This window comes from Mesorhizobium sp. M0208 (assembly GCF_040322015.1).
Lineage (GTDB): Bacteria > Pseudomonadota > Alphaproteobacteria > Rhizobiales > Rhizobiaceae > Mesorhizobium.
Genome location: NZ_JAMYSP010000031.1, coordinates 1 through 56,496, shown reverse-complemented (window position 1 = coordinate 56,496; position 56,496 = coordinate 1). Strand labels below are relative to the sequence as shown.

General features: G+C 58.6%; 55 protein-coding genes and 2 pseudogenes (1 of these 57 only partly in view). 28 read left to right on the top strand and 29 right to left on the bottom strand.

The window, feature by feature from the left end; translation table 11 throughout:
- Positions 1-533, bottom strand: partial view of an iron-containing alcohol dehydrogenase gene (locus NKJ17_RS25225; protein ID WP_352509056.1) — the beginning only. 694 nt of this gene lie to the left of the window's left edge; the window shows 533 of its 1,227 coding nt (coding positions 1-533); it begins with the start codon at positions 531-533; its stop codon lies off the left edge, out of view.
- Between the two features lie 187 nt (positions 534-720).
- On the opposite strand from NKJ17_RS25225, the gene NKJ17_RS25220 reads away from it, so the two are divergent.
- From NKJ17_RS25220 to NKJ17_RS25205, 4 genes are all read left to right on the top strand, one after another.
- Positions 721-1,422, top strand: a complete 702-nt coding sequence (locus NKJ17_RS25220; RefSeq protein ID WP_352690532.1) for a GntR family transcriptional regulator — start codon at positions 721-723, stop codon at positions 1,420-1,422.
- Positions 1,423-1,575: 153 nt separating this feature from the next.
- Complete coding sequence (locus NKJ17_RS25215) at positions 1,576-2,169, top strand: DJ-1/PfpI family protein (protein WP_254819857.1); 594 nt, start codon at positions 1,576-1,578, stop codon at positions 2,167-2,169.
- A 302-nt stretch (positions 2,170-2,471) separates the two neighbouring features.
- Positions 2,472-2,699, top strand: a complete 228-nt coding sequence (locus NKJ17_RS25210) for a CopG family transcriptional regulator (protein WP_352479447.1) — start codon at positions 2,472-2,474, stop codon at positions 2,697-2,699.
- Positions 2,696-3,133: a TA system VapC family ribonuclease toxin gene (locus NKJ17_RS25205; protein ID WP_352509058.1), complete on the top strand. Its 438-nt coding sequence runs from the start codon at positions 2,696-2,698 to the stop codon at positions 3,131-3,133. Before NKJ17_RS25210 ends, NKJ17_RS25205 begins: the two co-directional genes overlap by 4 nt.
- A 712-nt stretch (positions 3,134-3,845) precedes the next feature.
- Here the strand turns inward: NKJ17_RS25205 and NKJ17_RS25200 are convergent.
- The 4 genes from NKJ17_RS25200 to NKJ17_RS25185 form a co-directional block, all read right to left on the bottom strand.
- Positions 3,846-4,301 carry a type II toxin-antitoxin system VapC family toxin gene (locus NKJ17_RS25200; RefSeq protein ID WP_352509059.1) on the bottom strand — a complete coding sequence of 152 codons (456 nt, stop codon included), beginning with the start codon at positions 4,299-4,301 and terminating at the stop codon, positions 3,846-3,848.
- A complete protein-coding gene (locus NKJ17_RS25195; protein ID WP_352509060.1) occupies positions 4,282-4,524 on the bottom strand; it encodes a type II toxin-antitoxin system Phd/YefM family antitoxin in 243 nt (80 codons plus the stop codon). Before NKJ17_RS25195 ends, NKJ17_RS25200 begins: the two co-directional genes overlap by 20 nt.
- Before the next feature lie 430 nt (positions 4,525-4,954).
- Positions 4,955-6,082 (bottom strand): NAD(P)/FAD-dependent oxidoreductase, encoded by a 1,128-nt coding sequence (locus tag NKJ17_RS25190; RefSeq protein WP_352509061.1) that lies wholly within the window; start codon positions 6,080-6,082, stop codon positions 4,955-4,957.
- 63 nt (positions 6,083-6,145) lie between these two features.
- Complete coding sequence (locus tag NKJ17_RS25185; protein ID WP_352509062.1) at positions 6,146-7,147, bottom strand: SIS domain-containing protein; 1,002 nt, start codon at positions 7,145-7,147, stop codon at positions 6,146-6,148.
- A 100-nt stretch (positions 7,148-7,247) separates the two neighbouring features.
- Between NKJ17_RS25185 and NKJ17_RS25180 the strand changes: the two genes are divergently transcribed.
- The 4 genes from NKJ17_RS25180 to NKJ17_RS25165 all read left to right on the top strand — a co-directional run bounded on the left by NKJ17_RS25180 (position 7,248) and on the right by NKJ17_RS25165 (position 11,935).
- The gene (locus NKJ17_RS25180; RefSeq protein ID WP_352509063.1) at positions 7,248-8,138 is read left to right on the top strand and encodes a PfkB family carbohydrate kinase; all 891 of its coding nucleotides are present in this window, start codon (positions 7,248-7,250) and stop codon (positions 8,136-8,138) included.
- Between the two features lie 134 nt (positions 8,139-8,272).
- On the top strand, positions 8,273-9,109 hold the full coding sequence (locus NKJ17_RS25175; RefSeq protein WP_352509064.1) for an ABC transporter substrate-binding protein: 837 nt from the start codon (positions 8,273-8,275) through the stop codon (positions 9,107-9,109).
- A gap of 76 nt (positions 9,110-9,185) precedes the next feature.
- Positions 9,186-10,715, top strand: coding sequence for an amino acid ABC transporter permease/ATP-binding protein (locus NKJ17_RS25170; RefSeq protein ID WP_352509065.1), 1,530 nt, complete (start codon positions 9,186-9,188; stop codon positions 10,713-10,715).
- Between the two features lie 89 nt (positions 10,716-10,804).
- Positions 10,805-11,935, top strand: a complete 1,131-nt coding sequence (locus tag NKJ17_RS25165) for a LacI family DNA-binding transcriptional regulator (RefSeq protein ID WP_352509066.1) — start codon at positions 10,805-10,807, stop codon at positions 11,933-11,935.
- Positions 11,936-13,207: 1,272 nt separating this feature from the next.
- On the opposite strand, the gene NKJ17_RS25160 is transcribed toward NKJ17_RS25165, so the two are convergent.
- The 12 genes from NKJ17_RS25160 to NKJ17_RS25105 all read right to left on the bottom strand — a co-directional run bounded on the left by NKJ17_RS25160 (position 13,208) and on the right by NKJ17_RS25105 (position 22,790).
- The gene (locus tag NKJ17_RS25160) at positions 13,208-13,576 is read right to left on the bottom strand and encodes a hypothetical protein (protein WP_352508008.1); all 369 of its coding nucleotides are present in this window, start codon (positions 13,574-13,576) and stop codon (positions 13,208-13,210) included.
- A 252-nt stretch (positions 13,577-13,828) separates the two neighbouring features.
- Positions 13,829-14,467 carry a ribbon-helix-helix domain-containing protein gene (locus tag NKJ17_RS25155; RefSeq protein WP_502906568.1) on the bottom strand — a complete coding sequence of 213 codons (639 nt, stop codon included), beginning with the start codon at positions 14,465-14,467 and terminating at the stop codon, positions 13,829-13,831.
- 214 nt (positions 14,468-14,681) lie between these two features.
- Positions 14,682-15,275 carry a hypothetical protein gene (locus tag NKJ17_RS25150; RefSeq protein ID WP_352508007.1) on the bottom strand — a complete coding sequence of 198 codons (594 nt, stop codon included), beginning with the start codon at positions 15,273-15,275 and terminating at the stop codon, positions 14,682-14,684.
- Positions 15,272-15,853, bottom strand: coding sequence for a L,D-transpeptidase (locus NKJ17_RS25145; protein WP_352508005.1), 582 nt, complete (start codon positions 15,851-15,853; stop codon positions 15,272-15,274). Before NKJ17_RS25145 ends, NKJ17_RS25150 begins: the two co-directional genes overlap by 4 nt.
- Positions 15,837-17,000, bottom strand: a complete 1,164-nt coding sequence (locus NKJ17_RS25140; RefSeq protein ID WP_352508004.1) for a CpaE/TadZ family protein — start codon at positions 16,998-17,000, stop codon at positions 15,837-15,839. The genes NKJ17_RS25145 and NKJ17_RS25140 overlap by 17 nt, the downstream gene beginning before the upstream one ends.
- Positions 16,997-17,632, bottom strand: coding sequence for a TadE/TadG family type IV pilus assembly protein (locus NKJ17_RS25135; protein ID WP_352508003.1), 636 nt, complete (start codon positions 17,630-17,632; stop codon positions 16,997-16,999). Before NKJ17_RS25135 ends, NKJ17_RS25140 begins: the two co-directional genes overlap by 4 nt.
- A 2-nt stretch (positions 17,633-17,634) precedes the next feature.
- On the bottom strand, positions 17,635-18,153 hold the full coding sequence (locus NKJ17_RS25130) for a TadE/TadG family type IV pilus assembly protein (protein ID WP_352508010.1): 519 nt from the start codon (positions 18,151-18,153) through the stop codon (positions 17,635-17,637).
- A 14-nt stretch (positions 18,154-18,167) separates the two neighbouring features.
- On the bottom strand, positions 18,168-19,652 hold the full coding sequence (locus tag NKJ17_RS25125; RefSeq protein WP_352508002.1) for a TadE/TadG family type IV pilus assembly protein: 1,485 nt from the start codon (positions 19,650-19,652) through the stop codon (positions 18,168-18,170).
- A 64-nt stretch (positions 19,653-19,716) separates the two neighbouring features.
- Positions 19,717-19,983, bottom strand: coding sequence for a hypothetical protein (locus tag NKJ17_RS25120; RefSeq protein WP_352508001.1), 267 nt, complete (start codon positions 19,981-19,983; stop codon positions 19,717-19,719).
- Positions 19,984-19,993: 10 nt separating this feature from the next.
- On the bottom strand, positions 19,994-21,439 hold the full coding sequence (locus NKJ17_RS25115) for a type II and III secretion system protein family protein (protein ID WP_352508000.1): 1,446 nt from the start codon (positions 21,437-21,439) through the stop codon (positions 19,994-19,996).
- Between the two features lie 55 nt (positions 21,440-21,494).
- Positions 21,495-22,532 (bottom strand): Flp pilus assembly protein CpaB, encoded by a 1,038-nt coding sequence (gene cpaB / locus NKJ17_RS25110; RefSeq protein ID WP_352507999.1) that lies wholly within the window; start codon positions 22,530-22,532, stop codon positions 21,495-21,497.
- Positions 22,533-22,616: 84 nt separating this feature from the next.
- Positions 22,617-22,790, bottom strand: coding sequence for a Flp family type IVb pilin (locus NKJ17_RS25105; protein WP_352507998.1), 174 nt, complete (start codon positions 22,788-22,790; stop codon positions 22,617-22,619).
- A 542-nt stretch (positions 22,791-23,332) separates the two neighbouring features.
- On the opposite strand from NKJ17_RS25105, the gene NKJ17_RS25100 reads away from it, so the two are divergent.
- The 9 genes and pseudogenes from NKJ17_RS25100 (at position 23,333) to NKJ17_RS25060 (ending at position 31,208) form a co-directional block, all read left to right on the top strand.
- Positions 23,333-24,715, top strand: a complete 1,383-nt coding sequence (locus NKJ17_RS25100) for a TadA family conjugal transfer-associated ATPase (RefSeq protein WP_352507997.1) — start codon at positions 23,333-23,335, stop codon at positions 24,713-24,715.
- Complete coding sequence (locus NKJ17_RS25095; protein ID WP_352507996.1) at positions 24,715-25,686, top strand: type II secretion system F family protein; 972 nt, start codon at positions 24,715-24,717, stop codon at positions 25,684-25,686. Before NKJ17_RS25100 ends, NKJ17_RS25095 begins: the two co-directional genes overlap by 1 nt.
- Positions 25,687-25,707: 21 nt before the next feature.
- Positions 25,708-26,649: a type II secretion system F family protein gene (locus NKJ17_RS25090; protein ID WP_352507995.1), complete on the top strand. Its 942-nt coding sequence runs from the start codon at positions 25,708-25,710 to the stop codon at positions 26,647-26,649.
- A gap of 54 nt (positions 26,650-26,703) precedes the next feature.
- Positions 26,704-27,255: a hypothetical protein gene (locus NKJ17_RS25085; RefSeq protein WP_352690526.1), complete on the top strand. Its 552-nt coding sequence runs from the start codon at positions 26,704-26,706 to the stop codon at positions 27,253-27,255.
- A gap of 8 nt (positions 27,256-27,263) precedes the next feature.
- Entirely contained in the window at positions 27,264-27,770 is a 507-nt protein-coding gene (locus NKJ17_RS25080) for a prepilin peptidase (protein WP_352507993.1), read from the top strand.
- A gap of 147 nt (positions 27,771-27,917) precedes the next feature.
- Complete coding sequence (locus NKJ17_RS25075; RefSeq protein WP_352690524.1) at positions 27,918-28,793, top strand: MBL fold metallo-hydrolase; 876 nt, start codon at positions 27,918-27,920, stop codon at positions 28,791-28,793.
- A 23-nt stretch (positions 28,794-28,816) separates the two neighbouring features.
- A pseudogene (locus NKJ17_RS25070) lies at positions 28,817-29,640 on the top strand (IS630 family transposase); the annotation flags it as partial.
- A gap of 121 nt (positions 29,641-29,761) precedes the next feature.
- A complete protein-coding gene (locus NKJ17_RS25065; protein ID WP_352507991.1) occupies positions 29,762-30,559 on the top strand; it encodes a sterol desaturase family protein in 798 nt (265 codons plus the stop codon).
- Between the two features lie 19 nt (positions 30,560-30,578).
- On the top strand, positions 30,579-31,208 hold the full coding sequence (locus tag NKJ17_RS25060; RefSeq protein WP_352507990.1) for a methyltransferase family protein: 630 nt from the start codon (positions 30,579-30,581) through the stop codon (positions 31,206-31,208).
- Between the two features lie 109 nt (positions 31,209-31,317).
- Here NKJ17_RS25060 and NKJ17_RS25055 read toward each other — a convergent pair whose 3' ends face one another.
- Positions 31,318-31,602, bottom strand: coding sequence for a hypothetical protein (locus tag NKJ17_RS25055; protein ID WP_352690522.1), 285 nt, complete (start codon positions 31,600-31,602; stop codon positions 31,318-31,320).
- Here NKJ17_RS25055 and NKJ17_RS25050 point away from each other — a divergent pair.
- From NKJ17_RS25050 to NKJ17_RS25035, 4 genes and pseudogenes are all read left to right on the top strand, one after another.
- Positions 31,601-32,290 (top strand): phosphatase PAP2 family protein, encoded by a 690-nt coding sequence (locus NKJ17_RS25050; protein WP_352507988.1) that lies wholly within the window; start codon positions 31,601-31,603, stop codon positions 32,288-32,290. The two genes, NKJ17_RS25055 and NKJ17_RS25050, sit on opposite strands and share 2 nt — an antisense overlap.
- A 118-nt stretch (positions 32,291-32,408) precedes the next feature.
- Positions 32,409-32,507, top strand: a pseudogene (locus NKJ17_RS34110) (transposase); the annotation flags it as partial.
- Positions 32,508-34,343: 1,836 nt separating this feature from the next.
- A complete protein-coding gene (locus NKJ17_RS25040; RefSeq protein WP_352507987.1) occupies positions 34,344-35,147 on the top strand; it encodes an ABC transporter permease in 804 nt (267 codons plus the stop codon).
- Between the two features lie 135 nt (positions 35,148-35,282).
- On the top strand, positions 35,283-36,383 hold the full coding sequence (locus NKJ17_RS25035; protein ID WP_352507986.1) for an ABC transporter ATP-binding protein: 1,101 nt from the start codon (positions 35,283-35,285) through the stop codon (positions 36,381-36,383).
- 9 nt (positions 36,384-36,392) lie between these two features.
- Here NKJ17_RS25035 and NKJ17_RS25030 read toward each other — a convergent pair whose 3' ends face one another.
- The 11 genes from NKJ17_RS25030 to NKJ17_RS24980 form a co-directional block, all read right to left on the bottom strand.
- Positions 36,393-37,331, bottom strand: a complete 939-nt coding sequence (locus NKJ17_RS25030; protein ID WP_352507985.1) for a glycosyltransferase — start codon at positions 37,329-37,331, stop codon at positions 36,393-36,395.
- Positions 37,328-38,206, bottom strand: coding sequence for a glycosyltransferase family 2 protein (locus NKJ17_RS25025; protein WP_352507984.1), 879 nt, complete (start codon positions 38,204-38,206; stop codon positions 37,328-37,330). The genes NKJ17_RS25030 and NKJ17_RS25025 overlap by 4 nt, the downstream gene beginning before the upstream one ends.
- On the bottom strand, positions 38,199-39,200 hold the full coding sequence (locus NKJ17_RS25020; RefSeq protein WP_352507983.1) for a polysaccharide deacetylase family protein: 1,002 nt from the start codon (positions 39,198-39,200) through the stop codon (positions 38,199-38,201). Before NKJ17_RS25020 ends, NKJ17_RS25025 begins: the two co-directional genes overlap by 8 nt.
- Entirely contained in the window at positions 39,197-40,759 is a 1,563-nt protein-coding gene (locus NKJ17_RS25015; RefSeq protein WP_352507982.1) for a glycosyltransferase, read from the bottom strand. The genes NKJ17_RS25020 and NKJ17_RS25015 overlap by 4 nt, the downstream gene beginning before the upstream one ends.
- Positions 40,756-41,835, bottom strand: a complete 1,080-nt coding sequence (locus tag NKJ17_RS25010; RefSeq protein WP_352690519.1) for an NAD-dependent epimerase/dehydratase family protein — start codon at positions 41,833-41,835, stop codon at positions 40,756-40,758. The genes NKJ17_RS25015 and NKJ17_RS25010 overlap by 4 nt, the downstream gene beginning before the upstream one ends.
- Before the next feature lie 14 nt (positions 41,836-41,849).
- Positions 41,850-42,971 carry a Gfo/Idh/MocA family protein gene (locus NKJ17_RS25005; protein ID WP_352507980.1) on the bottom strand — a complete coding sequence of 374 codons (1,122 nt, stop codon included), beginning with the start codon at positions 42,969-42,971 and terminating at the stop codon, positions 41,850-41,852.
- Entirely contained in the window at positions 42,934-43,926 is a 993-nt protein-coding gene (locus tag NKJ17_RS25000) for a glycosyltransferase family 2 protein (protein WP_352690518.1), read from the bottom strand. The genes NKJ17_RS25005 and NKJ17_RS25000 overlap by 38 nt, the downstream gene beginning before the upstream one ends.
- On the bottom strand, positions 43,923-44,855 hold the full coding sequence (locus NKJ17_RS24995) for a glycosyltransferase family 2 protein (protein WP_352690516.1): 933 nt from the start codon (positions 44,853-44,855) through the stop codon (positions 43,923-43,925). The genes NKJ17_RS25000 and NKJ17_RS24995 overlap by 4 nt, the downstream gene beginning before the upstream one ends.
- Positions 44,856-44,914: 59 nt before the next feature.
- Positions 44,915-45,886, bottom strand: a complete 972-nt coding sequence (locus tag NKJ17_RS24990) for an NAD-dependent epimerase/dehydratase family protein (RefSeq protein WP_352507977.1) — start codon at positions 45,884-45,886, stop codon at positions 44,915-44,917.
- The gene (locus tag NKJ17_RS24985) at positions 45,883-47,124 is read right to left on the bottom strand and encodes a glycosyltransferase family 2 protein (RefSeq protein WP_502896171.1); all 1,242 of its coding nucleotides are present in this window, start codon (positions 47,122-47,124) and stop codon (positions 45,883-45,885) included. Before NKJ17_RS24985 ends, NKJ17_RS24990 begins: the two co-directional genes overlap by 4 nt.
- A 446-nt stretch (positions 47,125-47,570) precedes the next feature.
- Entirely contained in the window at positions 47,571-48,977 is a 1,407-nt protein-coding gene (locus tag NKJ17_RS24980; RefSeq protein ID WP_352507975.1) for a polysaccharide biosynthesis/export family protein, read from the bottom strand.
- A gap of 70 nt (positions 48,978-49,047) precedes the next feature.
- Here NKJ17_RS24980 and NKJ17_RS24975 point away from each other — a divergent pair, with 70 nt between their 5' ends.
- From NKJ17_RS24975 to NKJ17_RS24945, 7 genes are all read left to right on the top strand, one after another.
- Positions 49,048-49,398 (top strand): inositol monophosphatase family protein, encoded by a 351-nt coding sequence (locus tag NKJ17_RS24975; protein WP_502896165.1) that lies wholly within the window; start codon positions 49,048-49,050, stop codon positions 49,396-49,398.
- Between the two features lie 84 nt (positions 49,399-49,482).
- On the top strand, positions 49,483-50,430 hold the full coding sequence (gene cysD, locus NKJ17_RS24970) for a sulfate adenylyltransferase subunit CysD (protein ID WP_352507974.1): 948 nt from the start codon (positions 49,483-49,485) through the stop codon (positions 50,428-50,430).
- Complete coding sequence (gene cysN / locus NKJ17_RS24965) at positions 50,430-52,331, top strand: sulfate adenylyltransferase subunit CysN (protein ID WP_352690514.1); 1,902 nt, start codon at positions 50,430-50,432, stop codon at positions 52,329-52,331. The genes cysD and cysN overlap by 1 nt, the downstream gene beginning before the upstream one ends.
- Before the next feature lie 103 nt (positions 52,332-52,434).
- A complete protein-coding gene (gene cysT / locus NKJ17_RS24960; protein WP_352507972.1) occupies positions 52,435-53,289 on the top strand; it encodes a sulfate ABC transporter permease subunit CysT in 855 nt (284 codons plus the stop codon).
- Positions 53,282-53,527 carry a hypothetical protein gene (locus tag NKJ17_RS24955; RefSeq protein WP_352507971.1) on the top strand — a complete coding sequence of 82 codons (246 nt, stop codon included), beginning with the start codon at positions 53,282-53,284 and terminating at the stop codon, positions 53,525-53,527. The genes cysT and NKJ17_RS24955 overlap by 8 nt, the downstream gene beginning before the upstream one ends.
- A 103-nt stretch (positions 53,528-53,630) precedes the next feature.
- Positions 53,631-53,912, top strand: a complete 282-nt coding sequence (locus NKJ17_RS24950) for an exopolysaccharide production repressor protein (protein WP_352507970.1) — start codon at positions 53,631-53,633, stop codon at positions 53,910-53,912.
- A gap of 478 nt (positions 53,913-54,390) precedes the next feature.
- Complete coding sequence (locus NKJ17_RS24945) at positions 54,391-56,268, top strand: Wzz/FepE/Etk N-terminal domain-containing protein (protein ID WP_352507969.1); 1,878 nt, start codon at positions 54,391-54,393, stop codon at positions 56,266-56,268.
- The last annotated feature ends 228 nt before the right edge of the window (positions 56,269-56,496 follow it).

The following is a 56,496-nucleotide window of genomic DNA, read 5'->3' as shown; positions in this document are numbered from 1 at the left end:
TCAGGGTCGCATATGGCTGCGGCCGCGATCAGATAAGGGCTGGAGATCCCGACCTTCAGTGTGCGATCCGGATCCGAGATCACGGCAACCGGGGTCACTTCAGAGCCGGTTCCGGCTGTCGTCGGCACGGCGATCAACGGCAGCGTTGGACCGGGCACCTTGAACTCGCCGTAGTAATCCTGGAGCTGACCGCCGTGGCTGATGAGCAACGCAGCGCATTTGGCCATGTCGAGACAACTGCCGCCGCCAATGCCGATCACCATGTCGGGCGCGAACTTCCGCGCCTCCTCGACGCAGACGGCAACCGTGTCTCGGGGAACGTCGGGTAGTACTCGGTCATGCACCAGCACATCTATCGCGGCGGCTCGCAGCGCCGCGACAGTCTCCGCGAACGAGCCCGTTGCGGCAAAACGTTCATCGGTGCAGACGAGCGCGCGACGCCCGAGCCTGGCCGCGACAACCGGAATGACGTGGCGTTGGCCCTTCCCGAAGAGGATTTCGCGCGGCAGCCTTATGGCAGCGAAAAGGCTCATGACCTGCATCCTATGACGATGTCTGGAAAGGCTGCGGGCGCGGCACGCTGCTCCCCGCAGGGCCACCGCTAGTGCCATTGCTTCGTCTCGTAACGGCGGCATGATATCCTCTATAAAATCATATAGGATATAGGATTGCATTGGCTCGAGCATCGTGTTAGCAACTCAATGTGTCAAGAGGCAAAACATGCAGGCCATTAACTTACTCAATGCAGACGATACGAACCTCGGCGGCGGGCGTATCCAGCGCTCCAGCAGCCTGGTTGAGGACGTCTACGAAGCGATTTTTGCGCAACTCATGTCGCTGAAGATTGCGCCGGGCTCGCGCATCACGGTCGACAGCCTGGTCAAGGAATTCAACGTCTCCCATACGCCGATCCGCGAGGCGCTCGGCCGGCTCGAGGGCGAAGGCCTGGTGCTGAAGACGCATCTGATCGGTTACCGCGCTGCGCCGCAGATCACGAAACGGCGGTTCGACGAACTCTACGAGCTTCGCCTGCTGCTAGAGCCTCATGGTGCAGCAAAGGCAGCGGTGCTCATGGATGAGGTAAAGCTCGCAGAACTTCAGAAATCCGCCGGCGTCATGGCGCGCCATGAGGGCAAGGACGAGCGTCTGCGGTATTCCAACTTCGCCCGCCAGGATGCCATTTTCCATGACAAGGTCATGGGATTCGCCAACAACGAACTCGTGCGCGAGACACTGGCTCACCAGCATACCCACTTCCACATATTTCGCCTGATGTTCCATTCGCGCGTCACCGAGGAGGCGCTTGACGAGCATGAGGCCATTCTGGCCGCTTTCGCTGCGGCCGATCCTGCTGCTGCCGAGCAGGCGATGCGTCGCCATATCGAGCATTCCCGCGACCGTTTGTTGTTGGCGTTCGACTGAGACTGTCCCGATGTCCCCGTACCCGCCATCGACGATCATCACGCAGGCCAGTGCCAACGAAGACTACTTCCCCGATTCGGCCTTCTAGAAACTCAAACCTGCCGGGCGAGTACAGGTCTCGCCCGGCCCCGTTGTCACAGGAAAGGAAGTACCATGCCAGGCAAAAAGATCCTGATGCTGACCGGTGAATTCACCGAGGAATACGAAATCTTTGTCTACCAGCAGGCTATGGAAGCGGTGGGCCACACTGTTCACGTCGTGTGCCCAGACAAAAGCGCCGGAGACCTGATCAAAACGTCGCTGCACGATTTCGAGGGCGATCAGACCTACACCGAAAAGCTCGGTCACTATGCACTGATCAACAAGACCTTCTCCGACGCCGAGAAGCAGCTGGAGCAATACCACGCTGTTTACTGCGCCGGCGGTCGTGGGCCCGAATACATCCGCACGGACAAGCGCGTGCAGGCGATGGTGCGTCACTTCCACGAAAGCAAGAAGCCGATTTTCACGATCTGCCACGGCGTGCAGATCCTGATCGCGGTAGATGGCGTCGTGCGTGGCAAGAAGGTCGGTGCACTGGCGGCATGCGAGCCGGAGGTGACGCTTGCGGGCGGAACCTATATCGACCTGTCTCCAACGGAGGCATATGTGGATGGGACGATGGTTTCGGCAAAAGGTTGGACGGCGCTTGCTGCGTTCATCCGCGAATGCCTGAAGGTGCTGGGAACCGAAATCCGCCACGCGTAGACCTTTGCTCCGACGCATCTCAAAGGGGGGTGCGTCGGTCCTTGCTGCAGCCTCCGTAGCTTCTGCCGATAGTCTCCCGAGCTGATAAGCTTCCGGAAGGCACGTCCCTTAGGTAGCGCGGCCATAACGGTCCTTTCGGCCCTGCGCAACTTTGTCGGGAGTCAAAGTATGAGGGAATCCGGACAACTCATCTGCTTACGACGCTACGAAGTCGCACCGCTGTCGGAAGTCGCACAGCTTGAGTATCCGACGTCGCTATTCTATATGATGCGTGATGTTTGATGCGCACCAAGGAGGGCGATATGAGAACCACACTTGCGATCGATGACGATGTCCTGGTCGCGGCCAAGGCCATCGCCCAGCAGCAGGATCGCAGCCTCGGCGAGGTCATCACCGATCTCGCACGGCGCTCGCTGCGCCGGCCTCAAGCCGGCGGCGAGCGTAACGGGATTCCTCTTCTGTCGCCTCGGCCGGACGCACCTCCTGTCACGCTTGAGACGGTCAACGCCTTGCGAGACGAACTGCCTTGACGTTCCTGCTCGACGTCAATGTGCTGGTCGCGCTGATCGATCCTGGCCACGTCGCCCATGACGACGCGCATGGCTGGTTCGAAGTGACCGGTAACGCCGCATGGGCTACGTGTCCCATCACCGAAAACGGCGTCCTGCGCATCGTCGGCAACCAAAGATATCCCAATTGTCCCGGCTCGCCCGCCGTCGTTGCGCAAATCGTTAGCAAGTTGCGGACTCTGCACGGGCACAGCTTCTGGCCCGACGATGTGAGCCTGGTTGGCTCTGGCAACATAGATGCAGCGAAAATCCTGACCTCGGCACAGGTCACCGACACCTATCTTCTCGCGCTCGCCAAGGCGCGTGGCGGCCAGCTTGCAAGCTTTGACCGCAAGCTGCCGGCGGCGGCCGTGAAGGGCGGGAAGTCTGCACTCCACCTGATTCCCACAAGGTAGACCACCGGGGTCTTTGTGTCTGTTCCCGCAGTTGAGATAGGCGTAGCCGCGCAGCACCATCAGGCTGTTGCGCTCAGGCGCAAACGCGCGACCGTTGCTCGAAGGCCCGATTGTCTCGATATGCCGCCTCTCATCGAAAGCGGTTGTTCTTGGGCTCCAGAAAGCCCGGCTCGGATTCTACACCGCGGCCACGATCCAAGGTCGCCTCAGCGTCGTTGGCCGGCTCGCGCTTCTTTCTGTTCCGGCCGCTTTTCCGGCGCCGGCCGTTTCGATGCTGCGCTCGCCGACAGTTGGATACGTGTGGATCGTCCCGACGCGGCTTGTGTCTGCCACGCGACTGCTTTGTCGCCGATGGTCCAATGGGTCGGCTTTACCACGCCGGCCTCGTCGAAGTGATGAGGCGGCATGCCAGCAGCATCTGGCCCCCCAGCATTGCAGCCACCCTTGGCCCGCATATCGGCGCGTTATCGAACTGCCAAGGTCGCTTGTGCCCGTTTCTTTCCGCAAATAGGATTTTAACCGGTTTTCCGGGCCGACCGGCGGTCAAGCGCCTCTGGGCACAAAATGCCTTCCTAGCCAGATGGGGCAGGTTCCCAGGGCGCGGGCGTCGTCGGTCAAAGTTCGGCCAGAAACTTGCGGCGATCCAGGGGCAGCACGGAAACGAGAGACTTTGGCACGTCGAACAACATTGGCAGGTGGTCGAGCGAAGAGGTCAGTTGCCATTCGCGAGCGGCCCCAGAATTCGGACTCCCTGGCCGCGCGCGGCAAATGCGAGCTTACGATCGAGGGTGGCCAGGGGCAACTCGGTTTCGATTGCCAGCGCAAGATAGGCGGCGTCATAGACGCTGAGCCCGTGCGAAGCCGCTAGGCTCAGCACCGCGCCGTCCGACCCGCCGCCCGCGTCCTCTAGCGGCAATCGGCGCAGCCGTGCCATGGTGGTGGCAGCTTCGCCCGCCGCGATGCGGCCACACCGCTCGGCAATCAGTACGACGTTCCGCGCCTCGTGCCAGAACAGAGAAGGGACAGGCGCCCTTGTTCCCGGCAATCGTCGCATCAGGGCGGCCGCCGCCTCGCTGTCTTCATCAGGAAGAATCCAGGCAGCCGCCATGGAAAGGTCGACAACGAAAGGCATCACACGATGATCGCCATCAAGCGCGGCGCCCTTCATCGCGCCAGGCCCGAATTTCGTCCTGCGTCACGGGCTTGGCGCGGGCCCGGGCAGCGCTGATCTCTTCGATCACGGCTTCGACATCGTCGCGCCGTTGAATCCGCGACAGTTTAGCGATGGGATCGTTGCCGCGCGAAATAATCACCTCCTCGCCTGCTTCGACTCTTGAAAGCAGTTCCGAGAGATGCGTCTTGGCCTCGCCAACTTTCACCGTGATGGGCATTTTCTGTCCTTGTACACGTCGGGGCCCCTCGCGGCGAGCCGTGTTCATTGCCGTTGAGCTGAGTGTGGATTGCCCGACAATCGCTGTACACAACAATAGGCGCAATGCTGACGCTTGGTCAATGCTTGGTCAAGTCACTAGGCCTGGACATTGCCGACCCCTCGCAGACCGCAAGGCGGGCCGTCTCTCAACAAGGTGAAGTTGTTCGTTCTGGTGGAACGGGGCTTCTGATCGTGCGCGGTTATCTGGTTTTCGAAGATGCGGAGGCTTGCAACTTGTCGCGGTCAGCGCACTCCAATGGATCGCGAGTGGCCATCTGACCATAAGACGACGACCTGATCACGCGATCCTGTCACCCCTCTCTCGGTAAGGGCAAGATTCCCCAGGCCCGCGGCCCATCTGGACGGTTCGGCCTTGCCCAATTGCCCTTTCAGTTGAAACGATTAGGGCGGAACGTTGCAAGCATGGGATGCGGATTGCCTGAGGCGATTTCTTTGGCAAGCAATTCGCCGACGATCAATCCAAGCGTGGCGCCGCTGTGGCTAAAGGCGACGTGAAGCCCGGCAACGGTCTCGACGGAGCCAAGCACTGGCTCGCCATCGCCGGGGATCGGCTTCGGGCCAACTGCATAGGTAGCGAGTTGGAGCCGCGGATTGCCCTCGAGCACCGCACTAGCCTCCTCGAGCAGTCCTTTGACGGTCTTGTCGTGCACGGTGTAGGTTCCGTCGGAGTTGACCATGACTTCTTCCTCCGACCACGCCGAATCCAAAACAAGTGCGCCATCCGGCGTCGGGCGCACCGCCACGCGGGGCGTATTCAGCACGGCACGGAGCTCGGTCTTGATCGGCTTGGTTTTCAAGAGAAGTGAAATCGGGGTGGCGTCGGGGACATGAACTCCGACCGTCGCGAGCATGGCGGGCGTCGCTGGCCCAACGGCAAGGACCACCGCATCCGCCTTTAACGGCATACCGTCGGCAGTGACGACGCCACGCGCGCGACCATCTGTGGCATCTATCCGCACGCGTCCAGCGTTCTGCACGAGTTTGCCGCCGCGGGAGCGGAACTCATTGAGCAGCAGATCGATCAGGCAGGGCAGGTCAACCCATCCTTCGCCAGGATTGAAGATGGCACCCTGCGGGGTGATGGCGCTGGCGTTGACGCCGGGCGCCACTGCGCCGACTTCGGCAGGGCCGAGCAGAAGCGCGTCATACCCGATATCCTGCTCCAGCTGGCAGATGGACGCGATCTGGTTCGCCTCGTCATCCGCATCCCAGGTGAGGCCGCCGTCAAAGCGAAGCCAGGCCGCCGTTTCCGGCCTTGTGGCGGCCAGGGTCCGATAACGGTCGATGCCTGCAAGCCTCAGGCGGTGGTAGGCAGTGTCCGCACGTCGTGCTGAGTTCAGCCAGGAAAGTGAACGGCTGGATGCGCCATTGGCGGGCGCGCCGTCGTTGACAATGGTTACATCAACGCCAAGACGAGCGAGGTGCAACGCGGAAGAGATGCCGAAGATGCCCGCGCCGATAACAACGACATGGCGCGGCTTTGGGAATGCAGTCATAGAGAAATCCTTCTTCGCAGAAGACGGGCTGGAGTTGTTAGATCGCTGCAGAGCGCGGCGGAACTAGTAGTCCGTTAGCTTCTTCATGTAGCGCCGGCCCTCGAGCATCGGCCGGCCGCGCAGACCGGCCAGCTCGTAGGCAAAACGCCACAGAGTGTCGAAGAAGACCAAGGGCACGAGATAGGGTTTGATGCGATTGGACATACCGCTGAGGTCGAGTTCCGCTCCATCGAGCACCAGGGTGTTTTCCCGGCTGCCGTACTTGACAAGGAAGTCGCGGGCGCGTTCCGTGAGGCGCCTCGTTTCGTCCAAGCCCAACATCACGACGAAGCCGGCATCCTTGTCCACCACCTCAAAGGGGCCATGGAAAAACTCGTTGGCGTGTATGGCCTGCGAGTCGTACCATTGCATCTCCATCAACACGCAGATGGCGTAGGAATAGGCCGCGCCATAGCTGGCACCGCTGGCAAGTGTGTAGATCCCCTTGCGCGGCGCGAAACGGGGTGCAAAGGCCCGAAACCGGTCGGCATAGATCCGGTGCGCACGTTCGATGGCCGGCTGAAGATGGCTCAGGCTCATCAGCAGGTCGGCGGTTAGCTTGGCATCCTCCCGAGCATCGATCAGGCCAGCGAGCAACATATAGAGCACGCCGTAATTGCTGTAGGCCGCATCGATTGCTTTGCCCGTCGTGTAGGATGCCTGGTAGGCTACCGGGTGGTCGACCGCCCGCGCGAGGGGCGATGTTTGGTCGAGCGTCATACCGATTGTCGTTGCGCCTCGGTGTTTTGCGTGATTGGCCGCCCGCACGGTCTCCGTGGTGGTTCCTGTCTGCGAACAAAGGACAACGAGCGTGTCAGGTCCCAACCGTCGCGGATCTCGGCAGACGAACTCATCCGCGTTGTAGATGTCGCAGGCGAATGTGCCGCTGTGACGGTCGACGAAGTATTTGCCTGCCATCATGATCGAGAGCGAGCCGCCGCACGCCACGAGGAATAGGTGCGAAAATCGCTTGCCCGTCGTAGCGGTCAGGGCGCGTTCCACGTCGGCGGGCAGGGCGGAAATCATGAGCTTCCTCGTCTCGTTGACAAGCTTGGCCGGGGGCACAATTGACAGATAGTGGTGATTGTGCGAACGTTCTCATATCCTTTAAACTGAAAGTCATGCAATGGTCAAGATTGCCGCGATGGGTGATAACGTGGTCGATTGTTATCTTGCTCGCGGCGAGATGTTCCCCGGAGGAAACTGCCTCAATGTCTCGGTCTATGTGAGCCGCTTCGGCGGGCAGTCGGCCTATGTTGGAGCGATCGGCAAAGACCGGGCCGGGGACCTGATCTGCGCTGCACTGGCGTCGGAACGCGTGGACGTCACCCGATTGCGTCGCCTCGAAGGGTCGACTGCCTACTGCCTCATAGGTCACCGAAACGCTGATCGGATTTTCCTGGACTTCGACCTCGGCGTCTCGATGTTCACGCCAACGCAAGAAGATCTGGATTTTCTCTCGGGCTTTCAGGCCGTCCACATCGGCCAATCCAGCGGGTTAGACCCGTGGGTTGCCGCGGTATCGAGCAAATCCCTGTTATCTTACGATTTTTCTACACGGCGGGAGCCGGGACACCGGCGCGAGATTGGGCGCTATTGCTATCTGGCCTCCGTCTCGGGCGACGGTCTCAACGACGATAAATTGGCTGCAATCGTATCCGAACTGCTTGCATGTGGTTCAAAATGGGTTCTGGTGACTCGAGGTCGAGCTGGCGCGGTGCTTCACAGCGACACCGTCTCCTACAGCACCCCGGCGCGGCTGGTCGAACCCGTCGACACCCTGGGCGCGGGCGACACCTTCATCGCCAGAACGCTATTCGGCCTGCTTAAGGAAGAGGCGCCTCAAGACATTCTCGGCCATGCCGCCGAGGCGGCGGCCGCTACCTGCCAGTACTACGGGGCGATCGGCCACGCGACAGCAATCGAGTTAGGAAAGATGACGCCGGAGATCCTTCGCGGAGCTAGGCACGCTCAAGACTGGAAACCGTCTAGCAGCGAAATTCTCCGAAGCAATTGACGCGAGAAATGGACAATGCTAGTGAAAATGATAACGTTCTCACCTATCTGACCAAAACGCCACCTAAGAGCGTTTAAATGAGACGTCGAGTGGGATCGCAGGGCCGAGTTCGGCCAATCGTAAGAGGAGAAGACATGCACACGAATTTGAGCAGGCGCCAACTGGTGAAATCCGGTCTGGCGCTGACGATCGCGCTGTTGACAGGACTTGGCACGTTGGCCTCGTCAACGCAGGCAAACGCGGCCGACAACCCCTACAACCTCATCGACCCGACGGTGATCAGCGTCGGAACCATGGGCGATGCGAAACCCTATGTCTTCACCGACGCCAACGGTAACTTCACTGGCTTCGACGCCGAACTGTTCCGTGATGTGGCGCGCCGGCTCGGGTTCAAGGAGGAACAGGTCGTTTTCACCGGCCAGGAATTCTCGGCGCTGCTGCCGTCGGTGGCCAACGGCCGCTTCGACGTCGCTGTCGCGGCCATCGGCACGACCGCGGAGCGCAAGAAGACCGTGGATTTTGGCGACGGCTATCTCGCCGGCTACCTGTCGATCATTTCGGCGGATCCGGCACTGACGAGCAATGAGAGCACCGCCGGAAAGCGCATCGGCGTGATCCAGGGAACGCTGCAGGAAATCTATGCCGAGAAGAATCTGAAGGGCGACATTGTCAAATTCCCCGACAACAACACTGCGGTGGCGGCGCTGAATAACGGGACGATCGATGGCCATTTCACTGATTATGAGTCGGCCAAGCAGTATGTGGAGCGCTATAAGAACCTGAAGATAACAATGAACGTGCCGTCCTTCGATGCGCCGGCCGGGTTCGTGGTCAAGAAAGGCAACGATGCCTTCCGCGAGGCGCTGAATAAGGCGCTGCGCGAGGCCATGGACGATGGCACCTGGAAACGGCTGCATGAGAAGTGGTTCCCGGGCACTCCGATGCCCGATCAATATCTGCCCAAGAAGTAAATTCGCGCGTATTCATTTTCGTTTCCGGCCGGGCCCGTGAGCAACGGTGCCCGGCCGAGTTATAGATGGACTTGATATGAGCTGGTTCGATACCTTCGCCCGCAGCTTCCTTGATTTCCAGGCGATGGCAGAAGTTCTGCCAAACATGGTGATGGTCGGCCTCAAGAACACTTTGATCCTGGCCCTTGCCTCGACGTTTTTCGGGACGCTGATCGGTATCGTCCTCGCTGTCATGGGGATTTCCGAAAACCGGCCGCTGAAACTCCTTGCCCGAGTCTACACCGATATCTTCCGCGGGCTTCCCGCCATTGTCACGATCCTGATTATTGGCCAAGGCTTCGCGCGGTTGGGCCGAGATCTGTTCGGTCCATCGCCTTATCCGCTGGGCATTCTGGCACTCAGCCTGATTGCCGGCGCCTACATCGGAGAGATTTTTCGCGCCGGTATTCAGAGCGTCGAGCGTGGTCAGATCGACGCAACGCGCACTCTCGGTATGACGTACGGCCAAGGCATGCGCCTGGTGGTGATCCCGCAAGGCATCCGCCGCGTCCTGCCTGCACTGGTCAACCAGTTCATCGGTAACGTCAAGGACTCCAGCCTGGTCTATTTCCTTGGCCTGCTCGCCTCCGAACGCGAACTGTTTCGCGTCGGCCAGGACCAGGCCGTGCTGACCGGCAATCTGTCACCACTGTTGCTGGCCGGCGTGTTCTATCTCGTGATCACGGTGCCGCTAACCCACCTCGTCAATTACATCGACGCTCGCATGCGCGTCGGCAAACGTATCACCGCTGTGCAGAGCGGCCTCAAGGAAGTCGCCGAGCTTGCCGAAGCGATCGTGCCGGGCGCAGCGACGTTGCCTGCAGCGGCGCCCACACGCTTCAAGGGCGGCGGCATCGAGGTCAAGAATATCGACATGGCCTACGGCGTCGTCCAGGTGCTCCATGACGTCAGTCTGAAAGTGCAGCCCGGGACCGTCACCTGCCTCATCGGGCCGTCCGGCTCGGGCAAGTCGACCTTGCTGCGTTGCCTCAACCGCCTCGTAGAGTGTCGAGCCGGTGACATTCTGCTCGATGGCGAAAGCATCTACAAACAGACCCCTGACCAACTCCGGCGGCGCGTCGGCATGGTTTTCCAGCAGTTCAATCTGTTTCCCGACCGCAGCGCCCTCGCCAACATCACCCTGGCGCTGCGCAAAGTTAAACGCATGTCGCGCGAGGAGGCTGAGGGGGCGGCCTTAGCGAGGCTGAATGAAGTCGGACTGCTGGAGCGCAAAGATCATCGGCCGGCTAATCTCTCGGGTGGGCAACAGCAGCGGGTGGCCATCGCGCGCGCCTTGGCCCTCGAACCTGAGGTTATGCTGTTCGACGAAGTCACCAGTGCCCTCGATCCGGAATTGGTCAAAGGTGTCCTGAATTTGATGGCCGACCTCGGGCGGGGCGGGATGACGATGGTGGTCGTTACACACGAGATGAACTTCGCTCGCAAAGTCGCGAACCAGGTCGTATTCATGGACGAGGGGCGGATAGTCGAGGCAGGACGACCAGAGGACCTTTTCGACAATCCGCAGAGTCCACGTCTTCGGCGCTTTCTGTCAGAGGTGCTGTGATTGCAATGGTGTGCGCAACGGCGGGTGCTTCGGTGTTCGGCCTTGCGGCGCGGGCTTAACTGCCGCTAGGTCCCCGTCACAACGCGCGCATGGGCGGCGGGGTTTGCCGAGTGACTCAAAGATCGTCGAAAAACGCAACTATCATAGAGGTCGCTCGCCGGGCCGGGGTGAGTTCCGCCACGGCCGGGCGTGTCCTTGGTGGGTACGGCTACAGCAGCCCCGAGGTTCAGGAGAAGGTGCGCGCCGCGGCAGCTGCGCTGGGCTATCGGCCCAATCGCCTGGCCAAAGGCCTGATCACCGGTAAGACGCAGACTATCGGAGTTGTCGTCGGCGACATCGAAAGCCCCTTCTATGCCAGCGTCCTGCGCGGAATAGGGGATGTCGCGCGCTGTGGCGGCTTCGGGGTTATCGTCACGAATAGTGACGAAAATGCCGAACTCGAGCGAGAGGCGGTGCAGCTCCTGCTGGAAAAGCAGGTCGACGGTTTAGTTGTCTCGTCGACTTTCGTGGACGAACCGGATCATCTTCGTGAGGCAGTCGCAGCCCGCTGTCCCGTCGTGCAGTTTGACCGCATGGTCGCGGGCCTGGAAACCGATACAGTGGTGGTCGACAATGTTTCCATAACGCGTAGCAGCATCGCGGCGATGATCGGCGCCGGACACAGCCGCATCGGAATTCTGGCGGAGCTCGGACCGGGCCAACGCGATGATGTTGGCTCGTTTGTGGCAAACGCCGATCTCTCCAGCGCTGATATTCGCTATCATCATCCAAGCTGGCAAAGGCTATTGGGTTACCTCGAAGCCCATCGCGCTGCGGGCATTACACCGGATCCGCAGTTGATCCGCCGCGTGGCGATCTATTCTAGCGAGGCGGCCCGCAAGGAGGCACTCGACCTGCTGACAATGCGCAATGCGCCGTCCGCCCTGTTTACCGCCGATGGCATGATGTCGACAGGCGTTCTGGAGGCGACATCGGCACTGAAGCTTGCGATCCCGGGAAACCTTTCGCTGCTTTGCTTCGACGATCTCGACTGGATGCAATTCGTGGCCCACGGCATCACAGCCATCGCGCAGCCAGCACAATTGATCGGAGCGGCGGCGGCGGAGCTTCTCTTGAGGAGGTTAGGGGAGGCCAGTTTGCCTTTCGAGCACCGTGTGCTGGCGGCCCGCTTGGTGGAGCGTAATTCAATTGCGGTTCACCGCAACCGCGAGGCCGTCTGATCTCCGGCCGCGACGGTCTGGCTGGAGCTGAATTGCAGCGCGTCTATGCCGAGGTTGAGGCCATGCACGGATATTGACGTGTCGTATGTCTCTTCGCTTGCCTACAACAACATCGGCCATCGGGATCGGCTCGGCTGAATGACAGCCCAGGCGGACTGCTGGGCACGACTACTACTGCTTGCGATGCCTCGGCGTAAGCTGCGCAAGAAAACGGGTGAGAACATCCGGGTTCCGATTGCGGATCTCGATGTCGCTCTTGCGCCGGATTGCGCCGCGTACAAGTCTGGCGCCGAGATAGCGGAACGGCTCTGGAGGCAATGCCAGCCGCCGGTCGATGCCGACAAGACCGCTGGCGCTCCGCCGGTCCTTGCGCTGAGCACCAGACTGGCGAGCACGCGGCCGCCGATGGGCGTCTGTGCAATGCCGGTTCCGTTGAAGCCCATGCCATAGAAGATGCGGCATGACCGCGCAGATGATCGAAGACGGGAACATGCTCGGGCGCGAGCTAAAGCGATCTTAGCTATGCCTCAGAGTCCTGTCGGATCCGCCAACAATTCGCAAAGTGTTCGGGGTTCCAGTCGGGAGACCGCCAGCGGCTAATCACCCAATCGAGGGATATAGCTGCGGTGCCTACAGCACGAGCTCCTTTTTCAAATGCACCAGTTCATTTTTTTGCAAAATTCGCGTGAAACAGCCGCTGTCGCCAGACAGAACAGCCCAAGCGAGCCGGCCCCAAGCCGCGCGGGAGCGTTCAAGCCGTTTCCTGTAACGGAGCATCGCGCGCAAAGCTTCGCCGCAGCCAATCGAGAACAGCATAGAGACCGAACTTGTATGCGTGCGAACCCAAGGTGCGGCGAACATCAAAGCTGCGGCATCTTGATGGAAATGGGACCCAATGGTCCGTCTGCAGGGGTAGCCAATAACTTGCCAAGGCTGCGCTGTTGACGGGCTCAGGTCTCGTATCGAAAGAGCCACCTGGATTTACGCCGATTTTCTTCGGCGACGGTATGGTGATCAGGTGATCAGGTGATCAGCCCATTTGCGCGAGCGGAAATCCAGGAGCGCTTCGGCTATTCCAACACGGCAAGCGTTGACAGCAGAGAGAGTGAGTTTGAAGACGCAGACTTCTCGTCGCAATGTCGTCTGGGTTCAACGCTCAATCGACCACGCTCAGCAGTGAAATTGCGGCAAGTGGTCTCAAGACAGTTCCACTGTCAGTGGCAGGCCGGGTGTCAAGATCGCCTTCTGAGTCATCGGACGAGGCAACACTCGCTAATTCGAATTGGCGGGCGCGGAGGAATACTGGTTTTTGCCTGTTGCCCTTGCTCGGCCCCGCCAATGCGATCCGTCGGGAAGTTTAGCCGATAATTCGCCTTGAGTCAGTGCGGCGATAAGTAGAGAGCAATCGAGTTCCTCACGGAACGGAACCTTCAGGTCACTCTGAGCTGCCATCCGAAGCGATCTCAATCTTGCTGTCTTCTCGGTGCGTTCGGCATGCTCAGCTTCGGCAATGACCTTCGCGGAGCGGATAAGCTTTCTATTTTCCAGCCAACACATGTGTTCGATCCTGCAAAATTTCTTCTTGGAGCTTGCCGCAGCTTTTCCGCGCGTTGCGCGGCGATCAGCCCAGTTCGGATCCAATTCCGCTTTTCCGCTCGCTAAGCCCTCTCTGGCGCCAATACGTCGTCATGCCCTCTCTCTTCGAGGTTGTCGCCCTTCATTGTAATGAATTCGGTTGATTGGTGATGGTGCCGCTCCCGCCAAACGGCGCGGGCCGTTGGCTGGCAATAGCGGTCGGGCCTAATCGAAGTCTCGCAGACAGTTCCTATTCGCGCAAAATGACACGAAGCATCTTCTGCCCGAATTGAGCCTCGCTCGCCGGGAGCGGCAGCTCTAGCCGTTGACGAACGCCATCAGCAACTCCGGTTCGGGTACGGGCGCGCGTACTACATTCAATTGACCTCGATACCTGCGTTCGCCGGCCCCGATGACAAAGCCGCTGGCGATCGGAACTTCGCCGTTGGCATCGAGCCGGGCAAAAATGTCGGCGACGTTGAGATCTAGCGCCAGCTTGAGATCTGGTCGTGCATCATAGTCTGGTCCGAGCGGCAACTGACGCTTGACCAGTTGCTGGAACGGAGCATTGAAAGTCAGGATCTTCTTCGATGACGCCAAGGCGAAAGCGGGCGAGGGGCAGGCAAGCAATATGGCATTGATTGTCCTGATCGATGCAAGCTTCCGCAGGACGATGTTTTCATCCGCGAGCCCGTTTATGCAAGCCACCCGTATCGCCGATGTCAGGTTACCAGTGTTGGTCGCACTTTCGGCGATTTCCTCAATCAGCATGCCGATCGTGCATTTCCTACTTTCAGCCATCTGCTTCAGAGATATCCAGAAAGCCTTTTCCAGACGGATGCCGCGGCGTATGCCGCCACGCGCGACCACCCGGAATTCCAGCCCGAAATCCTCTTTCGTGATCGTTAGAAGCAGCCGATCACGATTGGTGCGAGGAGAAATGGCGATAGCGCTCACTTATGATCTCCTGACGCCTTGATGGTCGGCTTCAAAAGGTAACTTAGAGTCGTATTGCGGCCGTCTCGGTGTCGACTGAGCACATCATGCCCCGGATGACCAACTAAGTCCTGCCTCCATTTCGAGCGTCGAATCGTCTGTCGCGACACGCGCGACGCCAAAAGCGGCGGACGATCTTCTCTGGCAAGCATTCCCTACGCTCCCGTATCCCGCTCTAATCGATCTTGCGATAATACACCTTGCCGTCAGGCTGCTCTATGCGCCGGTAGGAGGAGCTTGGGGCAGGAGGCACCGGTGCTGCACTGCTCCTTTTGGGCGGGCGTGGTGCTTCGACGATACTGCGTTCGGTCGCTTCTTCACCATCGAGATCGCTGAGCGGCTCCGCCGTGGCGCTGGTCATCTCAACAAGAGGCTCCGCCACGGTAGAAACGTCGTCGTGGACCACCGGTAAGTTCTGTTCAATTCGGGCAATGCTGTCGTTGATCTGGCTGAAGCTACCCTGCAGTTGATTGTCCAGTTTTTCGAACCGGCTTTGAAAACCGTTGTTGACCGTATCGAGGCGGGCCGCAATCCGTTGCTCGAACAATCCGAGCTGTTCCAGCCTCCCTTCGACAGAGCGCAGATCGTTGATGCTGCGGAAGAGATAGGCGGCGGCTGTTAAATTTGCTCCCGTGATCAGCAAGGCGCCTGCGGCGACAACGCCGATCATCCTGGCATTGCTAGGTTTCCCAGCGACAGCTTGTTCGAATGCTTGGGTCGCCGGCCCAATGTCGATCGCCGGCATGTCCGGGTCGCTAATCATCGTCATTGGACCACCACCTTTGCACCGACCGAAACGCGCTTGAAAAGATCGATCACATCGGTATTGGTAAGACGAAAGCATCCCGATGTGCCGTCGAAGCCAACCCCTGAAGGGTCGTTGGTGCCGTGTATGCGATAAAGCGTGTCGTGCCCGTCTCGGGATAAGTAGAGCGCCCGTGCGCCGAGCGGATTGTAGGGACCGGCCGGCACCATCTCCGGCAGCTCCGGCTGGCGCGCGCGCATTTCTTTCGGTGGGCGCCATTCCGGCCATTCGGTTTTCGCCCTCACTTCCACGGTGCCGCTCCAGCCAAATCCGTCACGCCCGACGCTGATCTGATAGCGCAGCGCCTCACCCTCTCGGGTCACAAGATAAAGCGCCTTCTCGTGCTTGCGGATAATGATCGTGCCCGGCTGTTCCGCGGTCTGGAAAGCAACGAACTTGCGCAGGCTGGGGCCCATGGCTGGCAGCGGCCGCTGGTCCGATAGCGCGGAGCGGGCATGGGCGCAGTCCCAGGCCGATACCAGGCCCATGATGCAAGCGCCTGCAAGCAGCGGAAGGAAGCGGTATCTACCGGGCAGGGTCATCGAGCCTCTCTTTGAAAATCCGCTTCAGATCCCTGTTGAAGCGTGCCCGCCCGTCCACTTCGGAAGGCATGATGGCTCGGTTCAGCGCATCGGTCAGCAGCGCATTGTCCAGGGCAACCGATTTGATGTGCGGTGCCTTGAATATCTTCTCGAGTTCGCTGCGCGAAAAATGGTTGCCGAACCATTTGCGCTTGTGCTTGTTGGCGACCAGCGTGATGTTCACCGAATTGCCGCGCAAATCGCGGATCTTCTTGTAGAGCCGCTTGCCCTGCCGCAGCGACGCGACGTTGAGCTCGAACACGATGAAGATCGCGTCGCTCGTGGAAAGCACAGGATTCTGCCAGGGAGTTTCGATGTTGGGCAGGTCGATGACGATGTCGTCGAAGCGATAGGCAACAAGGTCCAGCAGCCGGAACACGAAATCCGCGCCCTGCGGCTCGAATGGCAGTTGCGGCCTTTCGAAGGCGTACAGCGTCAGGCCGGACGGGCGCGAGAGCTTGATAACGTCCATCAGTTCGACATCGAGCCTTTCCGGCTGGCCGATGATGCCGGCAAGGTCGAACTGGTTGAAGAGGTTGAGATAGGCGCCACAATTGGCACTTTGGAAATCGAGGTCGACGAGGCAGGTTGAAGCTGCACGTTCGGTGGATTTTGAGGCCAGGAAATCCGCGGCCGACAAAGCGAGCGTCGTGGCGCCGGCCCCGCCGCTAGCGCTGATGAAGGTGATGATGCGGCTCTTGGTGCCCTGGTTGCCGGTGTCATGGAAGGTGACCGCATTCAGAAGCTCCTTGGCATCGACTGGTTTGTGCAGCCAGTCCGAGGCGTTCATCCGCACCAGGATGCGCGTCTGTTCAGAGGTCAGCTCGTCTGAAACCGCAATCAGCGGCACGGCCGCCCACAGGGCGCGCCCCTCGACAATGCCGGGCTTGCCAAGCAGCTCGCCATTGGCAAGGTCGAGGATTACGATGCCCGGCCGCGTGTCGGGGATCGGGCCTTTGAGAAAGTCATCCGTTTCGGAAATCCGGACGTCATAAATAGCCAGCGCGTCGAGCCGCGTCGCCACCTCGTGCTTGAACTGTGAATCCGACGAGAACAGGGCGACCTGCTTTCGTTTGGTTGGGAGAACCTTGGTGTTGATGGCGTTCATGGTGATGTGCTCTTCAGGTCTTCGCCCGTAACCGTGCTTAGCATGGACGGCATGGTGACGTTGGCAAAGCCCATCAGCCCTTGCAGAAAGAAGAACTGAAAGGTCACGTTTTGAAGACTTACGGTGATTGTTGGCACCGGTCCCCCCAGCCGGGTCTGATAGCCCAAGCCAGTGGCGCTGTAGGTGACCACCACATTGTCGCGGCGCAAGCGCGGAAAGAAATGGCACATCCCGGGCCGTTGATTTGCTGCAAGTGGGGGACAGGCATCATCGTTGGTGTTTGCCGTGTCCCCGCGAAAGACACGGCTGAAGTTGGCGGCATTGAATGTGCCGCCGTTGGTGCAAGCCCCTGTGCCAGCCGTATATGTGCAGACAAAGGGGCCATATGCCGCGGCAACGACTGGCGCACCCGGTGTCGTCGTCGGCGCCGCAGTCGCAAGGGCCGTCGCAATGGGGTCTGAAATCGAGGCCAGCCGGGCGCCGAGCTGGACCGCCTTGGTAGCAGCGTTCCATTGGTAGAAGGCGTGAGCGAAATCGACGAAACCGAGGACAAGGGCAAACAGCAGCGTCGAAACGATAGTCATTTCGACCATCGCCGCGCCGTCGTCCGACTCCGCAAAACGCTTGATCATGATCAGAACCGGATCAGCCGCTCCTCGTGAGAGCCGTTCAGCGTGATCGGGCCGATGCCGATGATCGACAGCATGCCGACCCCGCTGTACGCCAGGGTACCCGCAGCCCTGACGATACAGACCTGCGCGGTGGTTGATCGATATTGGGCGACGCCGGCGACCACAGCATCGTGGCAAGAACCAGCGGCAGCGATTGTCACCGTCACATTCGATTTCTGCCAGCCGCTGACGCGTGCACTGCCGGCTCCCGCCGCATTGCCGAACACAGCGATATTTGCAGCGATATCGGCGCAGTTGACCGCCGCAAGCCCCGCTTGTGTATACAATTGGCTGTTGCAGCGCGCGGCGAAGCGGCTTGCATCTGAAAGTCCGGCTTCCATCAAGAGTTTTTCGTGAATCAGATTGCCGAACTCGAACACGCCACCCGCCAAAATCAGCATCAGCGGCGTGATCAGCGTCATTTCGATGAGCACTGCACCGCGTTGATCGCATCGAAATCTATCCAGATGGCGCAATAGCATTCCAATCATCGCCATCACCGGTAAAGCTGAGCTTCGTCGCGGAGGAAATTGTCTAGCGTGCCCTGGCCGCCACCCCCAGTAACGTCAACCAATTCAACCATCACGGATGCGTCTTCCGATGGCGACGCAACCGGTTCAGTGAGTAAAAAGCTTGCAAAAGCTTCCACCGGCAGATCCGTGCTGTGGCCGGACAGATCGCTGCCGGCAGCGTGGAGTGCATTGCAGTTCAGGATCGCACCGTAAATCAACCGACGGTCAACCGTCGTGACAGGAGGTTGGCAAGTTGCCGACGGGGTTCCGATCTCTCCACCAGTCGACGCCATGCCTACCAACCCGGCTGATATCTCGTAACGGTAGACCTGATAGCGCGTCGGCTTGGTCGTATTCCATGAAGATGGGTAGGCAGCGGAACCAAAGTTGGTGCTCCAGTAACCAGAGAAATTCCAATTTCCATCGCCCATTCGGCCGCCGAGGTATGGAGTGGTCGCGTCGCGTGGAAGGCCCATTGTTCCAGCTTGGGTGAATGAAAGTTGGTTCATGGAAGGACATTGGTTTGCGCTTCCTCGGGTCTTGATTGCCCCTTTACGGACGTTCGCGGCTGGACCGTATTCAGCACTATTGAAATGGTTGCCGCTGGCTGCAATGCCGAAACGAACATTGAAGGCGTCTTGCACTGGGCCGGCGTTCTGGCCAGTTTTCGTGCTAACGTTGGCGGAACTGTAGCAACCAATCGGCCTTGATGTTGCAATCGTCTGAGCGAGGGCTTGAGCACCGTTCCCCACACCGGCCGGAGGTTCGAGGAAGCCGAAGTTACCAGGGCCAGCGGCAGCCCCATTTCCGACCTTCCTCAGTTCGATCAGTCGACGATGTACAGCCGGGTTGGAGACGGCCTGCTCAAGTGTGAATCCGCCCGCTGCATTCGTCCCGTTCACCGTCTCGTAAGGGTTGCACATAAAAACCGGCGTGAAATCGCACACGCCGGAAGTGAAGCCCGCCACAGCGACTGCGCCAACATTGAAATTGTTGCTGGCGCTGGATGACAAGAAGGAAGCCGGGAAGATTGCAGCAAACCCGACCGGGGCTACAGTGACTTCAACAAAACGGGCAAGTTTGGCGTCATTCAGCTCGTCGGTGATCACATTGGCCGGCAGAATCGGGAGATTGTCGGTGGCCGGCAATGAGCGAAGATATCGGCGTGTTACTCCGGCGGAAGCGAGCGTTTGAGGAGGGCCGGCGGTCGAGAAGGTGTATCGATTGCGTACCAGCGTAGCGATCGCCCTATCAGCACGGCTGATAGAGCCCGACGTCCCGTCCAGCTCAGCCGCGCCTGCCAGGGCAAACGCATCAGCACCCTTCTGCAGATCGTTATGCAGATTGTTGAGCCGGCTCATGTCGATCACCAGCAGAGAAAATCCGATGATCGCCGGCAGCATGACGCTGACCAGTATCAGCGCTATTCCCCTCTGATCGTGCCAGAACGCGCGAATAATACGCAGCATGGCCTTGCTCTTTTGCTCCTTGACGCCAGGATTCCTTGTTTACCTGACGCGCTGATCCTTCTGTTCAATCCGCCGTGTCTTTCGGCGTCCCGACATTGACCGTGATGGCCGGCGGCGGCGGTGGTGGCGGTGGAAACTTGTAACTCTGGGCAAGAGCAGCAGCGCGCGCGCCATCCCCTTCAATGGCGGTCTTTTTCGACGCCGGATTGAGCGGATCGACCGTCTGCAGAAGCGAATTGTATTTCTGGGTGTCGCCTGCGGCCAGTGTCACCGTGTCGTAGCGGTTTAGATAGTCGGCGCAGCCCGCCAACCCGCTGGCACACAAAAGCATGATCAACACCCTATTTCTTGACATAGATCATCTTGTCCTTGGATTTCACGTCGAGCATGTGGCCATAGGGGCCGACGACGCCTTCGCCTAGTTCATATTTGCGCACCATGTCCTTGGTTACTTCCAGTTGGCCAAGCACGAAAAATTCCGGGTCGTTGGCCGGCCGTGTCTTGTCGAATGGCGTCGCCAGTTGCTCGCCGGGCTTCACTGGGCGAACAATATGCGGGGTGACGATGACGACCAGTTCGGTCTCTTCCTTCTGATTGCTTGAATTGTGGAACAGCGCGCCGACAATCGGCACTTGGCCGAGCCATGGCACCTGCCTCTGGATCTTGGTATTCTTGCTGGACAAGAGCCCGCCGACGGCGAAACTCTGGCCGTCGCGCAACTCGACGACGGTCGCCAGCTTGCGGGTGGTGAAGATCGGGTCGCCAGCCGGCGTGAAGCCGTTCAGGTCGCTTACCTCCGGCGCTAGCTTGATATGGATCTTGTCGTCGTTGAGCACGATCGGCGTGAACTGCAGATTCACGCCGAACTGCTTGTACACAATGTTGATCTGGCCGTCGCTGTCGAGGCTGCGGATGGGCACTTCACCGCCGGCGTTGAAGCTGGCCGGCTCGCCGGAAAGCGTGGTGAGATTGGGCTCGGCCAACATGCGCACGACACCCTTTGCCTCAAGCGCCTCGATGATCAGATCGACCTTGATGTTGCTGTCGATGACGCGAGTGATCAGCGCCGCGAACGGATTGGTGTTCGAGAGCAGGCCAGTGAGCAGACCGCCCGGTCCGAGCACCACGTTATCTTCATCGACGGCGGCAATGCCCGTTCCAGTTCGGGTCGTTCCGCTGTTGTTCGTGCTCCTGATCGACACACCAAGGTCGCGACCGGCATTGCGCTTGGCCTCGAGCACGCGCACTTCCAGATTCACTTGCTGGCTGTCATCAACGGTAACGGCATTGATAATCGCGTCGGGACCGTATTGCTGGGCCACTTCCAGGATCGACGCCAGCGTCGCGCCGTCTTTCACATGCCCGCCGAGCCGGACCTTGCCATTGACCGAGCCGATATCGATCCGCGATCTGGGCGCTACCTGCCGAATTGCCTGCGCCATATCGTTGACGTCGACGCCGACCTCGATCTGGATTACGCCAAGCGAGCGCTTGTCTTCGGAAAAGAGATTGACGGTTGTGGTACCGGCGCCCTTGGCAATGACGTAGAGCGTCTTGTCCGTCATCGGCTGGGCATCTGCGATCTTCTCGTCGGCGACGACGATATCGCCAAGAGTGGCATTCACCTCAATCGTCAGCGATTGCGACATGGGCAGGAAGACACGATGGACCTTGGGGTTCGACACGTCGATACGGCGATCGGCTGCCGTAGCCTCAAGGCCGATCGGCAGTAATATCACCGAACAGGCCAGCGCGGCGGCTGCCAGTGTTTCCCGGACCGTTCGCATCTACATTCCCCCCTTTGGCGGCTCTTCGGACGCTCTTTATCTCAACATACCAGAGTTATCTTTGTCGCGGTACGTCATATTTTTCGAGCTTCACGCCCCGAAAAACGCCGATAGTCGCACGGGCTGACGGCTCCGGCTGCACATATTTGATCACTTCCTTAACGACCTCTTGCGCTTCGGGTGCCGAGGTCACGGCCGGAGCAGGCTTTGCTTTGCTCAAGTCGTCGAGCCGGTTTCCGACCTGTTCGACGGCCCGAGTCAGGCCATTGATCTTGTCGTCCGCGCGCTTGCGCTCGGCTGCCGCAGCAGCATCGGCCGTCGCCTGCCTGGCGAGTTCGGCCTGCCTGGCTGCGACATCGGCCGGCGTTTCGCCGGTCAGGTCGGAAAGCGTGATGCGTTGGGTGATCTCGTCCTTGCCGGCGGCTGCCTGGCGAAGCGCGAGCGACAACTGGCCGGCGCCGGCGGCCAGCGTCAGCTTCTGGGCGTCCTTGGTGCTAGCCTCGACAGTCACCGATTTCACCACCGTCGGGCTGTCGGTGCTTTCATCGGCGACCTGGTCGACGGCGAGCACCTTCATGCTCTGCAACAGCACGTCGACGAAACTCTGGTCTGCATCTCCAGGGTTGCGCACGGTGCGCGTCAGGAGCACATCGACCCGATCACCTGGGAAAACGAATCCTGCGACCCCGAGGACGTCGTTGACTCTGATGGAAACAGCTTTCATGCCTTCGCCGAGCACCGCCGAAAGAGTGGCGCGCTGGCCGGGACCGGTAATCTTGGTGGCAAGAACGGGTTCATTGGCGCCGATCGCCTGCAGCGCCTGCTTTGTGCCTTCACCAGCCAGTAAATCCTTTGTCGTCTTGAAAGCACCGGCCGGAACCGCGCCCGCCGGCCATACGATTTCACGCAGCTTGTCGGCCGACAGCGTGTCGCCGAATTTCAAGGATACGGCCGCGACCACGATGGTGTCGCGCGGCACGTCAGTCTTCGCCATAGCACTGCGTTGACTGGTCAGCCAGATATTGGCAAGAACCACCGCGAGCACGCCGAATACGCCGGCGAGAACGATCATGATGACAGTATTTGCACGCACTTTCTTTCCCCGCCAGACTCCGTTCACCCATCGCCTGGATCGACGCCGGGAGAGCCCCCGGCGTCGTTGGTAGGACTAAAGCGATCACGGCAACAGCGCGTAAAGCCCCGTCCATTGGCCGGCAACCCAGCCACCGACAAGAATGATGGTGGCGATCACTGCGACAGTGATGATGCCGAGCAGGATGGTATATTCGACCATGGCAGCGCCGTGTTCGTCGTCGCGAAACTGCCGGGTCATCGTCATGAGCTTTTTCATGCCAAATTTCTCCCTTTGGAGGTTCAAACCCTGACGAGACGAGCCAAGGATGAAATCGCATACCTGAGCATCCTCCGTCGACTTAATCCTAGGGGCCGATAAAAAGCAGAGTCAAACAAGTTAACGGTTCTTTAACTTCTTTATACCTGTGCTGTGCCTGAAATGGTATTAACGTTTCGAGGTTCTGTCTGCAGCAAGACATTGAATCTGCCTGCTTTTCGCCTGTCTTTTAACCATCCGTTCACAATTTCGCCGCTTCTATGGCAGAAGCGAGGCGATATTAGCGGATAGGCATATTCCATTATATCCAAGGGCTTGCCGGAGCCCGAAAGGGGCCATCGTGGCCAAAAAGACGCGAGGCGGTGTTTTGGCAGCCCCTTGTATATTTGCGGCCGGACGCCTCGTTCGATTAGATGAGATGTTTTTTCAACCTGGATGTTAAATATGCAAGAAGTATTGAGTTCGGGAACGTGCTCGGTGCCTGCCGTCTTCGGGGTTAACGTTTACTACCCCCGAAGGCGAGTCCAAGGGGGTAGCGCAAAATGCTGGGCCGGTTCACCAAAGGGTCAAGCGAGCCGCGGGTCGAGCCGAAGCTCGATCCGATCGTGCCGGCAGTCCCCGCACTCTCCCGTTCTGCGGAATTCGAATCACCGGGGGAGGATTTCCTTACGCTCAAGGTCGAGCTCCACCGCCACTTGATTGATCGCTTCAACCTGACGGCCCTTGAGAGTGCGTCCAAGGAGGAAATCCTGAACGAGATCCGCCCCATCGTGCGGGAATTCGTTCGTGCTCGCAACGTGCCGCTTAACGCCCGCGAACTTGACCAATTGACCAGCGACACCGCCGACGAGATGCTAGGGCTGGGTCCGATCGAGCCGTTGCTCAAGGATGATTCGATTTCCGATATTCTGATCAACACCCACAAGCGAGTCTTCATAGAGCGGCGTGGCGTCATAGAGGAGACGGCGATCCGCTTTCGCGACGAAGCCCATCTCCTACGTGTCATCAACAAGATCGTCTCGGCTATCGGCCGGCGCGTCGATGAATCGGCGCCAATGGTCGATGCGCGGCTGGAAGATGGGTCGCGAGTCAACATAGCGGTGCGGCCGATCTCGGTGGATGGCCCGCTGGTCTCGATTCGCAAGTTCTCCAAGAATCCCTATTCGCTCGAACGCCTGATGGCGTTTAATTCGATCCGCCAGCCGATGATCGACCTGTTGCGCATTGCCGTGCAGGCCCGCAAGTCGATCCTCGTTTCCGGCGGCACAGGCAGCGGCAAGACGACCCTGCTCAACGCCTTGTCGAGCTACATCCCAGCCAGGGAGCGCCTGATCACCATCGAGGACGCAGCGGAACTGCAGCTGCAGCAGCCGCATGTGGGCCGTCTCGAGACGCGTCCGCCCAATGTTGAGGGAAAGGGCGAAGTTCGCCAGCGCGAATTGCTGAAAAACGCGCTTCGCATGCGGCCGGACCGCATCATCGTCGGCGAGGTGCGCGGCGAGGAAGCCTTCGACATGCTGCAGGCTATGAACACCGGCCATGAAGGTTCAATGACCACCATTCATGCCAACACGCCCCGAGATGCGATATCGCGATTGGAACAGATGGTCGGTATGGCTGGCATGCCGATGAGCCACGATTCAATACGGGCTCAGATTGCCTCGGCCATCGACGTCATTGTGCAGACGCAACGGCTTTCCGATGGTGGAAGGCGGGTTGTTTCCATATCAGAACTCACCGGTATGGAAGGCAATGTCGTACAGGTTCAGGAACTTTACCATTTCGTCCGCCGCGATGTGACTGCCGAGGGCCAGATCGTTGGGGAATTTCGTGCGACCGGCATTCGTCCGCGCTTTGCCCAGGAAGCGGCGACGCTTGGCCATCAGTTCGCCAAGGACGCGTTCAACCCACAGGTCCCGCTCTAATGCCGACCGGCCAGACGTTGCTCTACTTTATCTATGTACTGGCGGCTGCGTCCCTCATCCTCGCGGCCGAGGCTCTGTATGTAACTTACTCCAAGCGGCGCTCAACCGTCAGCACGATCAACCGTCGGCTGAAGCGGCTCGCCGATGACGCTCCGGCCGAACAGACCTTGCAGGGATTGCTGCGAGAACGTGGGCTTACCAGCTCGGGCGATTTTCTTTTCAATGCTGTTGGCCTGAACAGGCTGTACACCCAATCCGGCGTTACCGGGAATCCGCTGTCGTTCCTCGCGACATTTACTCTCGGTGGACTGGCTCTGGCCCTGGTATTTGCGTTCCTGCTGCACTTCTCCGCCGTGGTTTCGTTGATCATCTTTCTGCTCATCGGATTCGTCCTGCCGTTTCTGGTCCTCCGTCGCGCGCGCGCCAGGCGAATCCAGAAATTCGCGAAGCAATTGCCGGATGCCCTTGAGATGATCGTGCGTTCGCTGCGTGCCGGTCATCCGACTTCCGTGGCTGTAAGCCTTGTCGCACGAGAGATGCCTGATCCGCTGGGCACCGAATTCGGCATTGTTTCCGACGAGATCACCTTTGGCCTTAGCCTTGAAAACGCGGTGCGAAAACTCTCGCAACGCGTCGGTTTCGAAGGTCTGCATTTGCTGTCAGTGTCGCTGTCGATTCAGGCCAAGACTGGCGGCAATCTTACCGAAATTCTGTCGAATCTCTCAGTGGTGCTGCGCGAAAGGCAGAAACTCAGGTTGAAGATTAGGGCGCTCTCGGCCGAGGGGCGAATGTCCGCGTGGATCATTTCCCTGTTTCCTCTCTTGATGCTCGCCATCCTCACGGGCCTGGCCCCCAGCTACTACGGTGATGTGTGGGACAGCCCCTTGATCATGCCAGTGTTCCTGGTTTTCGGATTCTGGGCGCTGCTCGGCGACTTCATTATGTACCGTATGGTCAATTTCGATTTTTGAGGGAGCGGAGCTTTAGAGTTGGTGACCCAGGATATAAGCCTTCTGGTGTCCATTGCCGTCTTCCTGGCGGCCGTAGCGTTTTTCCTGGTTGGCGCGCTCGTCTTCTTGCCGGCGCTGCAGACGAGGAAGCTGGTTGCGCAAAGCCTCATGGCAGAGGGCATTCCTAACCGCCGCTCGCTTTTGGGCCAGGAAGAACTGGCCAAGATTTCAGCACAGCGGCCCGTCGACGCATATTTTAGATCGATCGAAAAAGAACGCGACCAGCCCAGCGCGCTGGACGCAAAGCTCTTTCGCGCCGGCTTCTATCAGTCAAGCGCGCCAATGATCTATACTCTGTCGCGCCTTGGTGCGGTCTGTCTTGGCTTTTCCGTGACGTTTGCGCTCCTGTCGCGGATATTGCCACCCGGACTTCCCGGTCTTGTCACCTTTGCAGGCTCTGCCCTGCTTGGGCTGGGATGCATCGTCATTCCGAGCATTGCTCTCGATCGATTCGAAAAGGGACAGAAGCAGATTTATCGTCGCGGCTTTCCGGATTTCATGGACATGATGATCACCTGTGCCGATGCCGGCATGAGCCTCGAAGCGGCTGTCGAGCGTGTCGGCAGCGAACTGGCTGGCACCCATAGATGGCTCGGCATCCAACTCGCAATCATGAATCTTCAGTTGCGCGCGGGCAAGCCGTTGCGCGAGGCCCTGCGCGAATTATCCGACCGCGTTGGACTGGAGGAGGCGCGCGCGCTGGCTGTGCTGTTCCGTCAATCGGAAGAGCTCGGTACCAGTTTGACGGACGCCTTGCGCGTCTACAGCGACGAAATGCGGGGACAAAGAATTCTCTTCGCCGAGGAACGCGCCAATGCTTTGCCTGTCAAGATGATGATACCGCTGGGGCTATGCATCTTTCCTGTTGTGATGATGGTCGTGATGCTTCCGGTGATCATTCGAATGAAGGGCATTTTCTTCTAGACAGGGATGTGCTTTGGTCAGGGGACGGGATCGGCAAGATCCCTGGGGGATAAAATGAAAAGGCCAATGTGCCTCGTTGCCGCTGCCAGTTTGCTGGTTGTCGTGCTTTCCGGTTGTCAGTCGAATGCGACGGACCCAACGGGGGTCGTCCGCACTAACGAGCCGGCGAAAGTGGAGCTTACTGCCTTCGGCGATGCCTTCGACGGACTGAAGACGGTCAGCGACGTCGAATACTATGCCTCCGACCAAGCCGTTGCCGAAGCCAAGAACCAGTTCCGCTCGGAAAATTATGGCAATGCGGGCGCCCTGTTCTACAAGGCGACGCAACTCGCCGCCAACGACGGTGCCGCATGGCTGGGCCTCGCCGCCTGTAGCGACCGCATCCACCGCTTCGATCTCGCCGACAGGGCCTATGGCCAGGCCTTCCGGCTCATTGGGCCAACGCCCGAATATTACAACAATGTCGGCTATTCCTATCTGCTGCGCGGCAAGCTGCAGGACGCGCGCAGTAATTTCCTCAAAGCATACGAACTGGCTCCCAACGATCCGACCGTCGCCAACAATTTGCGACTCCTGTCGTCCAGCGTGAAGAATCTCGAACGGTAAGGCGCTACATGTTGCTTGCCGGAGCGCTGCTGATGAAGGGGCTAGCGGTTCCTTTGCTGGCAAGGATTGCATGGCTCGACTTCACGACCCAAAAAATATCTAACCGTGACGTGCTGCTGCTTTTGTGTCTTGGGCTGGGTTCGCTGCAGGTTATGTCGATCCTCAGCGGGTCGTGGTGGGACATGGGCCTGAGCGCGGTTGCCGGCCTACTGCTGTTCGTGGCGCTTTTCTTGTTGTGGGCCATGCGCAAGGTCGGCGCTGGCGATGTCAAACTGATGGCGGTGGTTTCGTTTCTGATCGGCGGCAGCGGGCTCCTGGTGTTTTCCGTGCTGTTGCTGGTCTTCGCGCTTGCGACCGCGTTAGTCGTGAAGAATCCCTTGATGCTGCCCGAAGGGGCCTTCCGCGTCTACGTTCAGCATCTGGACCGCAAAGGCGTCGTCCCGTTCGGCGTGCCGATCTCGATCGCTGCTATCTGCACGCTGGCGCTACAGATCTATGGCAACTCACGGTTCTAGTGGTTAAGATCTAACGATTGGTACCCGATCGTAAGCGCGCCCACATCGCGAGCGCCTCCGTCTTCCTATCGGAAGAAAGGTCTGACGCCATCTTGCCGCAAATGTTATATCTAGCGATCCGTCCTCGATCGAAGAAGGATCGCATCAATGGACGATTGGAGAATCGGGAATATCTGGGTAACCAGAATTCTGGAGATGTGCGACCCTCTGCGGACGCCATCGGAATGGTTCCCCGACTGCACCGACGAAGCACTCGAACCGCATCTTCATTGGCTCACGCCCCGATTGATATCGCCGGCAACCGGCCGGCTTATTCTTCCCATCCAGAGTTTTCTGGTTCGTACCGGCCACCACACTATTCTGGTCGACAGTTGCGTCGGCAACGACAAGACGTGCGCATACTTCCGGCATTGGCATCGCCGCAATGACGGCACCTTTTTGGCGCGCCTGGCGAATGCAGGTGTTGCTCCCGAGCAGATCGACTATGTGCTGTGCACCCATCTTCATATCGACCATTGCGGCTGGAACACACGATTGGTGGACGGGCGTTGGATACCGACATTCCCGAACGCCCGCTACATCATGGCGCGGCGCGAGTTCGAGGCCGCACAGGCCGCCTCCGGCGATGCCGACGAACGGACCTATGAGGACAATGTGCTGCCAATCGTCGAGGCTGGTCGGGCTGTGCTTGTCGATATGGATTATGAACTCGATGGCGAAGTGTGGCTGGAGCCGACGCCGGGCCACACCCCGGGGCACGTAGCCATCGGCCTGAGATCTCGAGGCGTAGGGGCAGTGTTTTCCGGCGATCTCATGCATTGGCCGATGCAATGCATATACCCCGACTGGAGCTTTCGGTACGACACGGACCCTGACCAGGCACGTCGGACGCGGTGGGCATTCCTAGAGGCTTGCTCGGACAAGGGACGTATCGTCATGACATCGCATTTTCCCTTGCCGTCGGTGGGAACTATCTCGCGACGCCAGTCATCATTCTGGTTCGAGGATCATCAGCCGCCGTAATCGCCGAGGACGCCGACCACGCGCTCGGACCCGAGGTGGCCGAGCGCGTGGTGGCGCTGACGCTTGTCAATCTGCCGAGCGAGACGACGCACTGGACCGCCGACATGATGGCGCAAGCGGCTGGCATCAGCGCAAGCTGTGCGTCGCATCTGGAAGGCGCACGGGCTGCAGCCCAACCGCTGGCGCCAGTTCAAGCTCTCCAACTATCCCCAGTTCGTCAATAAGCTGCGCGACGTCGTCGGCCTCTATGTCGATCCGCCGATCCGCCGGCTCACGCAATCGTGCTGTCGGTCGACGAGAAGAGCCAGATCCAGGCGCTCGACCGCACCAGCCCGGCCTGCCCATGAAGAAGGGAAGGCTCGGCACCATGACCCACGACTATAAGCGGCATGGCACGACCACCCTGTTTGCCGCCCTCAACGTGCTCGACGGCACCGTTATCGGCAAGAACATGCAGCGGCATCGCCATCAGGAGTTCATCCGCTTCCTCAACGCCATCGAGGCGCAAATGCCGGCCAGCAAGGCCGTCCACGTCGTCGTCGACAACTACGCCGCCCACAAGCACCCCAAGGTGCGCGCTTGGCTCGACCGCCATCAGCGCTTCACCTTCCACTTCACGCCGACGTCGTGCTCGTGGCTCAACGCGGTCGAGGGTTTCTTCGCCAACTTGTCGAAACGTCGCCTCAAGCGCGGCGTCTTCCAATCCGTTGTCGACCTCCAAGCGGCAATCAACCGCTTCCTCGTAGAGCACAACCAGCAACCCAAACCCTTCTCTCGGATCGCCGACCCCGACAAGATCATTGCCGCCGTCAAACGCGGGCACCAAGCGTTAGATTCCATCCACTAGGCGGGCTCTCAGCCTGACATGTTTGGCGCGCAAATTACCTTTTCAACTAATCTCCGAGAACCATTAGCTTGCGCTCAAATTGGCGAAGTGCTTGGATTGCGTCTTGCCGGCGGGACGCCGTATGGACATTCTGAATATCAAAGCGCTCTTAATTGCGGTTCTGATCTTCGTTCCGATCGAATACCTGTTCGCTCTGCGCCCCCATCAGAAGATATTTAGGAAAGCCTTCTTCAATGATCTCGTGTATGCGCTGTTTAATGGCATCCCGATAAGCCTTGGCCTGATTGCGGTTATCACGGTAGCAACGAGTACGGTGGGGCGGCTGGTGCCGGCCTATGTCGGCAGCGCAGTATCATCGCAACCTGTTTGGCTCCAGGTGTCAGAGATCATTGTCATTGCGGACGTTGGCTTTTACCTGGCCCACCGCACCTTCCATGCCGTTCCCTTTTTGTGGCGCTTCCATTCGATTCATCACAGCATTGAAGAACTGGACTGGTTGGCAGCGCACAGGGTTCACCCTGTTGATCAGGCTCTGACAAAGAGCGCGTCGCTCGTGCCTGTATATCTGTTGGGTTTCAGCAGCTCGGCGATCGCCCTGTTTGCACTAATTTTTCACGTCCACGGGCTTTTGCTGCACGCCAACGTCAGGCTGAATATCGGCCCGCTTCGGTGGTTGATCGCGTCACCCCAGTTCCATCATTGGCATCACGCTCACGAGCGCGCGGCATACGACAAGAACTTCGCAGGTCAACTTTCATTGATCGATGCGCTCTTCGGAACGATGTACCTGCCCGGTAACGCTGTCCCGGAGCGCTATGGCGTGGATGATCCGATTCCATCAACTTACGTCGAGCAACTCGCCTATCCAGTGATTCCGAAGGGCAGAATCAATGAAGCTCCCTCCGCCAGAGATACGTGATTTCGTCGGGCGTGCAACGATGACACTCTACTTCACGTTCTGCGCGACTTTGAAGGCCGCAACGTTCTTGGTAGCTCTTGCCGGCGCAGAATGGACTGTGGCGTGGATTATCGATCTCACCGCAGATGTCGCCGCTCTCGGCTTTCTCGTGCTCGTCGTTGTGATGACAGTGGCGCGTCTTCCGCCCCTGGGAACAGCGCACGGAATTGAACCCCGAATCTCTGCGCTCATCGGATGCTTTGCCACCGCAACTTTGATCGCGGTCCCTCGCATCCAGGCAGCTCCGCAGATCGAGTTTGTTGCGGACCTGACCACCATAGTTGGTTTCGCTCTTTGCATCTTGTGCCTGTTCTGGCTTGGCAGATCCTTCAGCATCACCGCGCAGGCCAGGCGGCTCGTCACGGCAGGGCCTTACCAGATCGTGCGTCACCCGCTCTACGTCTGCGAAGCGATCGTCCTGCTCGGCATTCTTCTCGGCAACGCGACATGGGCGACCGTCGCAATCTGCGCGATTGCCCTGGCTTTCCAATATCGGCGGCTCGTGAACGAGGAGAGGGTCTTGCGAGCGGTGTTCCCCGAATACGAAGCCTATGGGCAGACCACGCCAATGCTCATTCCGTCTTTATCCTCATTGTGCCGATGGCAGTGACTGTGCCCCATGCTGACCTGCAGTGTACAGATGTAAGGGCATGCCTGGTGATCTTACACGGCGGCGTTAGGAATGCTTCATTGGCTGACGGAGGTGTTGAAACTCGAAATCACTTAGTAACTATTGCCTTGGTCACAGCTATTTTCGGGCTGATTGACATTTTTTGGTTGCCATTTTCTACAGTCGATTTTTCACCGAGGAACTGGGTTGACATAGGCAAGGTGGCCCTTGTCCTCAGCGCATCTTGGATGGCATCGGCAATTGCCCTCCATAGATTGAGATCTGATACAAGCCCAATCGCCAGCATAATCAAACATCTTTGTGGCTGCTTGAGAATCCTGGTCGTTTCCGCAGTAGCATTCATACCGCTCGCCATTTCAACCACCGTCTTCATGTACCTGGCGTCGGCCACCTCAAGGCCGCTGGCAGACCCGGTTCTAGCTTCTATCGATTCCTGCCTCGGTTTCGACTGGCGGTGGTTTCTGGCCACGACCAACCAGCCGACTACAGCATCCGTCCTGGTTTTTGCTTATCATGCGCTGGCGTTTCAAATGCCGCTCGTTTTGTTAGTCCACGCGGTGAGAAACCAACGAGAACGAGCACTGGAGTTTGTGGCTCTTCTAGCGGTTGCCTCGGTCTTCACGGGCGCACTGATGGCGTTGGCACCAGCTGAAGGCGCTTATGCCTATTTCAAGCCGGCGCGCGGGCTATTTTCGAACTTCACCACTGATGCCGGAATGTGGCACCATCATGTGCTTATGGCGCTGCGATCAGGCGAGCCGTTTGATCTAATTATGACTAAAGGCACAGGGCTCGTCACGTTCCCGTCGTTCCACACGGCACTTGGATTGGCAGTGGTCTATGCCGCGCGGACCATCCGGCCACTTTTTGTCGTGTTGGCCCTGGTGAATGCCGCCATGATTGTGGCCACGCTGCCGGAAGGCGGTCATCATTTGATAGATGTGATCGCCGGCACAATCATCGGTATTCTCTCCATCATTGCCGTCAAGATGCCTAGCTATGCTCGCGGAAAGGCCGACCGCATTGCGAGATCAGCCGTGGGATCGGACGCGGACCACTGAATTGGCCACGGGCCTTTGACTTCGGCTGCCTGGCAATGACGTGGCGGCGGCGAGACACAGTGAGGAGGAGCGCCGCCCTGCGGCGGCATCTGCGCGGCTGCATGCACAGGAAGAAGAGAAGAAGATCAACATCTCCACCGTGCTCGCCGGCCAGAGGCTCGGAATCACCGAAGTCGCCGACGGCATTTGGCTCGTCTCCTTCATGCACTACGATCTCCGGATATATCGAAATGCTTGCGTGCAACAACTCGGCGCGTTGTGGGAACAGGCTCTGCGCGATGCGCTCACTCGGAGCGTCCGCAGACCCAGCGACGTAGGATTCTATGGTGGAGCTCCCTTAGCCATGCCTGGGGTCCCAAGCATACTTGCTGTTTGTAGAATTTGTCTGCGGCGCCGCGGTCGGAATGGCCTGGGTCGCTGGGTGCCAAGTTTTTGTCTTGGCAGGACAGCCGACTGCTTGTTGGCGGCATCGGCGGCTTGCTCTTTGTGTGGCCCTCCGCGCGCATTCCGGGGGTTGGGCGCCTCATCCGCCACCACGCCCACGGCCTGACGCCGACCATGTTAATCGGAGCCGGAATAGCAGGGCTGCTGGGAGGTCTTGTCCTGATTGTGCTGGCCGGTTTCGTCGAGTCACTCATAAGAGGCTGACAGCAGCTCCGAATGAAGAAGATGCTTGGCGCGCACAGATACTTTCCGGCTAGCCATCGGCCGCGCTGAAGATTGCTCGGTAACTAAAATATATAGACTTTGTCCTACCTAGCGCGGGCGCAGCGTCGTACGTGATGGAGCGATCCTGCCCTTTGACGCTTTGACGGTGGCTGGCTCGCGAAATAGATCCCGCGTCGCATCAAGACAATCCCGCCGGCGCGTGCCACCGCCGACTAACGAAAACTCTCCGACGCGCGTCGACGTCTACCCAGAGTGTGGCTGGTGGTAGCGGTTGCTCACGCAACTGCTTGATCTTGATTGATTGGTGCTAGCGGAGAGCGCTACATCGCGAGACCCACTATCGAAGAGGTCATCTGCTATCGGAGGCGCACGTAGCCTAGACTCCTAGGCTAGAGCGGTTCGCGTTTTGGCTGAATCCAGATTCCCAAGATTGAGCAAATCAAATTCGATGTCCCGGCCGTGGAGGTCTTGACTGATGGCGAAGCCTATTCGGTAGATCTGCGGCAGCGGGCGATGGCACGCCTTGAAGCGGCGAGACGAGCTATGAGGTGGCGGCGGCACAGCGCCGGTTGTGAGATGACAAAGCGATCTTGTGTGCGTTCGACCATGGCGGGCTGCACCAAACCTCGGCCTGACTTGACGAGATTACACCTCCTGGTGCTTATCGTTTGTGCCGACGCCTTCTGCTTCGATGTCGCGGAAATCGCATCGACAGCGCCCCTTCCGCAGTATTCTCCGAGCCACCCAATCCCGGTTGATCCGGCGCAACTCTCCTGGCTACCGTCCTCGATGTTCATTGGGGCCCCACGGGATGGGTCGCCGATCGTTACGGGCGAAAGTTGGTGCTCTCTGGCGTGTTGCTGTTCCTCACTGTGGTCTCGCTCCTTGCCGCGTTTAGCCGAGACATCCAATCCTTTACAGTGCTGCGTGGCATTCGGGCATCGCCCTTGGGGCCTTCCACCTCTGGTCATTTCCTACCTGACGGAAATCCTGCCCCCCAGACGCCGTGGCATGCTGATCCTTCTCGTCAGCACCACCGCCGCCCTTGGCCCCCACTGCTACATCTTCATCTCCCGCTGGCTTGCGCCGCTCCAGCCATTTGGGCTCGACGCGTGGCGCTGGGCGTTTTGCCTCGGCAGTTTCGGCGCAGGGGTCTTAGGGCTCCTGTTTCTGATCCGGAATCACCGCGGTGGCTATTCTCGCAGAGCCGGCTGGCGGAGGCTGAACAATAGTCCAGGCATTCGAGCGTTCCCCGAGAATAGACTTCGGAGAAAGTCCTGATTGCACTGCGCGGAAATGTAGGCCTCAATGGGGCCGTCAAGGGAGGGCGGACGCCATCATAGTGTCGGTACGGACAGACCCGCAACCTTTAGCTGTTGAGACAGTGATCGATCCGTCCCGCAAGCGGCGGCTGATCGACCTTTCCGAACTTTGGCGATATCGGGAAGTTGTGTTCTTCCTGGCCTGGCGCGACTTCAAGGTCAAATACCGCCAGACTTATCTGGGTGTGCTCTGGGCAATGCTGCAGCCGCTCGTTGCCATGTCGGTCTTCAGCGTCTTGTTTGGCCGACTCGTGGGCATCTCATCAAACGGAGCGCCATACCCGCTGTTTGTCCTGTGTGGGCTCGTGCCGTGGAATTTTTTTTCGCGAGCGGTTGGCAGCATGACGGGCAGCCTTGTCAGCAACCAGGAACTTGTGAAGCGCGTCTATTTTCCGCGTCTGATCATTCCCATATCCGCTATGGCCACGTGCCTGACCGATATAATCGTCGGCCTCACTCTTTTGTTCGCGGCGCTGCTGGCATTCGGAATCTGGCCGGCACCGCAGGTGATCTTCCTGCCACTGTTCGTGCTCGTCATGGCTGCGTCGGCGACGGGGCTGGGAGTGGCACTATCTGCGATCAATGTCCGCTTTCGCGATGTGGGATATCTCGTGCCGTTCAGCCTTCAGATAGTTCTGTTCATGACTCCGGTTGTCTATCCGGGCAATCTCGTGCCGCACTTTTGGCGGCCGCTCTACAGCCTGAACCCTATGGTGGGGATAGTCGAAGCCATGCGCTGGAGCGTACTGGGCACGCCCGCCGATTGGGTCATGATCTCGATATCGACTCTCTCCTCGCTGGCCCTTCTCGTTGCCGGACTGGCTATTTTCTCAAAGTCCGAACGCGCGTTTCCGGACCTGATCTGAGCAATGACCGACACAGTGATTGAAGCCACCAATCTCTCCAAGGCCTACAGACTGGGGGTGGCGAACAATAGCTTCCCTACCTTGCGGGACGCGCTGGCCAGCGGCGCAAGGCGAATCCTTCACAGGAAGTCCGCTTTGGGTCGACGCAACGGTGGAGACGATCAATTCTGGGCCCTGAGGAACGTCTCCTTCCAGGTGCGCGCGGGCGAAGTCCTTGCCGTGATCGGACCCAACGGCGCGGGAAAGAGCACCATTCTCAAGATATTGGCGCAGATTGTGGAGCCGACTTCCGGTCGCGCGACGATACGCGGACGGCTGGGAGCTTTGCTGGAGGTCGGCACGGGGTTCCACGCGGAGCTGACCGGCCGCGAGAACATCTATCTCAACGGAGCGATACTCGGCATGCGCCGCGCCGAGATCAGATCCAAGCTCGATGAAATCGTCGATTTCTCCGGCATCGAGCCGTTTCTCGACACGCCTGTTAAGCGTTACTCAAGCGGCATGTACTTACGCTTGGCCTTCGCGATTGCCGCGCATGTCGATCCCGATATTCTGGTGATCGATGAGATATTGGCCGTTGGCGATGCCGCATTCCAGAAGAAATGCATTGCCAAGGCCGAAAGCGTCGCCGAAACGGGCCGCACAGTGCTGATCGCTAGCCACCAGATGTCGGTTCTGCAGCGGCTTTGCAACCGCGCAATTTTTATCGACGGCGGGACGATCCTGGCCGACGGCCCGACGGGCGACCTGGTCCGGAATTATCTGCAGACACTGGAAGCGCGAGCGAGCACCGATCTGAGTACACGAACGACGCGCACCGGGCGAGGCCGCCTGCGTGTCGTCGGCATCGAGGTTTTCAACAAAACGGGTCCCGTCGCGTCGGGGCAGCCGGCGGTTTTTCGGCTTCAGGTCGATGGGCCGCGCGAACTTGCACAATGCCTTATTACCATTATTGACGACCTCGGCGATCCTGTGACGTCATTCGACACGATGGAGCACTCCGAGCATGATCGTCAGGGCGAAGTCTACACGGTGCATGTAGAGAGCCTTATGCTGAGACCAGGGCGCTACAGGATTGATGTGGCGCTAGTGGCGGACGACAGAGTGGTCGAAGACCAGGTCGAGACCGCCGCCGTGTTCGATGTCATGCCCGGCTTGCTCGACAACCGACCGGTTACCGCCCAACCCGGCTTCGGCAGTGTCAGCTTTCCGCACCGATGGGTGACTAGGCGTTGACGCTTGCTTTCAAACTGAAGCACGCACGAGTTTACGCCGAATCCGGCGCTGTTGCTTTGCTGTCCACATCATGATCTTCAGGATAAGCCGGTCGGCCCTGCTTCCAATCGTCGGCGGCGCGACGTAGGGCGCACGCGCCAGCCGCAGCGTCCATCGGACGTGGAAGCCTCGCAGTCCACTCTCCTGCAAATGTTGCGCGACCCAGTCGAGGAATGCAGCGCGGGCAGGGTGTTTCCCCATGCCGTCGTAGACCCCTCGCTCAGCCGCCGCCGCCGACGTCGAACCGGAATACTGCCGGTAGCGTGCCAGAGTTACAGGCGTGACAAAGACGGGAAGACGCAGGAATAGCTTCGCCCACAGAGCTTGGTCTTCATAGAGATCGAAGCGCTCCTCAAAGCCGCCGACCGTGCTGATCGCGCTCCTTCGCAAGAGCACCGAACAGGTACACGGAACGTGACCGTTCTGGATCAGCAGAAGTCGCCTTAGAAGCCGCGGGGGCTGATGCAAACGGCCAGCAAGCCCGTCCGTCGGCTCGATCCAGTCGGGGCGCTCACCGTCTGGATACCACCATCTCGTCGGCCCGAAGATCATTGCGGCTTCCGGGTTGGCATCGGCTGCCGCCAGAACCGTCCGGAGCATATGCGGTTCGTACAGATCGTCTGCATCCAGGAAGGCAAGCAAATCGCCGCTGCCGGCCTCTATTCCGGCGTTTCTCGCTGCCGCCGCGCCACGCTTGGATCCGGGAGGCCTGTTCAGCACCTTGATCCGAGGATCGGTTGCTGCAGCATCATTGGCGATCCTGACACTGTCATCCGTCGAGCCATCGTCGACCAGCAAAAGCTCCCAGTCCGCAACTGTCTGGGCTTGGACGCTGGCGATCGCTTCGCCCAGAGTTGCCTCCGCATTGAGGAAGGGGGTTATGATCGTCACTCGCGGCAGGGAAGTCATCGCCGAAGCCATCCTTTGATACTTCGCTTGATCACCTTGCGGCGCTCGCGCGCAAGCGCTTTCCAGATTGCTGAACGAATGCGGAAAGAGGCGCCCTTATCCGCCATTGTGCGATTTAGCCATGTGAGAAACGTGATACGCGCGGCCTCGTCAGTGCCTGCCTCAGAGCAGGCAACAGAGCAACTTTCAGAATGCTGGCGGTATTTTGCCCAGGTCCGGCCGGACACGTAGGCGGGCGCGAATGCGAGCGCCTTGGCAAAGAACGTCTGGTCCTCGAACATCAGGCGAAAGCTGTTCTCGAACCCCCCAAGCGTTGCGAATAAGCTTGAACGCATCAGGGCATTGCATGTTGTCGGCGTCTGGACCTCGTTCTGAAGTAGCAGCTCAAACAGCACGGGAGGCTCGTATCGGGTGTCTGGTTCGACGCCGAGCGGGTAGTAGAAGTCCGCGCGGTCAGCAGCCTCTTGCCAGCTATGCCAGATCAGAGTCCGGCCATAGATCATGCCGAGCGCCGGATCGCTTTCCATAATAGAGACCTGTTCGGAAAGCTTTTCGGGCAGCCATGCATCGTCTGCGTCGAGAAATGCGACGTAGGCGCCGCGCGCTTCCGTCAGTCCACGGTTGCGCGAGGCGCTGATACCGTGATTGCCATTGTCATGGTGAGACAATAGTCGCACCTTGCCCGGCAGCCGCTGCTCATAACCGCGTATGATGGCGGACGACTGGTCAGTCGAGCCATCGTCGACAACGAGGAGTTCCCAGTCGGTGAAGCTTTGACCTACAATGCTGTCAACAGCTTCCCGGAGATAACTCTCACCATTGAACACGACTATAATTGCCGTGACACGCGGCTGTCCGCCTGAATTGTCAGCCATGGCACAGCACCATGCGCCGAAAGTCAGCTTCACCCCAATCGGCGACCGTAACGCGCGGCAATCGGTAAGGGTCGACGCGAGGCCCAGCTTCACGCGGCAGGGTAGTTACTGCATAGTCTATGCCGGCAGACCTTACGGCGTTGGCGGTGCTGCCATCGAAATCTCCAAACGGGTATGCGAATCCCACCACCCGCCGTCCTGTAATCTCCTCGCATTGTTGGCGGCTGCCTGAAATCTCGCGTTCAAGCTCGTCCCGTTTCAGTAGCGGCAAGGATGGGTGCGTACAGGTGTGGGCGCCGATCGAAACGCCATCGGTGTCGGCGAGCTGCCGCAGCTCCGAATGCGTCATGGCGCGATCGCGCCCTCGGGGACTGGCGTCGGTTCCTGCCCATCTTGCCAGCCGCTCAAGGGCCTTCTCGCGTTCGTGTGCACTCAACGGCTTCAGCAGTGCGTGCAAGTTGAAATGGAGCGTCGTGCGGTTGATCGCGTTATTGGAGTCCGCCGGCATTGCGTCCTCCCAAACGCGCCAGTCATAGTTTCGGCCAGCGATCTCGATCTCCAGAGTGTTCGGGAGAGCAGGCATCTCCAAAATGATGCGGGACAGAATGTCCCACCAGAACACTGAGGGATCGGTGATCGCATGGGTGGTGACGAAGACAGTCGCAGGACAGTTCATACGCCGCATGATCGGCACGGCGTTTTGGAGGACATCCGCGTAGCCGTCGTCAAAGGTGATTGCCACCGCATTTCTCGGTGACCGTCTCTCCCCAAGCCGTTGCGCCAGCCATTGCAGGGGAACAATGTCCCGCGCTTTCGTAAGAAGTTCGATCTGGCGTGCGAAATTTTGCGGCGAAACCGCGAGTTCCCAAGGATCGACGAGCGGTTCTGCGATGCGGTGATACATCAGCACGATAGGTCGACCGAAACCGGCAAGCAGGCGCCCCCGTCGCAGGAATTTGCTGACAGTTTGACGCGCTGTCACGGCGCCGCTCATCGCCTGAAAGCCCGCGCCGCGACTATTACCGGACAATAGGGGTCGTGCACATCAAGTAATGCCGAATTCAGCTCATGTTCCGCCAGGCCGTAGAGGAAGGCCGTAGCAGAATACGCGTTTCCGTAGTGACTGACTTCGACGTTCTTCGCCCCGAACCTGTCCGACAGAAGTCGCCTTAGGGCAGCCGGAGTTATCGACCAGAACCAGCTCTCGCCCCATTCTCCCCTGTCAATCGGGCTGACCCAAGGCACTGTAATCAGGAGAACGCCTCCCGGCTTCAGGATCCGCCACAGGGTTGCGACTGCAGCAGGTAGATCGAAAAGAAGGTGCAGGGTCTGGGTGAGTACGATACAATCGAAGGTCTCGGACGGCAGATCGTCGTTATTCGCCAGATCACCCACGAAGGTTGTCAACGGGTGGCCGTTATAACGGTTCAGAACATCGCTTGCGGTAACCCGACTGCCTCCGAAACGCATCGTATAGGCGTTGTCACCGATCTCCAGGACCCTTCCGGATATGTTCAACGAACAGGACGCGAGGAAAGTCTCGACATAGCGGCGGTCCAATGGCTTGCCGCGATCAAAACCGAACTCCGTGCTGAAGGGTACGGTACGCTCGAGGTCACCGAACCGGGCGCTCGAGCGGTGCCGACTTGACCGGCGCCTGAGACGATGCCGGAGCATCACAGCGGTCTGTAACGGCGCTGCAAGCGAAACGGCGATAGTGCTGCTGAGTTGACCGGCGAGTGAAGAGCGGAACCGAAGCGCTGTACCAAGCTGTCCCAGTTGCTTGTCCGTATAATAGCACTTCCATTTTTCGACACCCTGACGGTAGGCGGCCGCCCAATCCGGATTGGTCTGCGCGACGTCCCGCTGCCGGCGAAGGACCTTCAGCGCCGCGCGCAACATCATCGGATTGCTGTTCGACATATTCGTTGCGTGCCGACGGTAATCTGCGAGGTATTCCGGAATGCAGGCCACCTTGTTCGCCCGAGATAGGCGAAGGTAGACGTCGTAGTCCTCGCAAGCCCGCAGTGACCGGTCAAATCCGCCGGCGGCTTCCAATGTCCTGCGGCGATAGAGCACCGTCGCATGCATTCCAATCAGGTTGTCGGTCAGGAAGCATGCATACGGGTCCTCGCCCACCGACCTCAGTGGTACAGTATTCCTGACTGCACCGGCCTCGTCGATGTAGCGGAAAGCACCGTAGACCAACGCGCAATCGGGATTGTCGTGAAACAAGGCAAGATTGGTGGCCAGCGCTACCGGGCGCAGCCTGTCGTCGGCATCCAGGAAGGCAATGAATTCGCCGCGCGCTGCCGTCATCCCGGTGTTACGGGCAGCGGCCAAACCCTGGTTTTTTTGGCGGATGTAGTGGACGTCGTCATATCGACGAACAACACTTTCGGGATTGTCCGACGACCCATCGTCCACAATGATGATCTCATCCGGCTTCACGGTCTGGTTGCGGACGCTGTCGATCGCTTCGGCAAGGAACCGCGCATGATTGTAGGTCGTGATGACAACTGAAACGCTGGATGCAGCGGGGCGGGTGGTCATCTGTCACCCGCTCCGTTTCGGCAGGTCGGGTAGCCGGCAAAGGTCAACCAGCCGACAGATCGCCGACATGCTTCCTCGAAGCTGACAGCCGGCTGGTATCCGAGCTCACGCTCGGCCTTGCGCCATGGAAGTTTCGTCTGGCACTGGTGCAAAAGTGCACGCTCCTCCGATACCATGACCGTTGGGGCCGTAGTCGCACCGGTCGCATTGCGTCCTGCCTTCCGCCACTCGGCATAGCCCGCCTTCAGTCCGCTGCGAACAGGCCTTGGCAGGCTTCGGACAAGCCGCCGATATCCTTGGCTTTCCTTCAGTCCTTGTTTCCATCTCGGAGCAAATGACAATGGCGCTGAAGCCGAAATCGCGGCCAGGTCGAACCCCAGTGCCTCGGCGATCGGTCGGCAAAGATCTGCCCAACTGATCTCTTCCCGGTCTCCGATCAGATAGGTTCGCCCAGAGGCCTCGGGCACTTCGATGGCGAGCTTGATCGCGTGAATGACATTGTCGACATAGGCGCTGTTGCAGATGCCACGACCGCCATCCACCAGGTAGGCGGAACCGTCAATGAGCTCGTCGGCAAAACCACCGGTCCAACTGGAGCGTGGGCCAAAGACAATTCCGGGCCGCAGCACCACTACCTGCACCGCGCCGTCGCGTGACAGTTGCCCGAGACGGCGTTCGGCATGAATCTTCGCATTGTTGTACTCGATCGTCTGATCGTCATGCAGCGCGCTCGTTTCGTCCGTCCCGGGCGGGGGCGATTGGCCATGAACGGAAGCGCTGCTGAGATAGATCAGACGAAGCACGCCGGCAGCGGTGGCTGCACGATAGACGGGCTCGATAGCATCGACGATCGTGCGGGCGTCACCGGCAACTGCATGTACGACGTACTGACAGCCCGTAAAGGCAGCGGTAAGAGCTTGAATATCACGCGCATCCGCCACCATTGCGTCAATCGCAAAGCGAGACAGACTGGCGAAAGCATCCGGCCTGCGAACGATCGGCCTCACATTCGCCCAGCCGGAAAGTTGCAGCAACTCCACGGTGCGGCAACCTATGAAACCGTTGGCGCCAAGCACTGCAACAGTGCCGGTCATTGTCTGGTCCCGGCGGAAGCAGCGACATGGAGCAATTCTTCCGGACCGAGCCACGGCATGTCCATCAGTTTCCGTCTAGCATAGCATCCTTCGACCAGATCGACCACATTGCGCCCAACACTGGCCGGCACGGAAAGGGGGGCCCCATTTCGGACCGCATCCACCAAGCCCGAAATCTGATCGCAAAATGCATCGACAAAATCGCGCGACCGGCCGTCGGCATTGGTGAAGGAAACGCAGCCTGTCGTGCGACTTCCATTCAAGGCGACCTCGACAGTCTCGGTCTCATTGACTGTCCAGGAAATCGAGCCACGTTCGCCCTCAAGGCGGTACAGATTCGGGCGAGCCCAATCCCGGCTCAACCTGACCGTCGCGTCGAAGCCGTCAAAACGCAGCCGGACAAGGCAGTTCGCCTCGACGCCGCCCATTGCGTCATCGGCGTAGTGGATTTCGTCGGGCTCTCCAAACCACCAGGTCAGGAGGTCAAGGCAATGCGTGCCGATATCCTGAAGCACACCACCACCGGACTCCGCGAAGCTGAAATAGCTCATCGAAGCCACCGGCCACTGGAAGGAGCCGCCCTCGAAACAACTGACGCTTCGTAACCGTCCGATCATTCCGCCCTCCAGCATGGCCTTTATCGACCGCGTCGCAGGGAACTGCCTTCTGACGAGCCCTGTTGCCACATGAAGATTGTTGGCTCCCGCTGCCGCAAGGATACGAGCCGCCTCGGAGCTGCTCGTGGCCATCGGCTTTTCGCACAGAACATGCATCCCGGCTTCCAACGCTTGTGTCGACTGATCAGCGTGATATCCAGGTGGCGAAGCAATGATCGCAATATCGGCGTCCATAGCCAAAAGGCCGTCGAAACTGGCCGCAACCTTGGCTGAGGGCAGTCGCGCCTGAACGAGTGCGGCCTGCTTCGCATCTGGATCGAATATCCCCGCGACTGCAACTTGGCCTCTGCTTTGAAGGCGTGAAAGCGCTTCCGCATAGTAGAGCTTTGTGACGGCTCCACATCCGGCCAAAACGAGCCGGACCGGTTCATCTTCCCGGAGTCCTGCAGGCCGCTGCTCGGTTTCAACTAGGATGGACAATCCTGCCTCCCTGTCTTGCAACGAGCCGCAGCATACGACCAATTGTCTTGAGTGAGGGATCGAAGCGGAACGCTTCGCTCATCTGCGCCAAGCATCCAGCCCAATCGCCGGCGCCGAACAGTCGCCGCGCAGTCTCGAGAGCGCTTAGCGCATAGGTCCGCCGGGCCGACGCGGCGACATCGCCCGCAAGCTCGGTTGGAAGATAGCTCTTGAAAATATCGATCGCCATTCGCGTGTAGGCCATGTCCTCGGCACTTCGGATATGGCGCCCTGTGTTCGATTGGGGGTGCATCCGATAAAGTGCAAGGGCCTGCGGTTCGTACCAGACAGGAAATTGAGAAGCGATGCGGACCCACATCTCCCAGTCTTCACTGCATTTGAGCCGCCGGTCGAAGGCGCCGAGTTCTTCGTAGACCGCGCGGCGCACCACGATTGATGGCGTCATGATGTGCTGTTCCAACGCCAGTCGAACCGCCGCATTCTCGAGCCGTCCGGGGCTTGACTGCATTACAGGCGGGATCGACAGCTCCTGTCCGTGGGCATCCATGAAGATCGCCCGGCAGAATGCCGCGCCTGTACTCGGGTCCGCATCGAAGCCTCGTCCGAGCAATTCGTAGAAGCCGGGGCGGACGGCGTCGTCGCCGTGCAGGAGATGTACGAGTTCGCCCTGGGCACGATCCAGGCAGGTATGGAAGTTGCCGATATGCCCTAGATTTTGCGGCTGGTGGAAAAAGCCAACGCGGTTCCCACCGATTTCATTCAAGACTCTTTGCGGATCATCGGAGGAACAGTCGTCAACCACCTCGATTTGCATTTGAGCCGGGCCGGGGTCCTGCGCCAGCACACTTTCCAGCGTTGCGGCAAGAAAGCAGGCGCAGTTATAGGCGGGGATCATCACTGACCATTTCGGGCGAGCAGCCTCCCGTGGCAACGGCGAGATCGGATCGCGATACTCGAAGTCACGGATCGCCGTCATCTCTGGAGCACCGAGGACTTCAGCAGGTGCAGCCCCAACCTGACAATGTCGCGTTTGGCCACGTCACGTCCGATACCACCGCTGCGAAGGCTCCGCAGGAAGCACGATCTGGCCGATGGCAAATCGCCTTCTACCAGATACCGCATTGACCATTCATAGAAGTAGCGGGAGCAGCCGCCGCGGGCAGAATTTACCCCCTGCGTGTCCATGACCTGCGCCATGCGCCGGTAGAATCCTTCGATCGCATCCAGCTTGGGTCGGTTTGGCAGTGCCGATATGAGTCCGCCCGGATGCAGACGGTAGACACCTGCTACCTCGTCGACAAAAGCGAGATCTGCTGTCCTTGCGCAAAGCACATACAGCGGCCAGTCAGTAATCGGAAAGAAATCAGCATACCACCACGGCACATTTCGAACGCACGCGGTTCGCATCATGCCGGCGCAAGTCGCGAAAGGATTGCCTTCCCAGATATCCCTTTGCGTCACGATGGGTTTCTGGTCCGCCCGCGTCCACCGCGTCGATGTGAACTCATCGCCATCCGCCACGACTGCATTGTAGAATATTGCGGAGAGTTCCGGGTGCGCGTCGAGATGGGCCGCCTGATCTTTCAGCTTGGTCGTGGATGTCCACAGGTCGTCGCCATCGAGGATCGAGACGTAGCGCCCACGCGCCATCCGGAGTCCTCTCGCGACGACTTCGTTCGATCTCACATTACTGCCGGAATAGATCGCCGACAGCCTTTCAGGATGGTTGGAAACATATCGCTCGACAATCTTCCGGGTTCCGTCGGTCGAAAAGTCTTCACTGATCAATATCTCGACACCGAAATCGGCCTCTTGCATGAGAGCGCTGTCGATTGCAGCCGCCACGTAGCGTGCGTGATTGTAAGTGACAATAAGGACGGTCACGCGAACCGTTGACTCATTCACCTTCCGCTCCGCAGTGCATGCCGCCCGCCTATCTCAGATCACGCCGATCATTGCTGGCTCTAGATCGCGTGAGTTGCCCTCATTTCCGCAATTCCACCATTGGCCTCAAACCAGCGCAATGTGCGCACGAGACCCTCTTCATAGGGCACTTTGCACGACCACCCCGGCAGGATTCTTCGGCATAGGGTCAGGTCAGGACGCCGGTTGGTCGGATCCTGCGGCGCCGGCTCACCATGAACAATGGTCGTTCCGGGAACGAGGCCCGCAACATACTGCGCGATCTCAAGCACCGAAATTTCCCGGTCGTTTCCTACGTTGACTGCTCCCACATGATTGAAGTTCTCCAGCCAGAACAGCCGTTCGAGCCCATCGACAATATCGTCGACATAACCCCAGCTGCGGGTTTGGAGACCATCACCATGGACAACGATCGGCTTGCCGGCCAACGCATTGGCGATAAAGTTGGAAACAGCACGCCCATCATCGGCTCGGGTGCGCGGGCCGTAGACGTTAAAGAGCCTGGCAACCCGCACATCGACGCCGCGGACACGGTTGCTTTCGAAGAGGAGCGCCTCGGTGCAGCGCTTGCCTTCGTCGTAGGAAGAGCGCGGGCCCGTACAGTCCACTGACCCCCGATACGTCTCGGGCAGCGGGTTGACCAACGGATTTCCATAAACCTCCGAGGACGACGCAAAGCAGATTCGCCCATCCTTTTTGAGCAGCTTCAAGAGCCGCATAGCGCCAATTAGATTTGCTGAGACGGTACGCTCGGGCTCCCGCATATAGACCGGCGGCGACGCGGGCGAGGCAAGATGAAAGATCTCGTCGAATTGGAAATCGGATTTGAAATGCTCCACCTCGGAGCGGACCAGCATTAGGCGTTGATCTCGGATATGACCAACGTTTTCTGCTCTGCCGGTCCATAGGCTGTCGACCACAACCAGCATGTCCAAATCGTTTCTTTTGAGAAGCCGGTCGACCAGGTGCGACCCGATGAATCCTGCTCCTCCAGCCAGCAACAGCTTCTTCATCTCATGTCTCGAAGGGGACATAGGCTGTCCGAATTCGTGTCCTCGTTGGGCATTGCAAGCGTCCCTTCTTCGGGAAGCCGCGTCAAATAGGCTCCGCTTGGCCCAAGCTTCTCGTCCATTACTGCAAGATTGCTGAGCACCACGCGGTAGTCGGCTTTCTCGGCGGAATCCGCAAACTCATGAATAGAGTAGTTCCAAAAATTTCTTCCGATCTCCGAGCCGTTTTCCCCTGAGCTGCGGTCCTCGCTTTCCGGTTGGGGAAGTGCTCGCTTCACCTCGCGCAGGAAAATGGCCGCAAATGCGGCAACGAGTTTCGCGAACTGCACAGGTGATCGCCAGAGCATTTTGGTGCAGTTCCTGGCGACAGCAGCAAATCGGCGCGTCATCAGCCCAAGCTTGGCAATCTCGACATCGGTGCGGAAGATCGCATCCAGCAGGACCGGCTTCACCGCCTCTGTGCAGCGGGCAAGTACGCTCTCGAGCACTATCCGACGCGAGATGAGCATTCGCACGAAATCTGCCGACATATTCCCTGGCGTTCGGCGGTATCCGACAAGATGCTCCTCAACGACGCCGAAACGGTATTTGGAGGCAATGCTCTGTTGGATGAAGAAGTCCTCGCAACCCTCTGCACCGCTCTCGCGCAGTCGCGAGGAGTAGCCACCCATTTCGAAGAGAACATCGCGCCGAAACATCACCGAACTGCCGTTGCTGATGAAATTTTTTCCGAGATGCTGCATGAACACCCATCCATTTGGATGCGTCTGCTTCGGCGTGATGATCACCATATCATCGGCGTCAATCGTCCGGTAAAGTGTGTAGACAAGCCCTAGATCATTGCCAGCCGCAGCGAAAACACGCAGCTGCTTTTCGAGCTTGGTCGGGTGCCAGAGATCATCGGCGTCTACAGGCGCTATAAAGATGCCTTTGCTTGCCCGCACCCCCGCATTCCGCGCCGACGCGACGCCACCATTCTTCTGTTGGAGCAATTTGATGCGCCCGTCGCCATCAGCCAGTCGTCGAACGATCGATGCTGTTGCGTCGGTCGAACCATCGTCAACGACTATTATTTCCATGTTTTTATGCGTTTGGGCGAGCACGGACGCCAAGGTACGCTCGATGAATGGCTCTGCGTTGTAGGCAGGGATAATAACCGCCACGAGCGTGTGGGCAGAGTGCTGTGAATTGCCTGGCAAATCCGCCATCCCTAGTCGCGCCCGAAGGAAGAGAATTGCGATCGCCCCCAGATTGGCCAGAAATGATTTTTGGACGAGATATCAATCAGCCAATCAGGCAGCCTGAAGTTCGCAAAGACCTGACGAGAGATTGACGGACGGAGTGTCATCCAAACCCTTCTCCGTTGGTGTGTGCAGGCGTCCGCAAAAAAAACCACTGAATCTCTTTGCTTTTCAGCATTCTTCGTTTGCTGCTATCCGCCGCAACCTCGGCACAGAGTTGCTGGGATCGGTCGTTCACGCATATATTAGCCGAAACTACTATTCGCGCCAAGGAGCTGAAACCGATATAGCGACGGCGGTGGGCTCTATCTCCGCGTAAAAAGGCGGAACCAAGTCCCGGGCCGTCGTCCACTTCAAGTGCTCCGGCGCCGGCAGCAGCTTGCGGGCTTCGTCCTCCTTTTGGCAGGGGAGGTGTGACGATGAACGCCGTAGCAATATTTAATCAGTTAGTTCGCGACCGCCGCTCCTGGTGGGGCCTGTAGCGTAATTGTGATGGTGTCACCCGGAGCGAGCAGAGTATCTTCGGTCGCCTCGATCGTCGCTGCCTTTCCGTCATTGGAACGGGTTACACCCATCATAGCCCGGCGGCCCCCTTCGGCCAAAAGGTCGCTGCGCAGCTGCCTCACGTAGGCGATTTGTTTGGCCAATGAATCCATCTCAGCGCGCATTTCCATCATCGCCGCGCTTTCAGTCTGCAAGTCAGCCAACAGGGTAATTCGACCCTGGTCGGTAAGCTTCTCAAGGCTGCGCTGCAATTCCCCTTGGTCGCGTTCAAGTCGAGAGATCTCAGCGTTGGTTTGCAAAGCGCGGGTCGCTGACAAGAGCACTGCGCGTTGAGCATCGTTGACCATCGTGATCTGAATCAGACCTTTTTCGAAGAGTTTCTTGCGGCGATCAAGTTCCGCCACATCCGCTGCCGCTCCCGCTTGATCCGCCTGCTGCTGCTCCTTCAGGTAGCCCATCCGTTCCGCCGCCTTGGTCGTGGCCAACTTGATTGAAGCGCGCTCCTTCTCCTGATCCACATAGACAGCTTCAAGATGCTTCTGTTCCTGCTGCAAAGCTTCGTCGCGACGGGGTTCGAGGCTCGGGTCACGTTCTGCCTCCGGAACCTCAATCGCCCTGGCGCCGCTCAGCTGCGCCTCTATGCGAGCAGCCTTGATTTGGCTTTCCTGATACTTGATGCGCAGAACGTAGAGGCGGCCGCCAAGGTCCGCTGCTGTCAATTCAGGGTTTCCAACCTCGCCGCGACCGAGCTTATAGCCGCCGCCAGCAGCCACAGCTTGTCGCACAGTCATTCCTGGTCGGAAGGCCTGAGTCCCAGGAGAGGCAATATCCCCGTCGATATAGACCGGTCGGTATTCCTCAATATCAATTATAATCTGATCTGGATAGAAACCGGTCCAATTTTCAGTGCCGTCGGCGGATCGTTGCGGAAGGGACTTCGGTTTTAGGACCTCGATTACCTCCTTGCGAACATCCTCTATTGTCTTCTGGCGAACCTTTAGGGGGCCCAAGACCGGCAAGACAATTATACCGCTCTGGTCGATCACAGCTCGCTTTTGCATCTCGGGATAGCCTATGACCGCGAAGCCGATCACGTCGCCAGGCTGCAGACGGTACTCGTCGACGTTGTACTCCTGTGCTAGGGCAGGGCCATTCGACAGATTCGCGTAGACGAACAAGAGAAACAAGCATGCGAGCGCGGCGCAGCTGCCTGCTCGCCAGCGCACCGATCTATTCAACATTCGCGCTCTCGTGTGTTCGAACGGCTGACAGTCATACACATAACCAACCAATTCAGCCCCTGGTCGCAACGCATTTAGTGGATCGAGCAGTTGCGGATCGAGCAGCATATCAGCTGCTCCAACCTGTCATGAAAATATCGAGTTCACTGTGTCCGCGGTCACAGCGAGTGTCGCCGATATGACTCATTTATCCCAGGTAAAGCTCGGTACAAAAGTCGCACAGGCGGAAGAGTTGGACGGGATCGACATAATGGACCATATGGTTTGCGCCGTTCCCTCAGGGCCATCGCTGAAGCTCTGGCGTGTAGCGGCAGGTGAGACGGACACCTATCCCCGGCCAGGCAGAACCATGGAGTGGGACACGGCGGCTGGCGACGCAGTCCTTCGAGTTGCTGGTGGCATCGTCCTTAATCTCGAGGGACCTACAAAAAGGGGGCGCCAACGATCAGATGTCGATTTTGCAAATCTTGTCGCTTGCGGCGACGCAGAATTCTACGTCGGAAAAATTGGGGTCAGAGGCTCGGTGTAGTCCCCGATTGCTCCACGAGCACACCGCGGATGAAAAGCACGCCTCGCTCTGTCGATGGAGGATCGTGAAGAGGGAAAGCGTGAGATGCTGCACGATATGGTGGCCACGAATGGAACCCCCTTCGTCTCCAGCGGAAGATTGACCCACCTTAAGCGACTTGAGGCAGAGTCAATCCACATTTTCCGCGAGGTTGCGGCGGAATTTCAAAACCCGGTAATGCTCTATTCGATCGGCAAAGACTCGTCGGTAATGTTGCATTTGGCGCTCAAGGCGTACTTTCCGTCGCGCCCGCCCTTTCCGCTACTTCACGTCGATACGACTTGGAAATTCAAGCAGATGATTCAGTTCCGTGATGATGCTGCCGAGTGCGCGGGCATGGATCTGATCGTCCATACCAACATGCAGGGCTTGAAGGAAGGGATCAACCCGTTCACTTACGGCTCTTCCACTTACACAAACGTTATGAAAACCGACGCACTCAAGCAGGCGTTGACCAAGTATAAATTCGACGCAGCGTTTGGCGGGGCTCGACGCGATGAGGAGAAAAGCCGAGCCAAGGAGCGCATCTTTTCCTTTCGAACGGAAAATCACAACTGGGATCCGAAGACCCAGCGCCCGGAACTCTGGAATGTTTTCAACGGGCGGATTCGTCATGGGGAGTCCATCCGTGTGTTCCCTCTTTCCAATTGGACCGAGCTCGACATTTGGCAGTACATCCTGAAGGAAAACATTCCCGTCGTTCCGCTCTATTTCGCGGCCAAGCGTCCGGTCGTGTGGCGCCAGGACGTGCTGATAATGGTTGATGATGACCGGCTGCCGCTTGAGCCCAACGAAATACCGGAAATGAGAATGGTGCGCTTTCGCACTTTGGGTTGCTACCCGCTGACCGCCGCAATTGAATCGGATGCGTCGACGGTTGCGGAGATCGTCTACGAGATGCTGTTTTCTCGAACGTCCGAGCGCTCTGGGCGTCTAATCGATCACGACGAGTCAGGGGCGATGGAAAAAAAGAGGCGGGAGGGATACTTCTGATGAACGCGATACCGATAGACCCCGCAGCGATCAGCCAGTACCTGGAGCGCCATGAAAGCAAGGACCTGCTTCGCTTCCTGACGTGCGGAAGTGTCGATGACGGAAAATCAACACTGATCGGACGCCTGCTTTACGATGCCAAACTGCTTTTTGAGGATCAACTCGCGGGTCTGAGACGCGATTCTCGTAAGCACGGAACAACTGGAGATGACATCGATTTCGCGCTTCTGGTGGACGGTCTGGAAGCGGAGCGTGAACAAGGCATCACCATCGATGTCGCCTATCGATTCTTTTCGACCCATCGCCGCAAGTTCATTGTCGCTGACACGCCTGGCCATGAGCAATACACGCCCAACATGGCGACAGGCGCGTCGAATGCCGAGCTTGCCGTCATTCTCATCGACGCGCGGAAGGGGGTCCTCAAGCAGACGCACCGCCATACTTTCATCGCGTCGCTGCTTGGGATCAAGCACCTCGTTGCCGCAATCAACAAGATCGACCTGGTGGATTACTCCCAGAAGGCCTTTGATCGGATTGGCGCTGACTATCAGACCTTCGCCGCGGACCTTGGCTTCAAAACGTTACTCTCCATTCCGATGTCGGCACGCTTTGGCGACAACGTGGCGGAGCGGAGCGCCAGGTTGGCGTGGTATGAAGGGCCGACGCTCATCGAGCACCTCGAAACCGTCGATGTGGTCCGCGATGAAACAGCCGGCCCATTCCGGTTGCCGGTGCAATGGGTCAATAGACCGAATTTGAACTTCCGTGGCTATTCGGGAACAATCGCACGTGGCGTGGTCAACGTTGGGGATCCAGTCGTTGTCGCACAGTCCGGCTGCACGTCCAGGGTCAAGTCGATCATCACCTATGACGGCCAGCACGAATGGGCGGCGGCTGGCGAAGCGATTACCTTGGTTCTGGAACACGAAATTGATGTTTCGCGTGGTGACATCGTCTGTGCAGCTGCCAGTCGCCCCGAGGTTTCTGATCAGTTTTCGGCCCACGTGATCTGGATGAGCGACGACGAGCTCATCCCAGGGCGGACCTATTATCTCAAGATTGGCTCGCGCACTGTGGGTGCAAGCGTGATGGAGATAAAGCACAAGGTCGACGTGAATACGTTCCAAAAATTGGCGGCCAAGACGCTCCACCTAAACGAGATCGGCGCAGTTAACCTGTCGACGCGGGAGCCGATCGCGTTCGAGCCGTATTCGTCCAACCGCGTTATGGGCGGCTTCATCATGATTGATCGGCTGTCAAACCAGACGGTCGGTGCTGGAATGATTGTTTTCGCCCTGCGTCGCGCATCCAATATTCACTGGCAGGCAGTGGAGATAAACAAATCCATACGATCGCGCCTGAAAGGTCAGAAACCGGTCATCTTGTGGTTTACCGGTCTTTCGGGGGCGGGCAAGTCAACGATTGCTAACCTGGTAGAAAAGCGCCTCGTCTCAATGGGGCGGCACACATATCTTCTCGACGGTGACAACGTTCGCCACGACCTCAACCGTGACCTTGGTTTCACGGATGCGGACCGTGTCGAGAACCTGCGGCGCGCCAGTGAGGTGGGGAAATTGATGGTCGACGCCGGCTTGATTGTCTTGGCGTCGTTCATATCGCCGTTCCGGGCCGAGCGCAAAATGGCCCGAGAGCTGTTTGCTGCGGGAGAGTATGTCGAGATTTTCGTGGATACACCTCTCCACGTCGCCGAGAAACGGGATCCAAAGGGACTGTACAAGAGAGCGCGTCTAGGTCGGCTTAAAAATTTCACTGGCATCGACAGCCCCTATGAAGAGCCAGAGTTGCCGGAAATTGTGCTGGCGGCAGGGGTGAGCGCGTCGGAGGAGCTGGCCGAACAGGTTATCAACTATCTCGCGCATCACGGCTACATCGACCGATGAACCGCGCTTTTCAGCCAAGTGCCACACGTCCGGCGCTATCACTTCGCGGAGGAAGGCATCTTCGACCAGATCTGCAAGCTGACCCAATGGGCAACAGGGTATCATGACGATCGCTCGCGCCGTCGCCGCGCGGTGGCGGTTCAGACAGCCGAGCGTCATTCCGGGTTTCGGATTGACGCTCGGCTTCTCGCTTGCCTACCTCACCCTCATCATCCTCATTCCCCTGTCCGGGCTGATCTGGCGCTCGGCGGCGCTCGGCTGGACCGACTTCTGGGCGATCGTCACCGATCGCCGTACTATCAACGCGCTTGAAATCAGCTTCGGTACCGCCTTCATTGCCGCCGCCGTCAACGTCGTCTTCGGCACGATCGTCGCCTGGGTGCTGGTGCGCTACTGCTTTCCGGGCCGCCGCATCGTCGATGCCATGGTCGACCTGCCCTTCGCACTGCCGACGGCGGTGGCCGGCATCGCGCTGACCACGCTTTATGCACCGAACGGCTGGATCGGCAAATTGCTGGCGCCGCTCGGGATCAAGGTCGCTTATACACCGCTCGGCATCGTCATTGCGCTGGTCTTCATCGGCTTGCCCTTCGTAGTGCGCACTGTCCAACCGATCGTGGAGGAGATCGACAAGGAGGTGGAGGAAGCCGCCGCCACGCTTGGCGCCAGCCGTTTTCAGATCATCACCCGCATCCTGTTTCCGGGCCTCGCGCCGGCCATCATCACCGGCTTTGCACTGGCCTTCGCACGCGGTGTCGGCGAGTACGGCTCGGTCATTTTCATCGCCGGCAATCTGCCCTACAAATCCGAGATCGCGCCACTGCTGATCATCATCCGGCTGGAGGAATACAACTATCCGGCGGCAACCGCGATTGCAGCGATCATGATGGTGCTGTCATTCTTGATGCTCTTGATCGTCAACCTGGCGCAGTCATGGAGCCGCAAGCGTTATGGCTGACGTGGCCATCGCATGGCCGATCGGGAGCGACACCGCCGACCAGCGAGCGACCGGTCGCGCGCTACCTGCTCATGGTCGACCAGGCATCGAGCAAGGGCTTCGGCCATTTGGTCGAAACGCTGGCCATCTGCGCGAGCACAAGAAGGAAGGCCTGAGTGGCATTGGTCGCATGGGGCGCGGCCGCCATATCCGCCGAAAGCGTCTTGGCAAAGGTTGGGTTTTTATTCGCATCTCCTAATATTTGATCGCTCTAACCCGTTCCGATATGTTATGATGGTCAACGCGTTGAGGGCTGAATAGCCAAGGAGCGCGTCGCGCGAGCGGCTGCGAGTGGGACGGCGATGTCCTTTTTGCTTTTTTTGCGCGGCTTTATCATAGTACTGTCGGCATTCGCCATCAGTATATATTTGCTTACCGCCTCGCTCTGGAGTACGTTTGTCCAAACGTTAATTTGTGGGGTCTTGATACAGATTGGGTACTTTGTTGCTGTCATGCTGCTAGTGTGGCGCTCGGTCTCCAAAGAATCCGTGATTCCGAAGCCAAATACCCCACGCGATGAGTCCGAAAGGGAGCAACTGCCGAGCCACTTAGTGAATAAGGTGGACCACTCTCCGCCTTTATAGGGCTCTGGCTGTTTAGATTAGGACGATCAGCAGGATGACACCCCACATCACGATACAAAATGTGACTGCAACCTGTCTTATTCGGGCACCTGAGAGGTGTTCCGCGAGGCGCCAAATGCGCCCAGAACTCTTACGGTGATCGATATCGCGCGGCGGTGATCGACGAGTCATTCCAATCGACGTCCCTGTTTCCGCAGGACAGGCTCAACCTAGGCCCGGAATCTCTTGCTCAGATGTTTTGCCATTTGGCAATACGACCCGATTTCTTCCTTTAATTGGATCGCAGACGTGTAGCGGAATTGCAGACAGCATGGGCCGCGTGAGTTTCATTTATTGCAATCCGAGGTTAAGATTTTGCGTCTTTGGCGAGGAGCGGCCCCCCGGCGTCGATACTGAATTTCGAGACAGTCAGACAATGTGGTATAGTATTTGTCACTACCTATACGCTGCCAGTTTCATCCCACGGGTTTGAAGGCTTATGCTCCGCGAAGTTGAAAATCAGCACCCGGATTCTGCCTTCATTTTTGGCGATCCTCAGCCGGCAACGATTGATCTCGAAACACTCGTGGCGGCAGCGCGACGGCAGTTGAGGTTCGTCCTTACTTGCGCTCTCGTAGGCCTTGTGCTGGGGTTGGCGTATCTTCGGGTCGAGGTGCCCTTGTACGAGTCGACGTCCAGAATCCTGATCGACAAGGACCAGCCCTCCGTCGTGACGAAGTTAACAGAGAGCGGAAGCTCCACACAGCTTGACCCGATGATGCTGAGCCAGGTCGAATTGTTGCGTTCCGACCGCATCGGGCTAAAGGTCGTTGACAGCCTCGGTCTTGCTACCAATCGCCCTTTCTTGTCAGCGCCGTATTCGTTGCTCAACAGTCTCACAGGATCGGTCGCTCGGGTGGTGCGGTCATTCATCGGCAGTTCCGACGAAAGCGGAGCGCCGGCGAAATCGAGTGCGGCGCGAGGACCCGATCCTCGGTGGCAGGCATTTGACATTCTGGCTGAGAATATAACGGTAGAGCGTGTAGGCAATTCTTACATTCTGCAAGTCCAATTTTGGTCGCCTAGCGCTGAAATGGCGCAAAAAATAGCCAATAAGTATGCGGAAATCTATATCTCTGACCAAGTCGGAGCCAAAGATGAGTCGATTATCCGAGCTCGCAGTGCACTGGCGGAAGAGCTCGAGACAGTGCGGAAGCGATCGGTCGACGCCGAGCTCGCAGTCCACAGGTTCCGAACAGACAATACGCTGACCAAGGAAACGCTGGTTACCTTGAGCCAGCTCGAACTTGAGGCGTCCTCTCTCAAGTCGCAATATGAACAGGTCCTGCAGCAGTACCAAGCGAGCCTGCAGAACTTTTCGATGGCGTTGACGGAGGCGCGGGTTATCTCGGAGGCACCATACCCCAGCAGCCCGAGTTCTCCGAACAGCCGTCTTTCGTTGGCGGTCTGCGTCGTGCTCGGCGGCATGATTGGCGCCGGTGTGGGCGGAGTTCGAGAGTACCGGGAGCGCTTTTTCCGCACGAGGGGTCAAGTGCGCGATGAGCTCGGACTTGACACGCTCGGAATGATCCCGTTGCTGGACGGAAAGCCAATTCGCCGAAACAAGCGTGATCGTGCGACCGAAGAGCCGTCATTCATCGAGGTGGGGAACAGCGCTTTCAACTGGGTAGAGCAACATCCGCGCTCGGAATTCGCTGAAGCGATGCGAACGGTGAAAGTCGCTGTTGATGTCGAGTTACCAGGGAAGAGCACCAAGGCGATCGGCATCGTTTCCTGCCTCCCGGGAGAAGGGAAGTCTCTGGTCGCGGCTAATTTTGCGATGGTTCTCGCTATGCAGCATTGTAGGACGCTGTTGATCGATGCCGACATCCACAATCCGGGCTTGTCCCCTATGTTAGCCAACGGCTGGGAACGAGGCCTGGCCAACTTGTTGGCTGGACAGTTCAACGCGAGAGATTTGCTGGCCCATCAGTCATTGCCATTGCGGTTCCTGCCCGGCGTGAACCAGAGCCAACAAAAGCTCGCAAAGAGCGTGCAGCCTATCGAGAAAATGGGCGACTTTCTGCTCAAGGCGGGCTCTACGTTCAATTACGTCGTCGTTGATTTGCCCCCGTTGGCTCCAGTCGCGGACGTGAGGTCCTTTGTCCAGCACCTCGACGGCCTTATTCTGGTTGTTGAATGGGGCGTGACCGCTCGTACATTCGTGCGCGAAAGCCTCAACAACAATCCGATCCTTGCGGATAAATGTATTGGCGTTCTGCTTAACAAGGTCGATCTCAAAAGAATCAAGCTGTATCAAAAGTTCGGCAGTGCCGAATTTTACAGTGAACGTTATAATCAGTATTACCAGACTTAGTTGTGGAGCAAGCATTTTTTGTCTTATGCAGATAGCCCAAGGAGGGCTTTGACGGACAAACTCCTCGAATGCCGAGAATGACGACGGCTTATCCGCGCCAGATTCAGGAAATGGTGTTCGACGAGCATGACCGGGCGTTCGCCGATACCCTCCGGCGAAGGCCGCCTTGCGAGAGGACGGCACGGTAGCGAGGCTGCGCTCTTAAGGTCGCCCTTACGAGCGAAGTTA

Excerpts from the sequence above, each read along its gene's own strand:
- NKJ17_RS25175 (WP_352509064.1), top strand. The coding sequence starts at position 8,273 with ATGCACACGAATTTGAGCAGGCGCCAACTGGTGAAATCCGGTCTGGCG.
- NKJ17_RS25145 (WP_352508005.1), bottom strand. The coding sequence starts at position 15,853 with ATGACCCTGCCCGGTAGATACCGCTTCCTTCCGCTGCTTGCAGGCGCT.
- NKJ17_RS25140 (WP_352508004.1), bottom strand. The coding sequence starts at position 17,000 with ATGAACGCCATCAACACCAAGGTTCTCCCAACCAAACGAAAGCAGGTC.
- NKJ17_RS24955 (WP_352507971.1), top strand. The coding sequence starts at position 53,282 with ATGGCTGACGTGGCCATCGCATGGCCGATCGGGAGCGACACCGCCGAC.
- NKJ17_RS25165 (WP_352509066.1), top strand. The coding sequence starts at position 10,805 with ATGGGCGGCGGGGTTTGCCGAGTGACTCAAAGATCGTCGAAAAACGCA.
- cysN (WP_352690514.1), top strand. The coding sequence starts at position 50,430 with ATGAACGCGATACCGATAGACCCCGCAGCGATCAGCCAGTACCTGGAG.
- NKJ17_RS25030 (WP_352507985.1), bottom strand. The coding sequence starts at position 37,331 with ATGACTTCCCTGCCGCGAGTGACGATCATAACCCCCTTCCTCAATGCG.
- NKJ17_RS25075 (WP_352690524.1), top strand. The coding sequence starts at position 27,918 with ATGGACGATTGGAGAATCGGGAATATCTGGGTAACCAGAATTCTGGAG.
- NKJ17_RS25000 (WP_352690518.1), bottom strand. The coding sequence starts at position 43,926 with ATGACGGCGATCCGTGACTTCGAGTATCGCGATCCGATCTCGCCGTTG.
- NKJ17_RS25095 (WP_352507996.1), top strand. The coding sequence starts at position 24,715 with ATGCCGACCGGCCAGACGTTGCTCTACTTTATCTATGTACTGGCGGCT.
- cysT (WP_352507972.1), top strand. The coding sequence starts at position 52,435 with ATGACGATCGCTCGCGCCGTCGCCGCGCGGTGGCGGTTCAGACAGCCG.
- NKJ17_RS25200 (WP_352509059.1), bottom strand. The coding sequence starts at position 4,301 with ATGAAGGGCGCCGCGCTTGATGGCGATCATCGTGTGATGCCTTTCGTT.
- NKJ17_RS25085 (WP_352690526.1), top strand. The coding sequence starts at position 26,704 with ATGAAAAGGCCAATGTGCCTCGTTGCCGCTGCCAGTTTGCTGGTTGTC.
- NKJ17_RS24990 (WP_352507977.1), bottom strand. The coding sequence starts at position 45,886 with ATGAAGAAGCTGTTGCTGGCTGGAGGAGCAGGATTCATCGGGTCGCAC.
- NKJ17_RS25105 (WP_352507998.1), bottom strand. The coding sequence starts at position 22,790 with ATGAAAAAGCTCATGACGATGACCCGGCAGTTTCGCGACGACGAACAC.
- NKJ17_RS25210 (WP_352479447.1), top strand. The coding sequence starts at position 2,472 with ATGAGAACCACACTTGCGATCGATGACGATGTCCTGGTCGCGGCCAAG.
- NKJ17_RS25065 (WP_352507991.1), top strand. The coding sequence starts at position 29,762 with ATGGACATTCTGAATATCAAAGCGCTCTTAATTGCGGTTCTGATCTTC.
- NKJ17_RS25185 (WP_352509062.1), bottom strand. The coding sequence starts at position 7,147 with ATGATTTCCGCCCTGCCCGCCGACGTGGAACGCGCCCTGACCGCTACG.
- NKJ17_RS25130 (WP_352508010.1), bottom strand. The coding sequence starts at position 18,153 with ATGCTATTGCGCCATCTGGATAGATTTCGATGCGATCAACGCGGTGCA.
- NKJ17_RS25125 (WP_352508002.1), bottom strand. The coding sequence starts at position 19,652 with ATGCTGCGTATTATTCGCGCGTTCTGGCACGATCAGAGGGGAATAGCG.
- NKJ17_RS25150 (WP_352508007.1), bottom strand. The coding sequence starts at position 15,275 with ATGACGATGATTAGCGACCCGGACATGCCGGCGATCGACATTGGGCCG.
- NKJ17_RS25120 (WP_352508001.1), bottom strand. The coding sequence starts at position 19,983 with ATGCTTTTGTGTGCCAGCGGGTTGGCGGGCTGCGCCGACTATCTAAAC.
- NKJ17_RS24950 (WP_352507970.1), top strand. The coding sequence starts at position 53,631 with ATGTCCTTTTTGCTTTTTTTGCGCGGCTTTATCATAGTACTGTCGGCA.
- NKJ17_RS25220 (WP_352690532.1), top strand. The coding sequence starts at position 721 with ATGCAGGCCATTAACTTACTCAATGCAGACGATACGAACCTCGGCGGC.
- NKJ17_RS25180 (WP_352509063.1), top strand. The coding sequence starts at position 7,248 with ATGGTCAAGATTGCCGCGATGGGTGATAACGTGGTCGATTGTTATCTT.
- NKJ17_RS25025 (WP_352507984.1), bottom strand. The coding sequence starts at position 38,206 with ATGGCTGACAATTCAGGCGGACAGCCGCGTGTCACGGCAATTATAGTC.
- NKJ17_RS25100 (WP_352507997.1), top strand. The coding sequence starts at position 23,333 with ATGCTGGGCCGGTTCACCAAAGGGTCAAGCGAGCCGCGGGTCGAGCCG.
- NKJ17_RS25115 (WP_352508000.1), bottom strand. The coding sequence starts at position 21,439 with ATGCGAACGGTCCGGGAAACACTGGCAGCCGCCGCGCTGGCCTGTTCG.
- NKJ17_RS25015 (WP_352507982.1), bottom strand. The coding sequence starts at position 40,759 with ATGACCACCCGCCCCGCTGCATCCAGCGTTTCAGTTGTCATCACGACC.
- NKJ17_RS24945 (WP_352507969.1), top strand. The coding sequence starts at position 54,391 with ATGCTCCGCGAAGTTGAAAATCAGCACCCGGATTCTGCCTTCATTTTT.
- NKJ17_RS25195 (WP_352509060.1), bottom strand. The coding sequence starts at position 4,524 with ATGCCCATCACGGTGAAAGTTGGCGAGGCCAAGACGCATCTCTCGGAA.
- NKJ17_RS24980 (WP_352507975.1), bottom strand. The coding sequence starts at position 48,977 with ATGCTGCTCGATCCGCAACTGCTCGATCCACTAAATGCGTTGCGACCA.
- NKJ17_RS25135 (WP_352508003.1), bottom strand. The coding sequence starts at position 17,632 with ATGATCAAGCGTTTTGCGGAGTCGGACGACGGCGCGGCGATGGTCGAA.
- NKJ17_RS24975 (WP_502896165.1), top strand. The coding sequence starts at position 49,048 with ATGACTCATTTATCCCAGGTAAAGCTCGGTACAAAAGTCGCACAGGCG.
- NKJ17_RS25055 (WP_352690522.1), bottom strand. The coding sequence starts at position 31,602 with ATGAAGACGGTGGTTGAAATGGCGAGCGGTATGAATGCTACTGCGGAA.
- NKJ17_RS25020 (WP_352507983.1), bottom strand. The coding sequence starts at position 39,200 with ATGAGCGGCGCCGTGACAGCGCGTCAAACTGTCAGCAAATTCCTGCGA.
- NKJ17_RS25190 (WP_352509061.1), bottom strand. The coding sequence starts at position 6,082 with ATGACTGCATTCCCAAAGCCGCGCCATGTCGTTGTTATCGGCGCGGGC.
- NKJ17_RS25215 (WP_254819857.1), top strand. The coding sequence starts at position 1,576 with ATGCCAGGCAAAAAGATCCTGATGCTGACCGGTGAATTCACCGAGGAA.
- NKJ17_RS25170 (WP_352509065.1), top strand. The coding sequence starts at position 9,186 with ATGAGCTGGTTCGATACCTTCGCCCGCAGCTTCCTTGATTTCCAGGCG.
- NKJ17_RS25050 (WP_352507988.1), top strand. The coding sequence starts at position 31,601 with ATGTACCTGGCGTCGGCCACCTCAAGGCCGCTGGCAGACCCGGTTCTA.
- cysD (WP_352507974.1), top strand. The coding sequence starts at position 49,483 with ATGCTGCACGATATGGTGGCCACGAATGGAACCCCCTTCGTCTCCAGC.
- NKJ17_RS25060 (WP_352507990.1), top strand. The coding sequence starts at position 30,579 with ATGACACTCTACTTCACGTTCTGCGCGACTTTGAAGGCCGCAACGTTC.
- NKJ17_RS25080 (WP_352507993.1), top strand. The coding sequence starts at position 27,264 with ATGTTGCTTGCCGGAGCGCTGCTGATGAAGGGGCTAGCGGTTCCTTTG.